This is a genomic window from Curtobacterium sp. MCPF17_003 (assembly GCF_003224385.1).
GTDB lineage: Bacteria > Actinomycetota > Actinomycetes > Actinomycetales > Microbacteriaceae > Curtobacterium > Curtobacterium flaccumfaciens.
This window is the reverse complement of record NZ_QKLC01000008.1, coordinates 111,395-161,387: the sequence shown is the minus strand read 5'-3', so window position 1 is coordinate 161,387 and position 49,993 is coordinate 111,395. Positions and strand designations below refer to the sequence as shown.

51 protein-coding genes and 1 pseudogene are annotated in these 49,993 nt (G+C 69.3%); 33 read left to right on the top strand and 19 right to left on the bottom strand.

All coding sequences use genetic code 11. The features are described from left to right. Positions 1-69: 69 nt before the first annotated feature. Positions 70-1,509 carry a hypothetical protein gene (locus DEJ30_RS18180; RefSeq protein WP_181420092.1) on the bottom strand — a complete coding sequence of 480 codons (1,440 nt, stop codon included), beginning with the start codon at positions 1,507-1,509 and terminating at the stop codon, positions 70-72. Here DEJ30_RS18180 and DEJ30_RS18175 point away from each other — a divergent pair. From DEJ30_RS18175 to DEJ30_RS10320, 10 genes are all read left to right on the top strand, one after another. Next, positions 1,459-2,298 carry a hypothetical protein gene (locus DEJ30_RS18175; protein WP_110861097.1) on the top strand — a complete coding sequence of 280 codons (840 nt, stop codon included), beginning with the start codon at positions 1,459-1,461 and terminating at the stop codon, positions 2,296-2,298. The genes DEJ30_RS18180 and DEJ30_RS18175 overlap by 51 nt on opposite strands. Positions 2,299-2,311: 13 nt before the next feature. Next, entirely contained in the window at positions 2,312-3,301 is a 990-nt protein-coding gene (locus DEJ30_RS10355) for an HAD-IIA family hydrolase (protein WP_110861095.1), read from the top strand. Between the two features lie 10 nt (positions 3,302-3,311). Further along, entirely contained in the window at positions 3,312-3,479 is a 168-nt protein-coding gene (locus tag DEJ30_RS18170; protein ID WP_181420091.1) for a hypothetical protein, read from the top strand. Beyond that, the gene (locus DEJ30_RS10350) at positions 3,472-4,305 is read left to right on the top strand and encodes a TlyA family RNA methyltransferase (protein WP_110861093.1); all 834 of its coding nucleotides are present in this window, start codon (positions 3,472-3,474) and stop codon (positions 4,303-4,305) included. The genes DEJ30_RS18170 and DEJ30_RS10350 overlap by 8 nt, the downstream gene beginning before the upstream one ends. Next, positions 4,302-5,225, top strand: coding sequence for an NAD kinase (locus DEJ30_RS10345; RefSeq protein ID WP_071245131.1), 924 nt, complete (start codon positions 4,302-4,304; stop codon positions 5,223-5,225). Before DEJ30_RS10350 ends, DEJ30_RS10345 begins: the two co-directional genes overlap by 4 nt. 36 nt (positions 5,226-5,261) lie before the next feature. Continuing rightward, complete coding sequence (gene recN / locus DEJ30_RS10340) at positions 5,262-6,956, top strand: DNA repair protein RecN (RefSeq protein ID WP_110861090.1); 1,695 nt, start codon at positions 5,262-5,264, stop codon at positions 6,954-6,956. A 138-nt stretch (positions 6,957-7,094) separates the two neighbouring features. Then, on the top strand, positions 7,095-8,810 hold the full coding sequence (locus DEJ30_RS10335) for a CTP synthase (RefSeq protein WP_258369896.1): 1,716 nt from the start codon (positions 7,095-7,097) through the stop codon (positions 8,808-8,810). A gap of 178 nt (positions 8,811-8,988) precedes the next feature. Beyond that, complete coding sequence (locus tag DEJ30_RS10330) at positions 8,989-9,564, top strand: NUDIX hydrolase (protein WP_071245128.1); 576 nt, start codon at positions 8,989-8,991, stop codon at positions 9,562-9,564. Further along, on the top strand, positions 9,561-10,160 hold the full coding sequence (locus DEJ30_RS10325) for a DUF1349 domain-containing protein (protein WP_110861088.1): 600 nt from the start codon (positions 9,561-9,563) through the stop codon (positions 10,158-10,160). Before DEJ30_RS10330 ends, DEJ30_RS10325 begins: the two co-directional genes overlap by 4 nt. A gap of 38 nt (positions 10,161-10,198) precedes the next feature. After that, a complete protein-coding gene (locus tag DEJ30_RS10320; RefSeq protein ID WP_110861086.1) occupies positions 10,199-11,179 on the top strand; it encodes a site-specific tyrosine recombinase XerD in 981 nt (326 codons plus the stop codon). Positions 11,180-11,194: 15 nt separating this feature from the next. On the opposite strand, the gene DEJ30_RS10315 is transcribed toward DEJ30_RS10320, so the two are convergent. Beyond that, complete coding sequence (locus DEJ30_RS10315) at positions 11,195-11,641, bottom strand: DUF2510 domain-containing protein (protein ID WP_181420090.1); 447 nt, start codon at positions 11,639-11,641, stop codon at positions 11,195-11,197. 124 nt (positions 11,642-11,765) lie between these two features. On the opposite strand from DEJ30_RS10315, the gene DEJ30_RS10310 reads away from it, so the two are divergent. Then, on the top strand, positions 11,766-12,224 hold the full coding sequence (locus DEJ30_RS10310; RefSeq protein WP_220032950.1) for an ASCH domain-containing protein: 459 nt from the start codon (positions 11,766-11,768) through the stop codon (positions 12,222-12,224). A gap of 49 nt (positions 12,225-12,273) precedes the next feature. Here DEJ30_RS10310 and DEJ30_RS10305 read toward each other — a convergent pair whose 3' ends face one another. Beyond that, positions 12,274-13,311 (bottom strand): LLM class flavin-dependent oxidoreductase, encoded by a 1,038-nt coding sequence (locus DEJ30_RS10305; protein ID WP_110861080.1) that lies wholly within the window; start codon positions 13,309-13,311, stop codon positions 12,274-12,276. 50 nt (positions 13,312-13,361) lie between these two features. Between DEJ30_RS10305 and DEJ30_RS10300 the strand changes: the two genes are divergently transcribed. Together DEJ30_RS10300 and DEJ30_RS10295 are read left to right on the top strand one after the other, a co-directional pair. Beyond that, complete coding sequence (locus DEJ30_RS10300) at positions 13,362-13,694, top strand: TraR/DksA C4-type zinc finger protein (protein ID WP_110861078.1); 333 nt, start codon at positions 13,362-13,364, stop codon at positions 13,692-13,694. 130 nt (positions 13,695-13,824) lie between these two features. After that, on the top strand, positions 13,825-14,259 hold the full coding sequence (locus DEJ30_RS10295; RefSeq protein WP_110861076.1) for a TIGR02611 family protein: 435 nt from the start codon (positions 13,825-13,827) through the stop codon (positions 14,257-14,259). On the opposite strand, the gene DEJ30_RS10290 is transcribed toward DEJ30_RS10295, so the two are convergent. After that, positions 14,256-15,512 carry an MFS transporter gene (locus DEJ30_RS10290; protein WP_110861128.1) on the bottom strand — a complete coding sequence of 419 codons (1,257 nt, stop codon included), beginning with the start codon at positions 15,510-15,512 and terminating at the stop codon, positions 14,256-14,258. The two genes, DEJ30_RS10295 and DEJ30_RS10290, sit on opposite strands and share 4 nt — an antisense overlap. A gap of 103 nt (positions 15,513-15,615) precedes the next feature. Between DEJ30_RS10290 and DEJ30_RS10285 the strand changes: the two genes are divergently transcribed. Both DEJ30_RS10285 and DEJ30_RS10280 read left to right on the top strand, forming a co-directional pair. Continuing rightward, positions 15,616-15,981 carry a helix-turn-helix transcriptional regulator gene (locus DEJ30_RS10285; protein WP_110861074.1) on the top strand — a complete coding sequence of 122 codons (366 nt, stop codon included), beginning with the start codon at positions 15,616-15,618 and terminating at the stop codon, positions 15,979-15,981. Further along, positions 15,978-17,564: a methyltransferase gene (locus DEJ30_RS10280; RefSeq protein ID WP_258369895.1), complete on the top strand. Its 1,587-nt coding sequence runs from the start codon at positions 15,978-15,980 to the stop codon at positions 17,562-17,564. The genes DEJ30_RS10285 and DEJ30_RS10280 overlap by 4 nt, the downstream gene beginning before the upstream one ends. 3 nt (positions 17,565-17,567) lie before the next feature. On the opposite strand, the gene DEJ30_RS10275 is transcribed toward DEJ30_RS10280, so the two are convergent. Next, entirely contained in the window at positions 17,568-18,431 is an 864-nt protein-coding gene (locus DEJ30_RS10275) for an NAD(P)-dependent oxidoreductase (RefSeq protein ID WP_071245140.1), read from the bottom strand. Positions 18,432-18,573: 142 nt separating this feature from the next. Here DEJ30_RS10275 and DEJ30_RS17850 point away from each other — a divergent pair, with 142 nt between their 5' ends. The 3 genes from DEJ30_RS17850 to DEJ30_RS10265 are packed head-to-tail and all read left to right on the top strand — an operon-like array spanning position 18,574 to position 20,518. After that, positions 18,574-19,362: a S8 family serine peptidase gene (locus DEJ30_RS17850; protein WP_146238555.1), complete on the top strand. Its 789-nt coding sequence runs from the start codon at positions 18,574-18,576 to the stop codon at positions 19,360-19,362. Continuing rightward, positions 19,359-20,090 (top strand): SAR2788 family putative toxin, encoded by a 732-nt coding sequence (locus DEJ30_RS10270; protein WP_110861072.1) that lies wholly within the window; start codon positions 19,359-19,361, stop codon positions 20,088-20,090. Before DEJ30_RS17850 ends, DEJ30_RS10270 begins: the two co-directional genes overlap by 4 nt. After that, positions 20,087-20,518 (top strand): hypothetical protein, encoded by a 432-nt coding sequence (locus DEJ30_RS10265; RefSeq protein WP_110861070.1) that lies wholly within the window; start codon positions 20,087-20,089, stop codon positions 20,516-20,518. Before DEJ30_RS10270 ends, DEJ30_RS10265 begins: the two co-directional genes overlap by 4 nt. Before the next feature lie 48 nt (positions 20,519-20,566). Here DEJ30_RS10265 and DEJ30_RS10260 read toward each other — a convergent pair whose 3' ends face one another. Then, entirely contained in the window at positions 20,567-21,157 is a 591-nt protein-coding gene (locus DEJ30_RS10260; RefSeq protein ID WP_110861068.1) for a TetR/AcrR family transcriptional regulator, read from the bottom strand. Positions 21,158-21,380: 223 nt separating this feature from the next. Here DEJ30_RS10260 and DEJ30_RS10255 point away from each other — a divergent pair, with 223 nt between their 5' ends. Then, complete coding sequence (locus DEJ30_RS10255) at positions 21,381-23,813, top strand: glycoside hydrolase family 3 C-terminal domain-containing protein (RefSeq protein ID WP_181420093.1); 2,433 nt, start codon at positions 21,381-21,383, stop codon at positions 23,811-23,813. A 478-nt stretch (positions 23,814-24,291) separates the two neighbouring features. Here the strand turns inward: DEJ30_RS10255 and DEJ30_RS10250 are convergent, their stop codons facing one another. Continuing rightward, positions 24,292-25,305, bottom strand: a complete 1,014-nt coding sequence (locus tag DEJ30_RS10250) for an LLM class flavin-dependent oxidoreductase (RefSeq protein WP_110861064.1) — start codon at positions 25,303-25,305, stop codon at positions 24,292-24,294. A 122-nt stretch (positions 25,306-25,427) separates the two neighbouring features. Here DEJ30_RS10250 and DEJ30_RS10245 point away from each other — a divergent pair, with 122 nt between their 5' ends. Further along, positions 25,428-27,998 (top strand): RNA helicase, encoded by a 2,571-nt coding sequence (locus DEJ30_RS10245; RefSeq protein WP_110861062.1) that lies wholly within the window; start codon positions 25,428-25,430, stop codon positions 27,996-27,998. Positions 27,999-28,152: 154 nt separating this feature from the next. On the opposite strand, the gene DEJ30_RS10240 is transcribed toward DEJ30_RS10245, so the two are convergent. Continuing rightward, on the bottom strand, positions 28,153-28,674 hold the full coding sequence (locus DEJ30_RS10240; RefSeq protein ID WP_110861060.1) for a ribonuclease H: 522 nt from the start codon (positions 28,672-28,674) through the stop codon (positions 28,153-28,155). A gap of 63 nt (positions 28,675-28,737) precedes the next feature. After that, positions 28,738-29,586, bottom strand: coding sequence for a LysM peptidoglycan-binding domain-containing protein (locus tag DEJ30_RS10235; protein WP_146238554.1), 849 nt, complete (start codon positions 29,584-29,586; stop codon positions 28,738-28,740). 117 nt (positions 29,587-29,703) lie between these two features. Here DEJ30_RS10235 and DEJ30_RS10230 point away from each other — a divergent pair, with 117 nt between their 5' ends. Continuing rightward, on the top strand, positions 29,704-30,042 hold the full coding sequence (locus DEJ30_RS10230; protein WP_110861056.1) for a hypothetical protein: 339 nt from the start codon (positions 29,704-29,706) through the stop codon (positions 30,040-30,042). A gap of 5 nt (positions 30,043-30,047) precedes the next feature. Here DEJ30_RS10230 and DEJ30_RS10225 read toward each other — a convergent pair whose 3' ends face one another. Together DEJ30_RS10225 and DEJ30_RS10220 are read right to left on the bottom strand one after the other, a co-directional pair. After that, positions 30,048-30,866, bottom strand: a complete 819-nt coding sequence (locus tag DEJ30_RS10225) for an aldo/keto reductase (protein ID WP_110861054.1) — start codon at positions 30,864-30,866, stop codon at positions 30,048-30,050. A gap of 190 nt (positions 30,867-31,056) precedes the next feature. Beyond that, positions 31,057-32,262 carry an MFS transporter gene (locus tag DEJ30_RS10220; protein WP_110861052.1) on the bottom strand — a complete coding sequence of 402 codons (1,206 nt, stop codon included), beginning with the start codon at positions 32,260-32,262 and terminating at the stop codon, positions 31,057-31,059. Between the two features lie 355 nt (positions 32,263-32,617). On the opposite strand from DEJ30_RS10220, the gene nrdH reads away from it, so the two are divergent. From nrdH to nrdF, 4 genes are all read left to right on the top strand, one after another. Then, entirely contained in the window at positions 32,618-32,851 is a 234-nt protein-coding gene (gene nrdH, locus DEJ30_RS10215) for a glutaredoxin-like protein NrdH (protein WP_017886897.1), read from the top strand. Positions 32,852-32,961: 110 nt separating this feature from the next. Further along, positions 32,962-33,378 (top strand): class Ib ribonucleoside-diphosphate reductase assembly flavoprotein NrdI, encoded by a 417-nt coding sequence (gene nrdI, locus DEJ30_RS10210; protein WP_027465945.1) that lies wholly within the window; start codon positions 32,962-32,964, stop codon positions 33,376-33,378. 17 nt (positions 33,379-33,395) lie between these two features. Continuing rightward, positions 33,396-35,501, top strand: coding sequence for a class 1b ribonucleoside-diphosphate reductase subunit alpha (nrdE, locus tag DEJ30_RS10205; RefSeq protein ID WP_110861050.1), 2,106 nt, complete (start codon positions 33,396-33,398; stop codon positions 35,499-35,501). 90 nt (positions 35,502-35,591) lie between these two features. Further along, complete coding sequence (gene nrdF / locus DEJ30_RS10200) at positions 35,592-36,566, top strand: class 1b ribonucleoside-diphosphate reductase subunit beta (RefSeq protein ID WP_017886894.1); 975 nt, start codon at positions 35,592-35,594, stop codon at positions 36,564-36,566. A gap of 736 nt (positions 36,567-37,302) precedes the next feature. Here the strand turns inward: nrdF and DEJ30_RS10195 are convergent. Continuing rightward, complete coding sequence (locus tag DEJ30_RS10195; RefSeq protein ID WP_110861048.1) at positions 37,303-37,728, bottom strand: hypothetical protein; 426 nt, start codon at positions 37,726-37,728, stop codon at positions 37,303-37,305. Positions 37,729-37,736: 8 nt separating this feature from the next. Next, positions 37,737-37,946: a hypothetical protein gene (locus DEJ30_RS10190; RefSeq protein WP_146238553.1), complete on the bottom strand. Its 210-nt coding sequence runs from the start codon at positions 37,944-37,946 to the stop codon at positions 37,737-37,739. Positions 37,947-38,441: 495 nt separating this feature from the next. On the opposite strand from DEJ30_RS10190, the gene DEJ30_RS10185 reads away from it, so the two are divergent. The 4 genes from DEJ30_RS10185 to DEJ30_RS10170 all read left to right on the top strand — a co-directional run bounded on the left by DEJ30_RS10185 (position 38,442) and on the right by DEJ30_RS10170 (position 41,625). Then, positions 38,442-39,014 carry a hypothetical protein gene (locus DEJ30_RS10185; protein WP_110861044.1) on the top strand — a complete coding sequence of 191 codons (573 nt, stop codon included), beginning with the start codon at positions 38,442-38,444 and terminating at the stop codon, positions 39,012-39,014. Positions 39,015-39,147: 133 nt separating this feature from the next. After that, on the top strand, positions 39,148-40,368 hold the full coding sequence (locus DEJ30_RS10180; RefSeq protein WP_181420089.1) for an alpha/beta hydrolase: 1,221 nt from the start codon (positions 39,148-39,150) through the stop codon (positions 40,366-40,368). Between the two features lie 107 nt (positions 40,369-40,475). Further along, positions 40,476-41,072, top strand: a complete 597-nt coding sequence (locus DEJ30_RS10175; protein ID WP_146238552.1) for a hypothetical protein — start codon at positions 40,476-40,478, stop codon at positions 41,070-41,072. Positions 41,073-41,127: 55 nt separating this feature from the next. After that, entirely contained in the window at positions 41,128-41,625 is a 498-nt protein-coding gene (locus DEJ30_RS10170) for a hypothetical protein (RefSeq protein WP_110861037.1), read from the top strand. A gap of 129 nt (positions 41,626-41,754) precedes the next feature. Here DEJ30_RS10170 and DEJ30_RS10165 read toward each other — a convergent pair. Then, positions 41,755-42,329: pseudogene (locus tag DEJ30_RS10165) on the bottom strand (methionine synthase); the annotation flags it as partial. A 159-nt stretch (positions 42,330-42,488) separates the two neighbouring features. Here DEJ30_RS10165 and DEJ30_RS10160 point away from each other — a divergent pair. From DEJ30_RS10160 to DEJ30_RS10150, 3 genes are read left to right on the top strand one after another with little or no spacing between them, the layout of a single operon-like run. After that, positions 42,489-43,238 (top strand): hypothetical protein, encoded by a 750-nt coding sequence (locus DEJ30_RS10160; RefSeq protein ID WP_111090978.1) that lies wholly within the window; start codon positions 42,489-42,491, stop codon positions 43,236-43,238. A gap of 32 nt (positions 43,239-43,270) precedes the next feature. Then, positions 43,271-43,510 (top strand): PLD nuclease N-terminal domain-containing protein, encoded by a 240-nt coding sequence (locus tag DEJ30_RS10155; RefSeq protein WP_110861024.1) that lies wholly within the window; start codon positions 43,271-43,273, stop codon positions 43,508-43,510. Further along, entirely contained in the window at positions 43,510-44,370 is an 861-nt protein-coding gene (locus DEJ30_RS10150; protein ID WP_258369893.1) for a serine hydrolase, read from the top strand. Before DEJ30_RS10155 ends, DEJ30_RS10150 begins: the two co-directional genes overlap by 1 nt. A 629-nt stretch (positions 44,371-44,999) precedes the next feature. On the opposite strand, the gene DEJ30_RS10145 is transcribed toward DEJ30_RS10150, so the two are convergent. Next, positions 45,000-46,049 carry a methionine synthase gene (locus DEJ30_RS10145; RefSeq protein ID WP_110861020.1) on the bottom strand — a complete coding sequence of 350 codons (1,050 nt, stop codon included), beginning with the start codon at positions 46,047-46,049 and terminating at the stop codon, positions 45,000-45,002. A gap of 32 nt (positions 46,050-46,081) precedes the next feature. Then, positions 46,082-47,044 (bottom strand): putative oxygenase MesX, encoded by a 963-nt coding sequence (locus DEJ30_RS10140; RefSeq protein WP_110861018.1) that lies wholly within the window; start codon positions 47,042-47,044, stop codon positions 46,082-46,084. A gap of 119 nt (positions 47,045-47,163) precedes the next feature. Between DEJ30_RS10140 and DEJ30_RS10135 the strand changes: the two genes are divergently transcribed. Then, the gene (locus DEJ30_RS10135; RefSeq protein ID WP_110861016.1) at positions 47,164-48,105 is read left to right on the top strand and encodes a LysR family transcriptional regulator; all 942 of its coding nucleotides are present in this window, start codon (positions 47,164-47,166) and stop codon (positions 48,103-48,105) included. A 133-nt stretch (positions 48,106-48,238) separates the two neighbouring features. On the opposite strand, the gene DEJ30_RS10130 is transcribed toward DEJ30_RS10135, so the two are convergent. The 3 genes from DEJ30_RS10130 to DEJ30_RS17845 all read right to left on the bottom strand — a co-directional run bounded on the left by DEJ30_RS10130 (position 48,239) and on the right by DEJ30_RS17845 (position 49,833). After that, entirely contained in the window at positions 48,239-48,715 is a 477-nt protein-coding gene (locus DEJ30_RS10130; protein ID WP_110861014.1) for a hypothetical protein, read from the bottom strand. 18 nt (positions 48,716-48,733) lie between these two features. Continuing rightward, a complete protein-coding gene (locus tag DEJ30_RS10125) occupies positions 48,734-49,105 on the bottom strand; it encodes a hypothetical protein (RefSeq protein ID WP_111090976.1) in 372 nt (123 codons plus the stop codon). 131 nt (positions 49,106-49,236) lie between these two features. Further along, positions 49,237-49,833: a hypothetical protein gene (locus DEJ30_RS17845; RefSeq protein ID WP_146238551.1), complete on the bottom strand. Its 597-nt coding sequence runs from the start codon at positions 49,831-49,833 to the stop codon at positions 49,237-49,239. Positions 49,834-49,993 lie beyond the last annotated feature (160 nt).

Here is a 49,993-nt window from a genome sequence, read left to right as displayed (position 1 = left end):
GAAGCTAAGCCTCTCAGCGCCGATGGTACTGCAAGGGGGACCTTGTGGGAGAGTAGGACGCCGCCGGACTTAACGTATGAAAGATGTGGCCATCGGCCCTCCATCGAGAATTCGCAGGGGAAGCCCTCGTTCTCGGTTGGGGCCGGTGGCCATTTCTGTTTCTGCCGCCGTTCGCTCGACGCCGGCTCCGGTTCGTGATGGACTGGAAGCCGACGTCGGGCGACCGACGCGGCACCCAACACAACGACACAGCGGACGAACGCCCGAGGCACTGCACCGGGCACGCGATGAGGAGCAACGGTGGCGAACGACGACGATCAGCGGCGGAACGACGGGGACCGCGGAGATCGACCCCGACGGGACGGCGACCGGTTCCCCCGTCGCGACGGCGCTCCGCGGCGGGGCGGCCAGAGCGATGGTCGTTGGTCGTCGGGACCTCGCGAGTTCGAGCGCCGTGAAGGTGACCGTCGTGATCGTCCGCAGGGTGGAGACCGTCCGTTCCGTGACGGCACACCCCGACGGGACAGCGCGCCGCGTCGCGACGGCGATCGTCCGTTCCGATCCGGCGACCGGAACGACCGGCCGTCGTGGCAGGGCGACCGTGGTGACTCCGGTCGGCCGCCGCGCGGCGATGGTCCGCGCGGTGCCGATCGTCCGCGGCGCGATGGCGATCGTCCTCACCGTGGTGGCTCGGACCGCCCGGCTCGTGACGGTGATCGTCCGTTCCGTGGTGGTGGCTCGGACCGGCCGCGCCGTGACGGCGACCGACCGTTCCAGGGCGGATCCGACCGTCCGCGTCGTGATGGGGACCGTCCGTTCCGTGGCGGCTCCTCGGACCGTCCCGCTCGTGATGGCGACCGCCCGTACCGCGGTGGTTCGGACCGTCCCGCTCGTGATGGCGATCGTCCGTACCGTGGTGGATCGTCCGAACGTCCCGCTCGAGACGGTGATCGTCCCTACCGTGGCGGATCCTCTGACCGGCCGCGCCGTGACGGCGACCGTCCGTTCCGTGGTGGCTCGGACCGTCCGGCTCGTGACGGCGACCGCCCGTACCGCGGTGGCTCGGACCGTGCCGCTCGAGACGGCGACCGCCCGTACCGTGGTGGTTCGGACCGTCCCGCCCGAGACGGCGACCGCCCGTACCGTGGTGGCTCGGACCGTCCGGCTCGTGACGGGGACCGCTCGTACCGTGGTGGTTCCTCCGATCGTCCGGCCCGTGGTGGTTCCTCCGACCGTCCGTTCCGCGGCGGTTCGTCGGACCGCCCGGGTCGCGACGGCGGTGATGAACGTCGTCGTTTCGGGGACGGCAGCCGTCACTCCGGCGCCCGCTTCGGTGAGGCCGCGCGCGACGACTGGGAAGACCGCGACCCGTACGGCACGAAGTCGATCCGTCCGCGCCACGACGACCCGGAGATCCCCGAGGAGATCCAGGCGCGCGACCTCGACCCCGCGGCCCGGATGGAGCTGAAGACCCTCAGCAAGGACAACGCCGACTGGGTTGCGCGTCACCTCGTGGCGGCTGCGCTCTTCGTCGACGACGACCCCGAGACGGCCAACCAGCACGCCCTGAGCGCTGCTCGTCGTGCCGGTCGTGTCGGTGTCGTCCGCGAGACGGCGGCGATCACCGCGTACCGCCTCGGCGACTTCGCCACCGCGCTCCGGGAACTCCGCACCTACCGTCGGATCTCGGGTCGCAACGACCAGCTGCCGATGATGGTGGACTGCGAGCGTGGCCTGGGTCGTCCGGAGCGGGCACTCGAACTCGGTCGCTCGGTCGAGCGCTCGGCCCTCGAGACCCCGGTGCAGGTCGAGCTCGCGATCGCCATGTCCGGCGCTCGTCTCGACCTCGGGAATCCCACAGCGGCCCTCGGCGAGCTGGAGATTCCACAGCTGGACCCGTCGACCGCCTACACGTGGTCCCCGGCGCTCTACAGTGCTTACGCGGCCACGCTCGAGGAGCTCGGTCGACAGGACGAGGCCGACGAGTGGTGGGCCCGTGTGGACCGCGCGGCAGCGGCCCTCGCCGAAATCGCGGACGACAACGCTTGGGAGACAGTTGATGTGGTCGAGGAAACGCTCGAAGTCGAAGAACACGGAAACGCCGGAGACGACGACGCCGATGACCTCGGAGCCGACGACGTCGCGACCGACGAACTCGACGGCGACGACGAATCCGCCGACGACCTCGATGACGAACCCGCCCTCGACGACCTCGACGACGACACCTCCGCAGCCGACGAGCCCGGCGAGATCGACGACGACAACCCCCGCGACGTCGACGGCTCCGCAGCCGACTGAGCACTCGGCGGCCTTGACTGACGGCGTCGACGTGGTCCTCACCGACCTCGACGGCGTCGTCTACCGCGGCCGCAACGCCATCCCGCACGCGGTCGAAGCCCTGACCCGGGCATCGCTCAGGGCGCGGGTCGGCTACATCACGAACAACGCGTCGCGCCGCCCGATCGACGTTGCCGAGCACCTCGAGCGCTACGGTCTCGAGGTGTCCGAGGGTGACGTCGTCACCTCGTCGCAGGCCGGCGTCCAGCTGCTCGCGACCCTGGTGCCGGCCGGATCGACCGTCCTGGTCACCGGCGGGCTCGGCCTGTCGAGCATCGTCGAGGCAGCCGGGTTCACGGTCACCTCGAGTGCCGAGGACTCCCCGGCCGCGGTCATCCAGGGCTTCTCGCCGGACCTCGGCTGGAAGGAACTGGCCGAGGCCTCGTTCGCCCTGGCTGACCCTGACGTGCCGTGGGTGGCCACGAACATGGACTGGTCGATCCCGGTCGAGCGGGGCATCGCACCCGGCAACGGCACGCTCGTGTCCGCCGTGCACCAGGCAGTCGGCAGGATGCCCGTCGTCGCCGGCAAGCCCGAGCGGCCGATCTTCGACACGGCGGTCGAGCGCTTCGGCGGCGGTCGGACCCTGTTCATCGGGGACCGGCTGGACACCGACATCAAGGGCGCGAACGACGCCGGGATCCCGAGCGTGCTCGTGCTCACCGGCATCGACAAGGCGAAGCAGGTGCTCGCGGCCGACCAGCGCTCGCGTCCCACGTACGTGCTCGAAGACCTCCGGGGGCTGTCCCAGCCCTACCCGGAGACGGCGCGGCGCGAGGACGAGGACGGCACCCGGTACGTGACCGTCGGGACCTCGACGGTGGCGATGCGCGGGCACGTCGTCCGGGTGCTCGACGCCGGGACGGACATCGATCGGCTCCGTGCCGGCTCGACGCTCATCTGGGAGTCCGGGTTGGCCATCTACGGCCTCGACGTGGACCCGCAGCTGTACGGCGGCGAGTAGCGTGTCGGACGTGCCGAACCCCGAGCAGCCGTCCGCCGAACCCGAGCAGCAGGACGCCTTCGCCGCGCGCACAGCCGAGGCCGAGGCCCTGCCGCTCGCCGACCGTGCCGAAGCCTTCTCCGCCCTGCACGACGAGCTGCGGACGCGGCTCGAGAGCGGCGGCTCCGCGAGTGCCTGAGCCGGACGGAGCCGTGCACGACGCGTCGCCGGTCCGCCTCGACGCCCTGCTGGCCGCACGCGGGCTCGCACGGTCACGGACCGTCGCCAGCAAGCTGATCCAGGACGGCCGGGTGCTCGTGGGCGGCCGTGCCGTCCTGAAGCCGTCGACGCCGATCGCATCCGACGCGGACATCGAGGTCGACGCCGCGGACGAATGGGTCTCGCGCGCCGCCCGGAAGCTCGTCGGCGCACTCGACGCGTTCGACGTCGACCCCGCCGACCGGGTCGTGCTCGACGTGGGCGCGAGCACCGGCGGGTTCACCCAGGTGCTGCTCGCACGCGGCGCGCGCCGTGTCATCGCGCTCGACGTGGGCCACGGACAGCTGCACCCCACCATCGCGCTCGACGAACGCGTCGCCGTGGTCGAGGGGACGAACGCGCGGAACCTCACGCGCGCCGACTACCTGGCGCTCGACGGCGCCGCCGCCGAGACGAGCCTGGTGGTGGGGGACCTGTCCTTCATCTCGCTCCGACTCGTGCTGCCGGCGCTGGCCGAAGCCGTCCCCGCGGACGAGTTCGTGCTCCTGGTGAAGCCCCAGTTCGAAGTGGGCCGTGGCGGTGTGCGCGAGGGCATCGTGCACGACGCCGGGCTGCGGAACGACGCGCTCATGAACGTGCTGTGGGCGGCGTGGGACCTGGGCCTCGGCACCAGTGGGCTCGCCGCGTCCCCGATCGTCGGGACACACGGCAACCACGAGTACCTGGCCCGCTTCCAGCGCGGTGTCGGGGGCAATCCGACAGAATGGAGAGTCCGGGCGACCGAACTCACGGAAGGGTCTTCATGAGTGACGAACGGCACATCCTGCTCGTGTCCCACACGGGTCGCCGTGACTCGATCGACGCTGCGGTCGAGGTCTGTGACCTCCTGCACGCAGCCGGTCTCACGCCCGTCATGCCCTTCGACGAGTACGCCGACATCCGTCGTGCCGAAGCGTCGGTCGGCAAGGTCGACATCCTCGGCGTCGACGTCCAGCCGAACCAGCTCGAGATCGTCATCGTGCTCGGTGGCGACGGCACGATCCTCCGCGCGGCGGAACTCGTGCGGAACACCGGCGCTCCGCTGATCGGGGTGAACCTCGGGCACGTCGGGTTCCTGGCCGAGAGTGAGCGTGACGGTCTGTCCGAGACGGTCGAGCGCGCGCTGTCCGGCGAGTACAACGTCGAGGAACGCGTCACCCTGCAGGTCGACGTGGTCGTGGGCAACCAGATCGTCTACTCGAGCTGGGCGCTGAACGAAGCCACGATCGAGAAGGCCTCGCGGGAGCGGATGCTCGAGGTCGTGACCGAGGTCGACGGCCGCCCGCTGTCGTCCTTCGGCTGCGACGGCGTGGTCGTGTCGACCCCGACCGGCTCCACGGCGTACTCGTTCTCCGGCGGTGGCCCCATCGTGTGGCCGGACGTCGACGCGCTGCTCATGGTGCCGCTGAGCGCCCACGCCCTGTTCGCCCGTCCGATCGTCGTCGGGCCGGACTGCACGCTCGCGATCGAGGTCCTGCGGCGCACGAGCGGTGTCGGTGTCCTCTGGTGCGATGGCCGACGCACCCACGACCTGCCTCCGGGCGCCCGTGTCGAGGTCCGGCGTTCGCCCGATCCGGTGCGTGTCGCCCGACTCAAGGACGCTCCGTTCACCGACCGCTTGGTCGCGAAGTTCCAGCTGCCCGTCGCCGGGTGGCGCGGCCCCCAGAGCGACGAGGACGACCGTTGAGCCCGGAGGACGATCGATGAGCACGGAGGACGACCGATGATCGAGGAGATCGCGATCCGCGACCTCGGTGTCATCGGTGAGACCACGCTCGAACTCGGGCCGGGCTTCACCGTCGTCACCGGGGAGACCGGTGCGGGCAAGACCATGATCGTCACGGCGCTCGGGCTGCTGCTCGGTGCGCGGGCCGATGCCGGTTCGGTGCGCCGCGGCGCGTCGAGCGCCGTCGTCGAAGGCCGCTGGCACGTCCCCGAACAGGACGCGGTCGCCGAACGGGTCGAGGACGCCGGCGGCACCGTCGAGGACGGCGAACTCATCCTCACCCGCACGGTCTCCGCCGAGGGGCGCAGCCGTGCCACGGTGGGCGGTCGCAGTGCGCCCGTGGCGGTGCTCGGCGAGCTCGCCGACCAGCTCGTCACCGTGCACGGGCAGTCGGACCAGATCCGCCTGACCTCCGCCACTGCGCAGCGGGCCGCCCTCGACGGGTTCGGGGGAGCCTCGCTCGAGAAGGCCGTCGCCCGGTACGTCGCCGCGTACGACGCCTGGCAGCAGCACGCCGGTGAACTCGAGGTCCTGGTCCGCGACCGGGACGACCGGGTGGCCGAGGCCGAGCGGCTCCGCGCGGCCTCCGACGAGATCGAGGCCGCCGACCCGCAGCCCGGCGAGGACGTCGAGCTGGCCGAGCGCGCCGAACGGCTGGGGAACCTCGAGGAGCTCCGGTTGTCCGCGGCCCTGGCGCACGAGGCGTTGTCCAGCGAGTCCCTCGACGGCGTCTCCGACGTCGTCGGCCTGGTCGAGTCCGCACGCCGGGCCGTGGAGCGCGTCGTGTCGTCGGACAGTGCCCTGCAGCCGGTGCTCGAGCAGCTCACGGAGCTCGGGATCCAGGCGGCCGAGGCCTCGGCGAGCATCTCGAGCTACCTCGGTTCCCTGGAACCCGAGGCCGGGCACGACCTCGAGCTCATCAACGAACGCCGTGCCCTGCTGGCCGGCCTCACCCGCAAGTACGGCGAGACGGTGGACGACGTCATCGCCTACGGACAGCGCGCGAGCGACCGGCTGCTCGAGCTCGACGGCGACGACGACCGGATCGCGGCGTTGCAGCAGTCGGTCGAGCAGGACGAGCAGGCGCTCGAGACCGCCGCCGCCGCGCTCACCACGGCGCGCACCAAGGCCGCGGCCGACCTGGCGAAGCGCGTGACCGCTGAGCTGAAGACCCTCGCGATGGGTGGTGCGACCCTGGTGGTCGAGGTCACCGAGGCCGGCGAGTACCGCCGCCACGGCCGTGACCAGGTCACGATCCTGCTCCAGCCGCACTCCGGCACCGACCCCCGGCCGATCGGCAAGGGTGCGTCCGGCGGTGAGCTGTCCCGCGTGATGCTCGCGATCGAGGTCGTCATGGCCGGCAGCACCACGGTGCCGACGTTCGTCTTCGACGAGGTCGACGCCGGTGTCGGTGGGGCGGCGGCGATCGAGATCGGCCGACGGCTGGCGAAGCTCGCCGAGCGCACGCAGGTCATCGTCGTCACGCACCTGGCCCAGGTCGCGGCCTTCGCGAACAACCACCTCAACGTCGTGAAGGACGCCAGCGGGGCCGTCACGTCGTCGAGCGTGCGCCGGCTCGAGGGCGAGGACCGGTTGCAGGAGATGGCACGGCTGCTCTCCGGACTCGGCGACAGCGCCAGTGGCATCGAGCACGCACGCGAGCTGCTCAACGTGGCCGGCCAGCGGGCCTGACGACCAGGCACGCGGGTACTGTCCCCGGGACCGGACCCGGACCCGGCCACGGCCCGAGGACCCGGCCGCCCACCCGCGCAACGCCCACGGCGAACCGAGGTCGCGCCTCCCGGCAGTTCTGACGTACGATGGAATCCCGTGGCGGACACTCTCAGCGGCGGTACCAATTCTTCGATCTCGACCCCGAAGGTGACGAAGCAGATCTTCGTGACCGGCGGGGTCGTCTCGTCTCTCGGCAAGGGCCTGACGGCGGCCAGCCTCGGCAACCTGCTCACGGCTCGCGGCCTCAAGGTCGTCATGCAGAAGCTCGACCCGTACCTCAACGTGGACCCGGGCACCATGAACCCGTTCCAGCACGGCGAGGTCTTCGTGACCGACGACGGTGCGGAGACGGACCTCGACATCGGGCACTACGAGCGCTTCCTCGACATCAACCTGTCGCAGGCCGCGAACGTCACGACCGGTCAGGTGTACTCGACCGTGATCGCCAAGGAGCGTCGCGGCGAGTACCTCGGCGACACGGTGCAGGTCATCCCGCACATCACCGACGAGATCAAGCGGCGGATGCGCGAGCAGGCGCAGAACGACCCGCAGCCCGACGTCATCATCACCGAGGTCGGTGGCACCGTCGGCGACATCGAGTCGCAGCCGTTCATCGAGTCCGCCCGACAGGTGCGGCACGAGCTCGGCCGCAACAACGTGTTCTTCGTGCACGTCTCGCTGGTGCCGTTCATGAACGCCTCGGGTGAGCAGAAGACCAAGCCGACGCAGCACTCCGTCGCCGCGCTCCGCTCGATCGGCATCCAGCCCGACGCGCTCGTGCTGCGCAGCGACCGTCCGGTGTCGGAGTCGAACAAGCGCAAGATCGCGCTGATGTGCGACGTGGACGAGGACGCCGTGGTGAACGCCGTGGACGTCCCCTCGATCTACGACCTGCCGACGCTGCTGAACAACCAGGGCCTCGACCAGGTCATCGTCGACGCGCTCAAGCTCGATGCCGGTCCGGTCGACTGGACCGCGTGGACCCCGGTGCTGAAGGCCGTGCACGAGCCGAAGAAGGCCGTCACGATCGCCCTGGTCGGCAAGTACATCGACCTGCCGGACGCCTACCTGTCGGTCACCGAGGCGCTCCGTGCGGGCGGCTTCGCGCACGACGCCAAGGTGACGCTGAAGTGGGTCGTGTCCGACGACTGCACCACGCCCGAGGGCGCGGCGAAGCAGCTCGGCGACGTCGACGGCATCTGCATCCCCGGCGGGTTCGGCGTGCGCGGCATCGAGGGCAAGCTCGGCGCGCTGAAGTTCGCGCGTGAGCAGGGCATCCCGACGCTCGGCCTGTGCCTCGGCCTGCAGTGCATGGTCATCGAGTACGCCCGCCACGAGGTCGGTCTGACCGACGCGTCGAGCACCGAGTTCGACCCGGAGACCTCGACCCCGGTCATCGCGACGATGGCGGAGCAGGTGGACATCATCGCCGGCGGCGACCTGGGCGGCACGATGCGCCTGGGCCTGTACCCGGCGTCGTTCACCGAGGGCTCGCTGGCGGCGGAGCTGTACGGTGCGCCGGAGGCCTCCGAGCGGCACCGTCACCGCTACGAGGTGAACAACAAGTACCGCGAGCAGATCGCGGACGCCGGCCTCGTCTTCTCGGGCACGTCGCCCGACGGCACGCTGGTGGAGTACGTCGAGCTCCCTCGCGACGTGCACCCGTTCTACATCGCCACGCAGGCGCACCCGGAGCTCCGCTCGCGTCCGACCGATGCGCACCCGCTGTTCGCGGGGCTCGTCGCGGCCGCGATCGAGCGCCACGAGGCGTCCAGCCTGTTCGACCCGCAGACCGAGGAGCAGGTCGCGTAAGCGCCGGTCTCACGATCGGACGGGAGGCGCGGTGCCAGCTGGCACCGCGCCTCCCGTCCGTCGTGGGGTCGCGTCCACGGAACCTGGTTCCGGACGCGGAACCACGGAACGACGCGGTGCTGTGTCCGGAACCTGGTTCCGATGGGGGCGTCAGGTGCGCGCGTGCTTGGATGGAGACGTGACAGACGCACCGATCGCTGACGAGTCCGCCTCCTTCGAGGTCACCGAATCCACCGTCGTGTACGAGGGAGCCGTCTGGGACGTGCGCCGCGACACCGTCGCCTACAACGGCGACTCGATGGTCCGCGAGTACATCGACCACACGGGTGCCGTCGCCGTGTACGCCGAGGACGACGAGGGCCGCGTCCTGGTCATCCAGCAGTACCGGCACCCGGTGCGGCTGCGCGACTGGGAGCTGCCCGCGGGTCTGCTCGACATGGAGGGCGAGGACCACCTGACGGCCGCCAAGCGCGAGCTGGGCGAGGAGGCCGACCTCGAGGCCGACACGTGGGAGCCCCTGGTCCGCTACAACACGTCGTCGGGTGGCAGCGACGAGTTCATCCAGATCTACCGGGCGCGCGGTGTCCGGTCGACCGAGTCCGCGTTCGAGCGCGAGGCGGAAGAGGCCGACATCGTGACGCGCTGGGTCCCGCGGGCGGAGCTGCTCGAGGGGATCCTGGGCGGTCGGCTCAACAACTCGGCCCTCGTCGTCGCGACGCTCGCCGTCGAGGCCATCGAACAGCGCGGCAAGTGAGCGGGTCCGCGGCCGACGGTCTGCGCGACCTGGTCGCCACGGGTACGTGGACGCACGAGCCGGAGGCCGCCGAGTTCGACGGCGACGTGTTCCGCGTCACCGCGGTCGAGGGCAGTGACGCCTGGCGGACCACCTCGTACGGGTTCGTGCACGACTCCGAGCACGCGCTGCTGCAGCCGACGGACGGGCCGTTCTCGGTCGAGGCGTCGTTCGTGCTCGACTTCACCGAGCAGTTCGACCAGGCCGGGGTGTTCCTGCGCGTCGACGAACAGACCTGGATCAAGGCCGGCGTGGAGTTCTCGGACGGAGCGCCGCAGCTCGGCGCCGTGGTGACGCGCGGGTTCTCGGACTGGTCGGTGTCGCCCGTGCCGGAGTGGGCGGGCCGGGTGGTGACCGTCCGCGCGAGCCGCGATGGTGACGCCGTGACGATCCGGGCGTGGGCCGAGGGTGACGAGTCCCGCCTCGTCCGGGTCGCGTACCTCGACCCGGACGCCGACGTGTCCGCGGGGCTGCTGTGCGCCGGGCCGACGCGGGCCGGGCTGACCGTGACGTTCACCGGGTTCCGCGTGGGCGCGCCGGACGAGGCGTTGCACTGACGGGTGGGTTGCCCCGCGCCGGTTAGCCTGCTGAGGTGATGCCCCTCGACCGTGCCGTGGAGACGTACCTGCGGCACGTCGCGATCGAGCGGGGGCTCTCGCAGCACACGTTGTCCGCGTACCGGCGGGACCTCGCCGTGTTCACGTCGTGGTTGGCGGCCGCTCCGGTCGTCGAGTCCGACGGTGCGGACCGGGCCGGGGGGTCCTCGGCGCTGCGGGACGTGGCACGGTTGGCACGGGCGGACGTCTCGGGGTTCGTCGAGCACCTGGCGACTCGGCCGTCGGGCCCGCTCGCACCGCGGTCGATCGCGCGGATGCTCAGCTCGGTGCGCTCGTTCACGGCCTTCGCTGCGGGGGAGGGCTGGCTTCCGCTCGACCCCGGCACCGCCGTCCGGCCGCCGAAGGCCCCGATGCGGCTGCCGAAGGCGATCCCCGTCGAGGACATGGAACGGCTGCTCGGGGCAGTGTCCGTCGACGCCGACGACCCCGTCCAGCTGCGGGACAAGGCCCTGCTCGAGCTGCTCTACGCCACCGGCGCGCGGATCTCCGAGGCGGTGGGGCTGTCGGTCGACGACGTGACGACGCTGTCGGACGCTGACGGCGAGCTCTCCGTCGTGAAGGTCACCGGCAAGGGCAACAAGCAGCGGATCGTGCCGCTCGGCAGCTTCGCCCGGGCCGCGATCGACGCCTACCTGGTGCGCGCACGGCCGGTGTTCGCTGCGCGCGGGCCCTCCACACCGGCGCTGTTCCTCGGTGCCCGTGGAGCGCGGTTGTCACGGCAGAGCGCCTGGCTCGTGATCCAGGCCGCCGCTGCTGCCGCCGACCTGGAGGCGCACGTGTCACCGCACACGTTCCGGCACTCGTTCGCGACGCACCTGCTCGAGGGTGGTGCTGATGTGCGCGTGGTGCAGGAGTTGCTCGGGCACGCGAGTGTCGCGACGACGCAGATCTACACGATGGTCACGGCGGACATGCTGCGGGACGTGTACCAGACGGCGCACCCTCGGGCGCGGCGGTAGGCGCGCTCTGCGCGCTCAGAACAGGTGGAACTGGGCCGACGCGGCGATGACCGTCGTCGTCACCGCGACGACGAGCGCGCTCGCCGAAGCGCTCCGCGCCAGGACCGCCCAGGCGCCGACGGCCCCGGGACGGACGATGCCGATGACGCCGCACGCCACCGCGAGCAGTCCCGCCAGGCCCCAGGGGTTCGCGACGACCGAGACCACGGCGAGCAGCACCGCGAGCACCGTGAACACACCGAGCCGACGGTCGCCGGTGGTGCCCGATGCCCACGCGTCCGTCCGGATCGCCGCGGTCTGCACCGAGAACGACGGCCCCACCGGAGCGACGACGATCGGCGTGACCGGTTCCGTGGCGGCCGCAGGGACTCGCGTGGCTGCGCCCCAGGTGCGACCGTCCCACCAGCGCAGACGACGGGCGTCTTGCGGGTCCGGGAACCAGCCTGCGGCCGGCAGCGTCACGGTTGCTCCTCGAGGTGCGGGGTGGATCGACGCTCCCGAGCCTAGGAGCGCGGTCGGCCTCGCCCCAGTCCCCAGCCGGGTGTCAGCACAAGGGGGGACCGGGCCGGTGCACTACGGTCGGGGCGTGCCCTCGACGCTCGACGACTTCTGGACCGCGCGACGCCGTGAGCGTCCGAGTCTCCCGACGGCCGTGCCGGAGGCGTGGTCCTTCGGCGCGACCCCGGAGCAGGCGGACGCGCTCCTGCAGCTCGTGGTCGACGGGGTCAAGGTCGGCACGGCGTCGTCGCTCTGGGACTACGAGGCGACCGGTGACCCGCTGCCGGCAGCCGACGAGTTGGGCATCGTGACCGACGGCTCCGGTGCGCCCCGTGCCGTCATCGAGACGACGGTGGTCCGGGTGGTGCCGTTCGACCAGGTCGGCGCGGACCACGCCTGGGCCGAGGGGGAAGGGGACCGGACGCTCGAGCACTGGCGGACCGTGCATGAGGCGTTCTGGCGCGCACACTCGGAGAACCCGCGCGGGTTCGCGCCGGACATGCCGGTCGTGTGCGAGCGGTTCCGGCTGCTCTGGCCGAACGGCTGAGCCCGAGCCCGAGCCCGAGCCCGAGCCCGATCCCGATCCCGATCCGGGGTCAGGCGGGGACCGGCTCCGCGTCGACCTCGGTGAACACGTCCTTCACGGCGGCGAGCAGCCGGGCGTTGAAGTCCACGCCCAACTGGTTCGGCACGGTGACGAGCACGGTGTCGGCAGCACGGACGGCCTGGTCGGCCGCGAGTTCCGCGACGAGATGCTCGGGCTCACCGATGTAGGACCGGCCGAACCGGGCCAGCCCGCCGTCGAGGTGCCCGACCTGGTCCTGCCCCTCGACCTGCGCGCGCACGCCGAAGTAGTGGCGCGACTCGTCGTCGATGATCGGGATGATGCTGCGCGAGACCGAGACGCGCGGTTCGCGGTCCCAGCCCGACTCGGACCACACCCGGCGGAAGCGCTCGATCTGCTCGGCCTGCAGCTGGTCGAACGGCACACCGGTGTCCTCGGTCAGCAGGGTCGAGGACATCAGGTTCATGCCGTGCTCGGCGGTCCACTCCGCGGTGGCGCGGGTGCCGGCGCCCCACCAGATGCGGTCGCCGAGCGAGTCGGACAGCGGGGAGATCGGCAGGGACCCGACCGAGCCGGTCATCTGCGGATTGGCGTGGGCCATCGGCTCGCCAGCGATCGCGCGGCGGAACACGTCGGTGTGCGCACGGGCCATGTCACCGCCGTTCTCGTCATCGGCGTCGGGCACGTAGCCGAACTGCTGGTAGCCGGCGAGGGCGGTCTCGGGTGATCCCCGCGAGACACCGAGCTGCAGTCGCCCTCCGGAGATCAGGTCGGTGGCCGCGGCTTCTTCCGCCATGTAGAGCGGGTTCTCGTAGCGCATGTCGATGACGCCGGTGCCGATCTCGATCCGGCTGGTCTTCGCGGCGATGGCCGAGAGCAGCGGGAACGGTGCGGCCTGCTGCGGTGCGAAGTGGTGGACGCGGAAGTAGGCGCCGTCGACGCCGGCTTCCTCGGCTGCGACCGCGAGGTCGATCGCCTGTACCAGGGCCTCCCGCCCGCTGCGCACCTTCGACCCCGGCACGTCACGCCAGTGTCCGAACGACAGGAATCCGATCTTCGTCATGTCCATGCGAACGCATCCGGAGGCAGGGCCATTCCGCCGCGACTACCGTGGCCGGCATGGAGGACCCCCGCCCCGCGCTCGAGGCCGAACGCGTCCGCAACGCACGGCTGCTCGCTGCGGTCGAGCGGAGCATGCGCGACGTCAGCGACGCCCGGCAGGACGCGAACTCCGACGACGAGCACGACCCGGAGGGCGCGACCCTGGCCTGGGAACGCGGCTCGCTCGGTGCGGTCCGCGACGGCGCCCGGCTGCGGATCCGCCAGGTGGACGCAGCGCTCGCACGACTCGACGACGGCACCTACGGCCGCTGCGCGGTCGGCGGTGAGTCGATCCCGGAGGCCCGGCTTGCCGCCGTCCCGTGGGCGGCGACGTGCGTCGCGCACGCGTGAGGGGTACGCGATCGGTGCCGCCTGACGGCCGGGAGGCGCGGCCTGCCCCGGCCCCGTGCCTCCCGGCATGCGCACCCCGCGTCCACCGCCTGCGCCGCTGATTCCCAGCCGCGCGCCCTACGTTTTCGGCATGGACGGCGACCCGAACGACCGACCCGGCGACGCCCGGGCCGACGGCGCGCCACGCCAGCGCTTCCAGTGGTTCCACCGCCTGCGCACGTGGATCCACGCGCGGCCGCACGTGCACCTGCTCTACAAGGTGCTCGTCGGCATCGTCGGCGGGATCGTCGTCATCGTCGGGTTGATCCTGGTGCCGCTGCCGGGGCCGGGGTGGCTCGTCGTGTTCATCGGCCTCACGGTGCTGGCGAGCGAGTTCCACTTCTTCCACAGGATCATCACGTGGCTCCGGGCGCAGCTGCACCGCTTCTGGGACTGGGCCAAGCGGCACGGGCCGAAGCGCCTGCGCGATGCTGCAGACCGGGGCAAGGCCGACGTCGATGCTGCGCACACCGGTGCGGCGCGGACGGTCGGGGTGCGTGCGCGCACCAGGCGGACAGCCCGCTAGTCGGCGGAGGCGACCCGGATCGAGCCTGTTGCGGTGCGCTCGATGACCTCGGCGGCGTGCTCCTCGACCTCGGCGGCGTCCGTCGACGACATCTGCAGCACGAGGGCGACGACCGCGGCGAGCACGATGAAGCCGCCGTACCCGGCGATGACGGGGACCAGACCGACCGAGGGCTCGAGCAGGCCCCCGATGACCGAGGGCACCCCGAACGCCAGGTAGCTGACGACGTAGATCGTGGAGAGCAGTCCGGCGCGGTGGGTCGGGGCGGCGGTGGCGAGCAGCATCCGCAGCGGCGCCTGGAACCCGGCACCGAAGCCGACACCGGCGATGGCGCTCCCGACGACCATGCCCGGCAGGGAGTGCGCGAACACGAACGACACCGTGACGATCGGTCCGAGCACGAGCGCGACGAGCCCGAGCAGGACCGCGCGACGGGTGTCCATGCGCTGGATCGCCAGGCCGGTCAGGGCGCCGACGCCGGTGACCACGGCGATGAGCGCACCGGCGGCGAAGTGGTTCGTGATGCCGAACACCGTGCCGAGCGCCGAGGGGACGAGCGACAGGAACATGCCGCCGAGGGCCCAGCTGGCGACGAGCGAGCCGGCGACACCGCGGAACAGCCGGCGTGAGGACCGCGGCACGCTGATCATCGGGCGCAGGGAGCGGAGTGCGCCGGGGCGACGCTGCACCTGCTCGGGGACGACGAACAGCGCGAGCACCAGCAGCACGAGGAGCGCGCCGAACAGCAGGTAGACGAGCTGCTCCGGCGCCGGACCCCACTGCACCAGGGCACCGCTCGACATCGCGCCGGTGGCCAGGGCGATCGGCGGGATGACGCCGTTCAGCACGCCGGCCATGGTGGGGTGTCGTTCGAGGGAGTTGTCGATCAGGGCCGCACCGAGGGCGCCGATGAGCAGCCCGACCGAGACACCCTGCACGATGCGGTCGACGATGAGCGCGACGACCCCGTCCGCCATCGCGAACAGGCCGAGCGACAGCGCGACGCCCAGGCCGCCGACGACCAGCACGGGCTTGCGGCCGACGTGGTCGGACAGGCGACCCGCGACGAGCAGGCTCGCCAGCAGGCCGGCGACGTAGATGGCGAAGACCCCGGTGAGCATGAGCGGGGTGAGGTGCCACTCGGCTGCGTAGACCGGGTAGATGGGCGACGGCACGGCCGACGACGCGACCGAGACCAGGAGCATCGCCGCCAGGATCCAGAACCCGGCGACCGAACGAGCTGACTGGTGCATGCGCACCCCTTTCCATCTCCGTGCAGTACGACTGCATTCGTACCGCACTCGAACAGTACGACGCAAGTCGTACAGCAAGCCGAACGGTGGTAGCGTCCCGTCCATGCCCGCGCACGTCGATGCTCCTGAACGGCTGCCGCAGCCGTCCGTGGTCGAGATGGACCTCCCGGTCGTGATGGACGCCCTGAGTGACCCGATCCGGCTCGCGATCCTGCACCGCTACCTGGTCGACGCGGCCGGGGGTGAGCGCAGCTGCGGCTGGGTCGGCATCGACCGGCCGAAGTCCACGCTGACCCACCACTTCCGAGTCCTGCGCGAGGCCGGTCTGCTCGAGCAGCACCTGGAGGGCCTGACCCGCGTCAGCCGCGTCCGCGTCGAGGACGTGCAGCAGCGGTTCCCCGGGCTCCTCGACCTGGTGCTCGACTGGCAGGTCCCCGCGGCGCTGCTGCGCGAAGGGATCGCCTCGTGAGCGCCGGCGCGACCACCGGCGTGGACGCTGCGCACACGCTTCCGTCGATCGTCGCGGACCCTGCCGTCACTCCGGCGCTCGCCGCAGACCTGACGGCGGCCGGCTTCACCGTCGACCGGCTCGACTCGCTGTGGGGCGCCGAGGCCGCCGCATCGCTGCACCGCGGCTCGCGGGTCGCCGCCCTCCGTGCGCTCGCCGCCCGCGAGACCACGCCGCTCGGCACCCTGGCGACGCTGTTCGTGCTCGGCCTGCCGGTGGCGCGGGCCGAGGCCGCGGCGACGTTCCCGACCGCCGGGCTCGACGCCGTCATCGCCGCGGGCCTGCTGCGTAGTGAAGGCGAAGGCGCCGACACGCTCGTCCACCCCACCGTCGACCTGCGCCCCTACGCCTTCGTCGACGACCTCGGCGCCGGTAGCTGGTGGATCGTCTCCGACCTCGGCGAGCTCGCCCTCGGGCACGCCATCAGCGAGGAACACGTGCTCGGCATCGGTGGCGCCACCACCACACTGAGCGGCCTGCAGGTGCCCGTCCCGGTCGAGCGTGTGCTCGACCTCGGCACCGGGTGCGGCATCCAGGCCATGCACGCGCGGCGCTTCGCCGACCAGGTGGTCGCCACCGACATCTCGCGCCGTGCCCTCGACATCGCCCGGTTCAACGCCCGGCTCAACGGCATCGACGGCATCGACTTCCGGTTCGGCTCGCTGTTCGAACCGGTCGCGGGGGAGCGCTTCGACCGGATCGTCTCGAACCCGCCCTTCGTCATCACACCCCGTCGCGAGGGCGTCCCGTCGTACGAGTACCGCGACGGCGGCATGGTCGGCGACGCCCTGGTCGAGACGGTGCTCCGCGGCCTCGAGGCCCACCTGGAGCCCGGTGGCACCGCTCAGCTCCTCGGCAACTGGGAGTACCACTGGGGCGTCGACGGCCTGGACCGCGTGCGCACCTGGTTCGCCGACACCGACCTCGACGTGTGGGTGATCGAGCGCGAGCGGCAGGACCCGACGTCCTACGCCGAGACCTGGATCCGCGACGGCGGGACGAAGCCCGGCACGGCCGAGTTCGACACCCTGATGGGTGCCTGGCTCGACGACTTCTCGGACCGTCGCGTCACCGGCGTCGGCTTCGGCTACGTCGTGATGCGTCGCCCCCTGCCGGGAGGCCCGTCCGGCCTCCGCCGGTTCGAGCGCGTCCCCGAGACGCTCGGCTCCAACCCCGCGGGCCTCGGCGCGACGGTCGCCCGCGTCCTCGACGCGGCAGCCTGGCTCGCCGCGCACGACGACGCCGCGCTCGCCGCCGCCCACCTGTCGGTGGCCGGTGACGTCACCGAGGAGCGGTACTACTGGCCGGGCAACGACGACCCCACCGTGATGACCCTGGTGCAGGGTGGTGGACTCGGGCGCCGGGTGGACGCGGACACCGCACTCGCGGCGTTCGTGGGTGCGTGCGACGGCGACCTGTCCGTCGCCGCGATCATCGGCGCGCTCGCGCAGATCACCGGGGTGGACGAGCAGGCGCTCGCCGCCGACCTGCTGCCTGCGGCGCGCGACCTGGTGCTCGACGGGCTGCTCGTCCCCGCCGCCTGACGATCAGGCGCGGTGGTCGCGCCAGCTGTGCTCGGGCGTGTAGCCGAGGAGTTCGCGCGCCTTCTCCGACGACAGCAGCGAGCTGACGCCGTCGATGTCCGCACGGCGCTCGATGTCCGGCACGAAGCGTTCGACGAGCTCGATCGTCGGGGTGTCCATCACCGTGTCGGGGCTCGCGATGACGAACGCTTCGAACCCGGTGAGGTCGGCCTCGAGTGCCCGGCGGACGGCCTGGGCCCCGTCGCGGGAGTCGATGTACGACCACAGGTTGAACGTCTTCGCCTCGGGGGTGGCGTCCCACGGGAACGCCGGGTAGTCGGTCTCGTCCATCACGTTCGAGAAGCGCAGGCCGATCATCTTCAGTTCCGGGTCCCAGCGGGTGAAGTGGCGGGCCATCTCCTCTTCCACCGCCTTGCCGAGGGAGTACGACGACTGCGGGCGGACCGCGAACTCCTCGTCGACCGGCAGGTAGGGCGGGTGGTGCTCGCCCATCGGGATGCCGAGCAGGGTCTCGCTCGACGCCCACACGACGTTCTTGATCTTCGCGGCACGGGCGGCGTGGAAGACGTTGATCGACGAGGTCACGTTGTTCGTGATGAGGGCCACGTCGGGGACCTGCCCCGGGGCCGGCACCGCCGCGAGGTGCACGACGGCGTCGACGTGGTCGTACCGGTCGTCGATGCCGAGCAGGGCGTTCAGGACCTGGCCGTGGTCGGTCAGGTCGATCCGCACGAACGGGACACGCTCGGGCTTGTCGGGCGAGGGGACACGGTCGAGCAGGACCACGTCGTACCCGTGCGCATCGAGGTCGCGCACCACCGCTCGTCCGAGCTTGCCGCTGCCACCGGTCACCACTACACGCGTCATCGCGTCACTCCACATCGTCGTCGGAACACACCCTGGCGGGCACCGACCATCCTGCCCCGCCGCACCTGACGCGACCAGGCCCTGTCCGTACCCCGGAGCTGACACAATCTGTCATTGCAAATTTCAACGCTCATATGCCAGTGTGGGCATCGTGATTCGGCGAGGAACGATCGTTGCGGCGGTCGTGCTGTCATCGAGCCTTGCCGGCTGTTCGTCCGACCCGATGTGGGCACCGGCGGGTGAAGCCAGCGAGCGGACCATCGCGATCGTGGACGGCGGGATGACGCCATCCCTCGGGCGAACGGGTGCAGCACAAACTTGGATCGCGCCGAACCTTCCGGACGAGTCGCCTGATGGCCATGCTGACCTGCTCGCGGCGGCAGTTCTCGCCGAGTTCGGTGAGGGAACCCCATCACTTCTCGACGTACGAGTGGCGACGCCGAATCACCCCGCCACTCCGGACTCAATCGCCCAAGGCGTGGAATGGGCCGTCGGCAGTGGAGCCGACATCGTGTTGATCGCTCTGAGCAGTCGCTTCGACTCGGCCGCGCTTCGGGCTGCCTTGCGGAACGCGGATCGCAACGACGTCCTCGTGGTGAGCAGCATGCGAAACGAATTGATCGGTGCGAGGTCCTTCCCCGCTGATCACGAATCCGTGCTCTCGGTGTCCAGTGTGGATCACTCCGGGGCACGGGCGTCGACGTCGCCACGTGACGGCGACGTCAGCGCACTCGGTGTTGACGTCGACCTCGGCTCTGGCGGTGAGGTCTCCGGGACGAGCATCGCAGCCGCATCGGCCGTCGCCGCGGTGATCCGTTGTGCCGGGTGGCCTGTGTCCCGCGATGACTTGCTCCGCGACGCGCAGCGTCGTGGCGTCAAAGACGACCGCGGCGTTCCAGTGCTGCGGTGTACCGAAAGGAAGAACCAATGAAGCTCTCCAAGTGGACACCGCCCGTCGGCGTGTTGGTGACGGCAGTGATGGTGTTCAGCCTTGTCGCGCCCGCGTCTGCCGAACCCGTGGACCGTGATCCTGATGCGGCGGCCGTCGACATCTCCGTGGTGACGGAAGGGAATCCTGCTGGTGAGGCGTCCGTCTCCACCCAGATCGAGTCGGAACTCGGGATGGACGGTGAGGCTGTCGTCGCGATCGACGGCAACGTGATCGACACGGTGAGCGTTGAGACTGCCCAAGAGGGGGATGCGCTCGAGGACACGTACTCGATCAGCGACCTCACGATCGTCGACGACGAGAACTTCTCCGCGCTCCTCACCTCGGACTCGACAGGTGAGACGCACTTCATCGACACGACAGCCACCGAAGCGCAGGTTCTGCCGCTGATCCTGGTGGTGCTTGCTCGTGTGGGTATCCAGATGGCCATCCGCCAGTTCTCGAAGGCCGCGACCCAGAGCGCCGCGAAGAAGTACGCGCTGTCCCTCACAACGTCGAAGTGGACTCATATCATGGCGCGGAAGCACAACTGGCGGTACGTGGGTGGTACGACACGTGCAAAGGTCGCAGACCTCATGAGCAGGGCTGTCGCGAACGGACGTTCAGCGAAGGCGCGTGACCACATCGACTACACGTGGCGATACAGCGGGCGGACGATCACCGTTCGGACGTCGACCGGCGGTCACATCAGCAATGGATGGGTGAAATGAGCGAGATAGCGAGCCTCGTCGACGGGGGAAGGATCGGTGATGCCGTCCGAGCCGCCCGCGGGCTCACCCCTCAGCGGGTCCGTGAACTCCTCTTTGCTTCTGGTGGGTTCATGCAGGACTCTGGCCCGTACGACGAGTTCTTCCGCCGCTGGTACGCCACGCTCGAGAGCCCGTACCTGCGGGCCGAAGCAGCGGATTGGTTCTGCCAGGCGTACCTGACCGAACTGGCCGACGTTCCTGGTGCGGAGCACTACGGAGCGGCCTTGTCGACGGATTCGAAGCGAGCGGTGCGTGACCACCTCGCGCGGGAGATGCGGGGCCGGAACATCTCAGATTGGTCGATGTCTCCGGAGGAACCCCTCTCGAAGACGCAGGTCCGCGCGTGGAGCACCGCGGCGGACGAACTCGCTGCCGTGCGCTTGCCCTGACCACTTGGCCGGCGGGAGGCTCGGTGCGGACGTGCGCTGCGCCTCCCGTCAGGCGGTGGGGGTGACCTGGGCGATCGCGAGGCGGGCGACGAGTTCGACGTGCTCGGCCATGTCGCGGGTGGGGTCGAAGAGCCACTGGATCTGCATGCCGTCGGACACCGCGAGCAGGACGCTGGTGAGCTCGTCGGGGTCGATGTCGGACCGCAGCCGTCCGTCCTGCTGCATGGTGCGGAAGTCGGCGGACAGGTCGCGGCGGCTGCGTTCGTAGCGCTCGCGGAAGTACTCGTGCGCCGGGTGCTCGGCGTCGGTGGCGGCCGCGGCGGACAGGTTGACGAACATCTGCACCAGCCCCGGGACCTCGGCGTTGTGCCGCACGATCGCGGCGAGCAGGGCTGCCGGGTCCGCGGCCTGCCAGTCGTGCGCGAGGTCGAGCTCGTCACGGCGGCGGAGGATCTCGACCCAGAGCTCGTCCTTCGAGTCGAAGTAGTGCAGCAGGCCGGCCTGGGTCAGCTCGACGGCGTCGGCGATGTCCTTGATGCTCGTCCGCCGGAAGCCCTGCGACGCCACGAGGTCCAGCGCGACCGTGAGGATCTCCTCGCGCTTCGCGATGCCCTTTGCGTACGAACCCCGTCGTGCCATGGCCAGACTGTACCGCCCACAGGAGACCCAGAAAACCAAGCAACGGTTGGTTTTGGGTGGTACGGTGCAGGAGCTGCCAGCGCGGGCGGCGAACCCGGTGGATGGTGGGTGTGGGCGACGAGGCCCCGGCTGTCCAGGCGGCGCCCCGCGGCCCTGAACGAGAGGACCGACCACCGTGACCACCGTGAACGACGCGAGCACTGCCTCCAGTCCGGCGACGCCGATGACCGAGCGCATCGATGCGCTCCTCGGCCAGCTGACCACCGACGAGAAGGTGCAGCTGCTCACCGGACGTGACTTCTGGACCACCTGGCCCATCGAGAAGATCGGGCTGCGCCGCATCCTGATGTCGGACGGTCCGTCGGGTGTGCGCGGCGAGGTGTGGGACGAGCGGGACCCGTCGCTGAACCTGCCGTCGGCGACCGCGCTGAGTGCGTCGTGGGACCGTGCGATCGCGAAGCGCTACGGCGCCGCCGCCGCGGTGGAGGCCCGCCGCAAGGGCGTCGACGTCGTGCTCGGCCCGACCATCAACCTGCACCGGTCCCCGCTCGGTGGCCGGCACTTCGAGGCGTTCAGCGAGGACCCGGTGCTCACCGGCGACCTGGCCGCGTCGTACGTCGACGGCGTGCAGGAGAACGGTGTCGCCGCGACCCCGAAGCACTACATCGCGAACGACTACGAGACCGACCGCTTCACCGCGTCGACCGAGGTGTCGGACCGTGCCCTGCGCGAGCTGTACCTGCTCGCGTTCGAGAAGGCCGTGACCGAGGCGCACGCCTGGGCGATCATGTCGTCGTACAACGCGATCAACGGCGTGACGGCGTCGGAGAGCGACCTGCTCGAGACCCCGCTCAACTCGGAGTGGGGCTTCGACGGGATCGTCGTGTCCGACTGGACCGGTGTGCGTTCGGTGGACTCGGCGAAGGCGTCGCAGGACGTCGCGATGCCCGGGCCGAACCCGTGGTGGAGCGAGGGCCCGCTGCTCGCAGCCGTGCAGTCCGGCGAGGTGCCGATGGCGGCGATCGACCGCAAGGTCCGCCGGATCCTGACCCTGGCCGCCCGCGTCGGCGCGCTCGAGGGCTTCGAGCCCGTCGCCGCGTCGCCCGTACACGTCGAGGACGGCATCGCGTTCGTGCGCGAGGCCGAGGCCGAGGGCACGGTCCTGGTCCGCAACACCGGTGTCCTGCCGCTCGACGCCCCTGCCGTGTCACGCATCGCGGTGATCGGGCACAACGCCGACCAGGCCCGCACGCAGGGCGGTGGCTCGGCCACGGTCGTGCCGTCGCAGGTCGTGTCACCGCTGGACGGCATTCGTTCAGCGTTCCCCGGCGCGAGCGTGGACTACGCGATCGGCGCCGTCGTGCAGGAGGGCATCGCAGAGTTCCCGCTGTCCACCATCACGAACCCCGGCACCGGGGAGCCCGGAGCCCGGATCGCCTTCGTCAAGGACGGCGAGGAGCTGTTCGTCGAGGACCGCCGCGCGACGGCGTTGTTCTGGTTCGGCGGCGACGCCCCGACGCGCGAAGCCGACCGGCTCGACATCACCACCACCTACACGGCGGAGTCGACCGGGACCGTGCGGTTCGGCATCGGTGCGGCCGGACGGTCACGCATGTGGATCGACGGCGAGCTGCTGCTCGACGAGGACGTGCCGTTCGAGGGTGACCAGCTCGGTGCCGCGTTCCTCAACCCGCCGGCGCGGTCGGTGCCGGTCGAGGTGACGGCGGGGCAGCAGGTCGCGATCCGCATCGAGTACGACGTCGTGCAGGACGAGACGCTCGGTGGGGTGCTGGCGTACCAGTTCGGCACCGAGCCGTCGGACGACGACCCCGCCGTGCTCATCGAGGCCGCGGTGGACGCAGCCCGTGGTGCGGACGTCGCGGTCGTCGTGGTCGGCACGAACTCGAAGGTCGAGTCCGAGGGCTACGACCGGTCCTCGCTGGCACTGCCCGGCCACCAGGACGACCTGGTGTGCGCCGTCGCCGCGGCGAACCCGAACACGATCGTCGTCGTCAACGCCGGGTCACCGGTCGAGATGCCGTGGCGGAACGACGTCGCCGCGGTGCTGCTGACCTGGTTCGGCGGGCAGGAGTACGGCAACGCCCTGGCCGACGTGCTGACGGGGGCGCAGGAGCCCGGCGGTCGCCTGCCCACCACGTGGCCCGTCGCGATGGCCGACGTCCCGGTGCTCGACGTCACCCCCGTGGACGGCAAGGTCTCCTACGACGAGGGTGTCCACGTCGGCTACCGAGCCTGGCTGCGGGCCGGCACGGAGCCCGCGTACCCGTTCGGGCACGGCCTCGGCTACACCACGTGGTCGATCGAGGGCGTGTCCACGACCCCGACCGTGCGCGAGGGTGACGCCGTCATCGTCACGGCGACCGTCGCGAACACGGGAGACCGCGCCGGCAAGCACGTCGTGCAGGTCTACGCGTCCCGTGCGGAGTCGGGGGTCGACCGCCCGGTGCGCTGGCTGGTCGGGTTCGCCCCGGTCCGGCTCGCCGCGGGCGCCTCGACGGAGGTCTCGATCGAGGTCCCGGCGCGTGCCTTCGCCCACTGGGACGGCTCGTGGCAGTACGAGTCGGGGACCTTCACGCTGCACGTCGGCGCCTCGGTCGTCGACGACGCCGGAACCGCGTCCCTCGAACTGGAGTGACGAAGTCGTCCGGTTTCCGCGTAGCTCCCAACTCCATTCAGTAACATCGTTCTGCGCGAGTCGGCTGGTTACCGTCCGCGCACGCACCGACTACGGGGTCGCTGGGTGAGCGACTCGGTCTCCTGATCCGGCCGTTGTTGCCCTGGCCTCCCCGGTGCGTCCCAGAATGCGTCCCCGCGTCCGCGCGGGGACGCATTCGTCGTTCCGGCGCGGAACCGCCTCGGTGAACCGGTTGACGCACTTCGTCCCGCATCGGAAAAACGAGTGACACTTGGTCAACTTTCTACGTCCCGGGTGCGCGGATCGGTGTGACAAACCGCTCGGTAGGTGGAACGATGGGTGCACCATCTCGTACGGATCAGGGACGAGATGGTCATCCGGTCGGGCTCTGTGAGACTCACCAACTCGTCCAGAGCCCACCGGATGCCCTTGACTCTCGGTGGCAGGCTCGCAGTGATCAGGCCGGCGGTGCCGGTGCTCAGGCCCGCAGGGCGGGTGCGATCTCCTCGGCCACGATGCGCAGGATCCGCTCGTGCGCCGCACGGTCGCCGTTCGCCGGCAGGGTGATGACGAGTTCGTCGGTGGCGGTGACAGCCGGGTCGGTGAGCAGTGCGTCGACGATGGCGGCCGGCTCGCCGGACAGGACCTTGCTGAACCGGAACGGTGGCGTGCCCGAGAGCGGCCGGCCCTCGTCGTCCATGCCCGATGCGTAGCCGGTCAGGAACTCCTGGTGCACGGCGCGGTCGTGGTCGTCGAGGAGCGGCACGACGATCCGGCCCACGGCGACCTTGGACTCGCGCTGCGGGTGGAGCTCGGCGAAGCGGTCGCGGTAGGCGGCGATCTGGTCGGCCTGCGCCTGGGCGAACGGCGCACCGGTGTCCTCGGTGTTCAGGGTCGAGCAGTGCAGCAGGAGCCCCTTCTCGGCTGTGCGGACCGCCGTGCCCATGCTGCCGCCGCCCCACCACACGCGGTCGCGCAGGCCCGGACTGAGCGGCTGCAGGGTCAGGTCGGCCCCGGCGGGGATGCTCTCGTAGCCCTTGCCGGCACTGCCGAGGGGCTCACCCTGCAGGACCTCGAGCAGGCGTGCGGCGCGCGCCTCGGCCTCGTCGCGGAAGCTGCGGTCGACCGTGCCGAACACCGGGTCGAGGATCGGGCCGTACCCGGCGATGCCCGTGCTGATGCCGAGCTGCACCCGGCCGCCGCTCAGCAGGTCGACCGTGCTGGCGTCCTCGGCCAGGCGCACCGGGTCCTCGTAGCGCATGCCGAGCACGGCGGTGCCGAACGCGATGCTGCTGGTGCGCTGCGCTGCGGCCGCGAAGAAGGTCATCGGGCTCGTCAGGTACGGCTCGAAGTGCCGTCCGCGCACCCAGCCCGTCCCGTAGCCGAGCGACTCGGCGGTCTCGAACAGGCGCAGCCCGTCCTCGAGGGCGCCGGCGGCGCCCCCGGTGCCACCGTGGTTCGGGACGAAGGAGAGGAAGCCGAGTTCGCGCATGACGCGAGTCTATGCGCACGTATCGAAATGGGCCCGAGTCGGTGACCGGGCGGACGGGAGGCCCGTGGCGGCGCCGCACCGGGCCTCCCGTCCGGCACATGCGCACCTGGGAGGATGGGCACATGACCGACGTCACCACCGTGCCCCCGCTCGTCGCCGCGATCCCGGCGGCGGTGGACGGCGTCGTCGACCCCGACGAGGTCTACGAGGCCTTCGCGGACTGGGCCGCCGAGGGCGGCCGGCCGCTGTACCCGGCGCAGGACGAAGCGGTCATCGAGCTCGTCTCCGGCGCGAACGTCGTGCTGAGCACGCCGACCGGCACCGGGAAGTCGCTCGTCGCGGCCGGCGCGCACTTCGCGGCGCTCGCCGAGGGCAAGCGGAGCTACTACACGGCGCCGATCAAGGCGCTGGTGTCCGAGAAGTTCTTCCAGCTCGTCGAGCTGTTCGGTGCGCAGAACGTCGGCATGGTCACCGGTGACTCGAGCGTCAACGCCGACGCGCCGATCGTCTGCTGCACCGCCGAGATCCTGGCGAACCTGGCCCTGCGGCAGGGGCCGGACGCCGACGTGGACGTCGTCGTCATGGACGAGTTCCACTTCTACGGCGACCCCGACCGCGGCTGGGCGTGGCAGGTGCCGCTGCTCGTGCTCGAGCGTGCGCAGTTCCTGCTCATGTCGGCGACCCTCGGCGACGTCACCACGATCGCTGACGACCTGTCCCGACGCACCGGACGGCCCACCGCCCGCGTGACCGGTGTCTCCCGACCCGTGCCGCTCGAGTACCAGTACGTGATGACGCCCGTGCAGGAGACGGTGGAACGGCTGCTCGAGGAGGGCAAGGCGCCGATCTACATCGTGCACTTCGCCCAGGCCGCAGCCCTCGAACGGGCGCAGTCGCTGATGTCGGCGAAGGTCGCCACGCGCGAACGCCGTGACCAGATCGCGGACGCCATCGCCGGCTTCCGGTTCAGCGCCGGGTTCGGACAGACCCTGTCGCGCCTGATCCGGGCGGGCATCGGCGTGCACCACGCCGGCATGCTGCCGAAGTACCGACGGCTCGTCGAGCAGCTCGCCCAGCGCGGCCTGCTGCCCGTCATCTGCGGCACCGACACCCTGGGCGTCGGGATCAACGTGCCGATCCGATCCGTGCTGTTCACCGGGCTGACGAAGTTCGACGGCACGAAGATGCGCCAGCTGTCCGCGCGGGAGTTCCACCAGATCGCCGGTCGTGCCGGACGCGCCGGGTACGACACCGAGGGTGACGTCGTCGCCGAGGCACCCGAGCACGACATCGAGAACGCCCGCGCCGTCGCCAAGGCCGGCGACGACCCGAAGAAGAAGAACAAGATCAAGCGGAAGAAGGCGCCCGAGGGCTTCGTGTCCTGGGGGCAGGCGTCGTTCGAACGGCTGATCGCAGCCGAGCCCGAGCCGATGGTCTCGCGCATGCGGATCACGCACGCGATGGTGCTGTCCGTCGTCGCCCGTGGCGGGGACGCCTTCGCGGACGTCCGGTCGCTGGTCTACGACAACCACGAACCGCGCTCCCGGCAGCTCGCGATGGCCCGGCGGGCACTCGTCATCGCCCGGACCCTCATCAACGCCCGGGTGATCGAGAAGGTCGACGGTGGCTATCGTCTGACCGTCGACATCGCGCCGAACTTCGCGCTCAACCAGCCGCTGTCACCGTTCGCGCTCGCCGCGTTCGAGTTGCTCGACCCTTCTTCTCCCACCTATGCGCTGGACATGGTGTCCGTCGTGGAGGCCACACTCGACGACCCGCGAGCGATCCTGTCGCAGCAGCAGTTCAAGGAGCGCGGCGAGGCCGTCGCCCGGATGAAGCAGGAGGGGATCGAGTACGAGGAGCGGATGGAGCTGCTCGAGGAGGTCACCTGGCCTCGCCCGCTGTCCGAGCTGTTGGAGGCCGCGTACGAGGCCTACGCCGCAGAACAGCCCTGGGTGCTCGACTTCCAGCTGTCCCCGAAGGCAGTCGTCCGCGACATGTACGAACGCGCGATGACCTTCGGCGACTTCGTGCGCTTCTACCAGCTCACCCGCTCCGAGGGGCTCGTGCTCCGCTACCTGTCCGACGCGTACCGGACCATGCGGCAGACCATCGCCGAGGAACAGCGGACCCAGGAGCTCGACGACCTGATCGAGTGGCTGGGCGAGGTCGTGCGGCAGACCGACTCCTCGCTCGTCGACGAGTGGGAGGCGCTGCTCAACGGCGACGTCCTGCTGGCCTCCGAGGAGCACGAGGAGATCGCGCCGCCGCAGCCCGCACGGCTCACCGGCAACCCGCGGGCGTTTCGGGTGCTCGTGCGCAACGCCCTGTTCCAGCGGGTGCTGCTCGCCGCCGCCGACGACATCGACGGGCTCGGGGAACTCGACGCGACCGTCGGCTTCGACCGGTCGGCCTGGGACAACGTGCTCGAGGAGTACTACGAGGAACACGACACCATCGGCACCGATGCCGACGCGCGCTCGATGCAGTACCTGGTGCTGGACGAGAGTGGTGCCACGGCGTCACCCCGGGTCTGGAAGGCACGGCAGATCTTCGCCGACCCCGAGGGCGACAAGGACTTCGGGTTCTCGGCGACGATCGACCTGGACGCCTCGGACGAGGTCGGCGAGGCCGTCGTGCGGGTCACCGAGATCGGGCGGTTCGACGGGTGGGCCGAGGTCGACGTCGACTGAGCGGGGCGGGGCGTGTCGGCTCGGGGCTCGGGGCCGCTCCGGCGTGGGGGTCGCCGCACCACGACCACCACGCGCTCGGGCGTCGACCCGGCGTCTGGGGACCAGATCACGCAGCAGGAACGGCGCGACGGGACCTACTGACCGCCCGGAAGGGTCAGAAGAGGGTCGCGGGCGGGGTCGCGTCGGGCAGCGCGGACGGCTCCGCGACTTCGGCTCCCGGCCAGCCCGGACCGTGCGGCACGTCGGTGCCGTTCTGGAACGCGGTGGCAGCGCCGCGGGCACGGACGTCGGCAGCTTCGTTCATCTCGTGACCGACGTGGCCGCGGACCCACTCGAACGTGACCTTGCGGCCCTGCAGTTCGGCGTCGAGTTCCTTGATGATCTCGACGTTGAGGACCGGCTTGCCGTCGGCCTTCCGCCAGCCCTTGCGCTTCCAGCCGGCGAGCCACTCGGTGCAGGCCTTGATGGCGTACTGGCTGTCGCACAGGATGTGCAGCGGCTCACCGGTGTCCTTCGTGGCGCGGAGCAGCTGCAGGACGGCGGTGAGCTCGCCGATGTTGTTCGTCGCACGGGGCCAGCCGCCGGCCGCCCACCGGTCGTCGTCGACGTACCAGGCCCAGCCGGCGGGGCCGGGGTTGCCGAGGGCTGAGCCGTCTGCGGCGGCGACGATCGTCACGATGGGACCTCCTGGTGGTGCCGAGTGCTGGTCAACCGTAACGGACCGGCCCGGCCCCTCGGCTCAACGCCGAGCGGGGTCGATGTTGAGCGTGCTGCCCTCGAGCAGCCAGTCGTCGGCGCGTTGCTCCATGTAGGGGTTCATCCACTGCACCTGCGCCGGCGTGACGCCGAACCGCTCCGCGACCGTCGAGAGCTCGTCGCCGTGGGCGACCAGGTAGTTCGCCGGTCGGCCGTCGACGTCGGTGACGATGCCGTAGGCGCCCGGTCGGTCCTTGCCGACGGTGACCCGGAGGTCGGGGTAGGGGTTCGGGATCTTCCACGTGAGGTCAGCGGCGGCGAGCACCGATCCGGCCCACGGGCGCGCCGTCGAGTCCTCGTCGGCCACCGTCGCCGGCACGAGGACGACACTGCGCAGGTAGTCGGGCCGCGGGCCGGACTGCCCCATCGTGAACGAGGCCGGAGGAGCAACCGAGGCGTCCCACTCGACGAAGTCCCGTACCAAGCCGTCCTCGCCGTCGAGCGGCTTCGCGGGCCGGTGTCGGAACTCCAGACGCATCGGCTGTGGATTGGTCGTCCGGTAGTGGGACAGCTGCGCGTCGAAGGTTCCGTTGTCGTTCGCCACGACGCGGACGTGGATGCTCGTGTCACCGCTCGGCGAGACGACGTCGGTCTCCGCCGCCACGGTGCCGGCGGGCAGGGCCTGCTCGGGCTCGTGCTCGGGCTCGGTCTTGGTCTCGACCCGATCGGTGTCGCGCGTCGGATCCGGCGCGGGCTCCGCCGTGCGTTCGGCCGCCTGTCGCGTCGGCGTCGGGATCGCGTCGTCGCCGCCGAACGCCGTGCACCCTGTGAGCAGCAGCCCCACCAGGGCGGAGACGATCACCGCGGTCGTCGCGGTCCGTGTTCGTCCCATCGTTCCCCCTCGTCGGCAGCGTAGCGGGCGCGAGGGGCGTCATCGAGTGCGGGGAGCGGACCGAGCCGGACTCGTTACACGGGCCGAGGACTAGCGTCCGCTGCAGGAGGAAACACCATGAGCGACAGCATCCCGAACGCCCCCGGCCCCGAGCCGTCCGACGACCGAGCACGCAACGACGCGCTCCGCGACGCCGCTCACAGCGACGACGTCGACGGGGTCAGCGACCGCGAGCAGCGGGCAGCCGACACGTCGTACAGCCCGTCGAGCGAGCGTGAGATGGACGCATCCCAGACGAAGCAACGCGACGACGCCGACCTGCGTGAGGACGGCATCGACCCGTCCAGGGTCATCGCGGCCCCCGGGACCGGCGGTGCGGACGACGCCGGCGACGTGGAGCCGGAACCCGGTGACCTGCACCTGCCGTGGCAGTCCGAGGAGGACCGCCGGGGCTAGCTCGGCTACGACACCGAGTCCGGGTGGGAGCCCGTCCGCTGCCCGGACTCGAGCGTCGCGATCGCCGCGAGCTCGTCGTCGGTGAGCTCGAAGCCGTCGACGTCGAGGTTCGACCGGATCCGTGACGGCGTGACCGACTTCGGCAGCACCACGACGCCTTGCTGCACGTTCCACCGCACGAGCACCTGCGCCACGCTCACGCCGTGCGCGTCGGCGATGCCCGTCAGCACCGGCTCGTCGATCAGGCGCCCACGACCGAGCGGCGACCACGCCCCGGTGACGATGTCGTGCTGCTCGTGGAACGCGATGAGCTCGCGCTGCGGCAGCCACGGGTGGCGTTCGACCTGGTTCAGCGCCGGCACCTCGCCGGTCTCGTCGATGAGCCGCTGCAGGTGCGGCACCTGGAAGTTCGAGACACCGATGCTCCGTGCCCGCCCCGACTCACGCAGTTCCACCAGCGCACGCCAGGTCTCGACGAAGCGGTCGTTCGCGGCGGCCGGCCAGTGGATCAGGTAGAGGTCGACGGCGTCGAGCCCCAGCCGCTCGAGGCTGCCGTCGAACGCCCGCAGGGTCGTGTCGCGCCCCTGGTGGTCGTTCCACACCTTGGTCGTCACGAAGACGTCGTCACGGTCCACCCTGGAGGCGCGGATCGCGTTGCCGACGCCGGTCTCGTTGCCGTACATCTCGGCGGTGTCGACGTGCCGGTAGCCGGCGTCGAGGGCGAGACCGACCGCCGTCTCTGCTTCGGCATCGTCGACCTTGTAGACGCCGAAGCCGATCCCGGGGATCGAGCGGCCGTCGCGCAGGGGGACTGAGGTGACCATGCACCCATCCTGCCGGTGCCTGGCGGGCGCGCGCCGGGCCTCCAGGCCATCTGTGGAGAACGCGACCCGTGCGCCGGGCGCACGTTCCTTCCCATACCGACCGCGATGGCAAGTGGAAACGGGCGTACCTGGTCAGAACTTTCGACCAGGTACGCCCGTTTCGACCAGGTACGCCCGAACAGCCCGCCGCTCAGGTCGGCAGGTGCACCGGCTCGGTGTCGGGGAGCGGGCTGGCGTCACGGCCGCGCAGGTCGGGCAGCCAGCTCCGCATCGCCAGGGGGAGCAGCACGCCCAGCCCGGCCATCACTGCGCCGACGGTGAAGCCTCCGACGGGGCCGCTGCCGTCGATCAGGAACCCGGCGATCGCCGAACCGCCTGCGGCACCGATCAGTTGGCCGGTGCCCATCCAGCCGTAGGCCTCCGCCGTGTCGGAGAACTTGACGGTGGCGGAGACCGAACCGAACATCACCGCGAGGGCCGGTGCGATGCCCACACCCGCGATGACCAGGGCGAGGCAGAGCCACCAGAAGCCCGTGCCGCCGAGCGCCAGGGTGAGGCCGACGAAGACGACCGCCATGCGAGTCCACAGGGTGTTGCGCGAGATCGGGCGGTGGCCGAACGCCAGGCCGCCTGCGAGCGAACCGACCGCGAACACCGCGAGGACGATGCCGGCGTTCGGGCTGCCCTCGCCGAAGACGCTGGTGACGCTCGCCTCGACCGCGGCGCACGCCCCGATCAGCAGCAGGCCGGTCAGGGTGGCGACGACGACCGAGGGGCGCTTCAGCACGACACCGAAGGCGCGCTTCGATCGGGGGATGCGGACGCGGCCGAGCTCGGGGGAGGCGATGAACCACGCGCCGCCGACGACCAGGAACACCATCGCGACGACGATCGCCTCGACCGTGCCGACCTGGGTGGCGACGAAGGTGGTGATGACCGGGCCGGCGACCCAGATGAGCTCCTGCGCGCTGGCGTCGAGGGAGAAGAGGGGCGTGAGCTGCGCCGACGTCACCATCTTCGGGTAGATGGTGCGCACCGCGGGCTGCACGGGCGGGACCGCCAGGCCGCCGAGGAACCCGACCACCACGTACCCCCAGAGCGGCATGTACACGAACGCGATGACCACCATGCTCACGAGCGCGACGATGCTCGTCAGGATGAGGACGGGGCGCATGCCCCAGCTGCCCATCCACCGGCTGGTCAGCGGCCCGGCGATCGCCTGCCCGATGCTCGTCGTCGCGAGCACCAGCCCGGCGGCGCCGTAGGAATCGAACACGTGCTCGACGTGCAGCAGGTACGCCAGCGACAGCATGCCGAACGGGAACCGTGCGGTGAGCTGTGCGGCGATGACACGACCCACGCCAGGGGTCTTCAGGAGGGGCCCGTACGTACTCACGAGACGAGTGTACGGACCGGCCGGACGGGGCTGTCCCCCGTCCTGGGGAGGGGCGGTTCGCGACACGCCGATGCGCTGATTCCACACATGTGGATCGGGACTGTCCACCGGTGTGGGGAAGTGTCGGTGGTCGGCCGGAGACTGGCGGAAACTCGGGCCTCCCGGGAATCCACAGACTGTGGAGGACGTTGTGGAGAACTACATGGCTGTAACACTTCCTCTTGTGGTCGGTGCTGCGGCTAGCCACTAGATGTAGTGTGGAGGCATCGCAGCGGCCCCTCCCGGACACGACTGCGGACAGACATCAGCACCACCTCCACAGCACAGCAGAAACCAGTAGGAACCAGGGGAGAACATGGCCGTCACCGTCTACACCAAGCCGTCCTGCGTCCAGTGCACCGCGACGTACCGGGCCCTCGACAACAAGGGCATCGAGTACGAAGTGCACGACGTCTCCACGGACGAAGCAGCGCTCGAGCACGTCAAGAGCCTCGGCTACATGCAGGCCCCCGTCGTCGTCACGGACGACGACCACTGGTCGGGCTTCCGCCCCGACAAGATCGCGACCCTCAGCGCCGAACTGGCGTAGTCGCCTTCCGTCCTGCGGACGGTCACCCCGGTCCCGTTCAGGAGGCCCGGCGATCGCCCGCAGGACACCCCCGGTCCGCCTGTTCCGCACCTTCTCCAGAGGAGCGCACCATGAGCCGATTGGTCTACTTCTCGAGCGTGTCCGGGTACACCGCGCGCTTCGTCGAGAAGCTCGGCCGCGACGCGGACCGGATCCCGCTCTACCCGAGCGAACCGTTCCTGCACGTCGACGAGCCCTACGTCCTGGTCCTGCCCACCTACGGTGGCGGCAACGGCGAGGGTGCAGTCCCCAAGCAGGTCATCAAGTTCCTCAACGACGCCCACAACCGCTCGCTCATCCGCGGCGTGGTGGTGGGTGGCAACACGAACTTCGGCGAGGCGTACGGCCTCGCAGGGGACGTCATCGCGCAGAAGTGCAACGTCCCCCTTCTGTACAGGTTTGAACTCTTCGGGACCCCTGACGACGTGTCGGCGGTCAACTCAGGATTGGATGCATTTTGGACGCAGCAGTTGCAGACGTCGATCTGACGTCGCCGCAGACGGGGATGGACTACCACTCCCTCAACGCGATGCTCAACCTCTACGACGCGGACGGGAACATCCAGTTCGACAAGGATCGTGAGGCCGCCAAGCAGTTCTTCCTGCAGCACGTCAACCAGAACACCGTCTTCTTCCACAACCTGAAGGAGCGGCTCGACTACCTGGTCGAGAACGAGTACTACGAAAAAGCCACGATCGACATGTACTCGCTGGACTTCATCCAGCGACTCAACGACCTGGCGTACTCGAAGAAGTTCCGGTTCCAGACGTTCCTCGGCGCGTTCAAGTACTACACGAGCTACACGCTCAAGACGTTCGACGGCAAGCGGTACCTGGAGCGCTTCGAGGACCGCGTCGTCATGACCGCCCTCGGCCTGGCCCAGGGCAACGAGCAGCTCGCCATCGACCTGGTCGAAGAGATCGTCGCCGGCCGCTTCCAGCCCGCGACCCCCACGTTCCTCAACACGGCGAAGGCACAGCGCGGCGAGCTCGTCTCCTGCTTCCTGCTCCGCATCGAGGACAACATGGAGTCGATCTCGCGCGGCATCAACTCCTCGCTGCAGCTCTCGAAGCGCGGCGGCGGCGTGGCCCTGCTCCTCTCCAACATCCGCGAGGCCGGCGCCCCGATCAAGCAGATCGAGAACCAGTCCTCGGGCATCATCCCCGTGATGAAGCTGCTGGAAGACTCCTTCTCCTACGCGAACCAGCTCGGTGCGCGTCAGGGTGCCGGCGCGGTCTACCTCAGCGCCCACCACCCGGACATCATGAAGTTCCTCGACACCAAGCGCGAGAACGCCGACGAGAAGATCCGCATCAAGACGCTGTCCCTCGGCGTCGTCGTGCCTGACATCACGTTCGAGCTCGCGAAGAACAACGAGGACATGTACCTGTTCTCGCCGTACGACGTCGAGAAGGTCTACGGCGTCCCCTTCGGCGACGTCCCGATCTCCGAGAACTACCGCGCGATGGTCGACGACTCGCGCATCAAGAAGACGAAGATCAAGGCGCGTGACTTCTTCACGACCATCGCCGAGATCCAGTTCGAGTCGGGCTACCCGTACATCGTGTTCGAGGACACGGTGAACAAGGCCAACCCGATCAAGGGTCGGATCAACATGTCCAACCTGTGCTCGGAGATCCTGCAGGTCAACACCCCGACGACCTTCAACGAGGACCTGTCCTACAAGGAGATCGGCAAGGACATCTCCTGCAACCTCGGCTCGCTGAACATCGCGCTGACGATGGACTCGCCGGACTTCGGCAAGACCATCGAGACCGCCATCCGCGGGCTGACCTCGGTCTCGCAGATGTCGCACATCACCTCGGTGCGTTCCGTCGAGGACGGCAACGACAAGTCCCACGCCATCGGCCTCGGCCAGATGAACCTGCACGGCTACCTCGCTCGTGAGCGCGTCTACTACGGCTCCGAAGAGGGCATCGACTTCACGAACATCTACTTCTACACGGTGCTGTTCCACGCCCTTCGTGCGTCGAACAAGATCGCGATCGAGACGGGCGAGACCTTCGACGGCTTCCGCGACTCGAAGTACGCGTCGGGTGAGTTCTTCGACAAGTACACCGACCAGACGTGGACGCCCGCGACCGCTCGTGTTGCCTCGCTCTTCGACAACGCGAACATCACGATCCCGACGCAGGACGACTGGAAGGCGCTGAAGGCGTCCGTCCAGGAGCACGGCATCTACAACCAGAACCTGCAGGCCGTCCCGCCGACCGGTTCGATCTCGTACATCAACCACTCGACGTCGTCGATCCACCCGATCGCGTCGAAGATCGAGATCCGCAAGGAAGGCAAGCTCGGCCGCGTCTACTACCCGGCGCCGTTCATGACGAACGACAACCTGGACTACTACCAGGACGCGTACGAGATCGGCCCGGAGAAGATCATCGACACGTACGCCGCGGCGACGCAGCACGTGGACCAGGGCCTGTCCCTGACGCTGTTCTTCAAGGACACCGCCACCACGCGTGACATCAACAAGGCGCAGATCTACGCATGGCGCAAGGGCATCAAGACGATCTACTACATCCGTCTCCGCCAGCTCGCGCTGGAGGGCACGGAGGTCGAGGGCTGCGTCAGCTGCATGCTGTAGAGCTGCCACTCTGCTCCCTGGAGGCGCGGTGCCAACCCGCACCGCGCCTCCAGTCCGTCACTTAGTCACCATCTCTGTAAGGAACACACGTTGGTCGAGAAGCTGAAGCTCATTGATCGGGTCCAGGCCATCAACTGGAACCGCATCCAGGACGACAAGGACGTCGAGGTCTGGAACCGTCTCGTCAACAACTTCTGGCTGCCCGAGAAGGTGCCGCTGTCGAACGACGTGCAGTCGTGGAACACGCTGACGCCGGCCGAGCAGACCCTGACCATGCGTGTGTTCACCGGTCTCACCCTGCTCGACACCATCCAGGGCACCGTCGGCGCCGTGTCGCTCATCCCCGACGCGATCACCCCGCACGAGGAAGCCGTCTACACGAACATCGCGTTCATGGAGTCGGTGCACGCCAAGTCCTACTCGTCGATCTTCTCGACCCTCGCGTCGACCCGTGAGATCGACGAGGCCTTCCGCTGGTCCGAGGAGAACCCGAACCTGCAGAAGAAGGCGTCCATCGTGATGGACTACTACCAGGGCGACAACCCGCTGAAGCGCAAGGTCGCCTCGACGCTGCTCGAGTCGTTCCTGTTCTACTCGGGCTTCTACCTGCCGATGCACTGGTCGTCGCGCGCCAAGCTCACGAACACCGCCGACCTGATCCGCCTGATCATCCGTGACGAAGCCGTCCACGGGTACTACATCGGGTACAAGTACCAGAAGGGCCTCGAGACCCTCACGCAGGCCGAGCGCGACGAGCTCAAGGACTACACGTTCTCGCTGCTGTTCGAGATGTACGAGAACGAGGTGCAGTACACGCAGGACCTCTACGACGAGGTCGGTCTGACCGAGGACGTCAAGAAGTTCCTGCACTACAACGCCAACAAGGCGCTGATGAACCTGGGCTACGAGCCGATGTTCCCGAAGAACATCACGGACGTGAACCCGGCCATCCTCTCCGCCCTGTCGCCGAACGCGGACGAGAACCACGACTTCTTCTCGGGGTCCGGGTCGTCGTACGTCATCGGCAAGGCCGTCAACACTGAGGACGAGGACTGGGACTTCTGACCCTGGTCTGACTCGTGGGGACGCCCCGCTGGCTTCGGCCTGGCGGGGCGTTTCCGTGTGCTTCGAAGCCGAGGCCCCTGGACGACGCCTGCAACGCAACAAGAGGATGTTGCTTGGGTTGCTGATCGTGCCGGCAGCGTTTACCAAACAGCCTCAACCGAGCGGCCGGCATCGCCGAGAGCTGTGCGTCGGGCTCAGGCGGATCTGGGGGTCTCGCCAACCGAGTTTGGGATCCCTATGGGACTCCCGGACGAGTGACAGCTCGGCGGAGACCTGGCGCCGCGAAGTGGCGTATGCATACAGCGCCACCCGCCTTCCGCGCGGCGTGATAGGTCTGAAGTGGGGCCTAGTCCCTGCTTCCCTGACGTCATCCTCGGTCTTCCGGTCTTGCCACTGGTTGAACTCGGTCCGTTTGTCGAGCCGGTCAGATGCTCGGTGTCCAGGAAAGACTGCGCGAGCCAGCGAAGTCGCCGCTAGCGTTCGAGCGCACGGCGCACAACACACGACCACGCTTGGCGACCGCAGCGAAGACCGTCGTGAAGTCCGCTGACTGTTGCCGATCACTCCGCTCGGCGAAGAGCACCTCGCGACCGCGGACGGTCCCTGGAACTGAGCGTCGTCAAGCACCGGGGTGACGCCGCCGCGACGTGACCGGTGGGGCGGGCCGCGGCCGTGCCTCCAGTCCGGGTCTGGAGGCACGCCTCCAGCGGGCGCGACGGCGCGGGCCGACAACCGCTCACGCTGGCGGCGTCGTTCCCGCGCCCTCGGTGTCGTCTGCGCCCGCCGGGCCGGTGTCGGCCTGGTCGAGGTTTTCGCGCGGGTCGCCCATGTCACCGGTCGCCTTGCCCGCGGGGGACAACCCGAAGTGCTTGCGGACGGCGTTCGCCTCGGTGACGGACAAGGTGTTCCCGGCTCCGGCGGACGGCGCACCCTTGACCGCGCTCTTCGTGTACCCGACGTGCAGGTCCGTGCCGTCGAAGGTGGCGTCCTCGACCGGGACGAGCGTGGTGTGACCCCCGCGGAGTCCGGTCGTGACGCTGACGAACGCGGCGCTGCCGTGCTCGTCGGAGGGGAACACCTGCGCGACCTTGCCTACCGACGCGCCGTCGCGGTCTCGGACGGTCGCGTGCTCCACTTCGTGGATCTGGTCCTTCGTGATCATGTGTGCAGTCAACGCCCTCGGCCTGACGCCGGTGAGTCAGTCTGCGCGTCCTCGTGACCGGTCTGATCCTCGAGCGCCGCTCGGCGTACCGCGAGGTGGGCAGCAGGAACGGAGAGGGCTGCGCCGCCCACGAAGATGACCGACGCGACGATCACCGGGGCGGGGGTGCGGAGCGCGGGCACGAGGATGCACACCGCGCACCAGAGGACGGTGATCACGCCCGAGATCAGCGTCGGAGGCAGCGCCGCTCGGTGCCCGGTCCGCCAGGCGTCGTCGCTGGACATCGTGGCGCGTCCGGACGCCGGCGAGGTCGTTCCGGCCGAGCTGCCCGGTCGCAGCTCGCCACGTCAACCACATCACGAGGACCGATCCGCCGATCTCGAGGGCGAGTGCGGACACCATGGCTCCGGGCATGGTGACGACGCTAACGCCCTGGAGCATGAACGGCAACATTCCGGACGCTCGGTGGCGAGCGAGCGTCCCGACGCTGATGGCTGGGGACCGGCCGCGAGCCGACTCGACTGAACGTCGAGAGATGGCTGCCCGAGAGGGGAAGCATCACGAAGGGGCTCACCGGACGACGGCTGCGCTCTCGCTGGAACTGGATCGGCCGGTCGTACGCTCCCTCCCGGGCGGGTCCGATCCTCAGACGACCGTCGCTGAACTGGCCCATCGCACCTCCGGATTGCCGCGAGGTCCGACGAGGATCCGCGATGCCCGTCGACCGCCTGGTTGCGCAGGGTCATCGGCCGTCCAGTAGTGTCGTAGAACAGATTGCGGTCCACACGGGGGTGTGCGTGACGATTGTGTTCGATGACGGGGCAGCAGATGCCCTCATCGCTGCTGCGGAGGGGGCTTCCGGGGACCTGCGGTCGCAGGCTATGGCGGATCGGGTGCGAGTCGAGGCGGCGGTTCGGGACTTCCGCGGCAGCTACGCGACGCTCTTCACGACCGACAGCACGATCCGGTCGGAGGACACGCAGCGTCTCGCCGGTGTCTTCGCTGACCTCAAGACATCGATCGATCGGGCGAAACGCGAGGCTGAATCCGAGCGGCGCCGACTCCGGGAATCGCGCGATTGGAGTGCGCGTGAGGAGGAGCGTGAGCAGCGTCGCGCGTCCGGGGATCCGCTCGCTGTGGCGTCGGCCTACATCGACGGCGTGATCGACCGACGTCCGGATGACACGGCTGTGCACCCGACCCCCGGTCACGGCAACGTTCCTGCCGAGGGCGCGCCCGCGCACGGCTGGCGGGAGCTCGGGAAGCACGTCCTCCGCGGATCCTGATGCGCTCCTGACGTTCGTCGGGGCCAGCAGAGCGGCCGACGGCAGCGCTGGGCAGCACCTGATCCGGGTGAAGAACGCCTGGACCCGCTTCTGCTCGGCTTGCTCGTGGGTGCCGGTCCAGGGTTCGACAGTCGTGGCGGGGTTCGACCAGCTGATGGCCGAGAACGCCCTGGAGGCGAGCTGGATCGAAGGCATCGCGAACGCCTTCGACCGCGCTGGCGGCGGCGCTCTCCCGGACCTGACGCTCGACGCCGTGGCGACGGTGACCGCGTCGCCAGCGCTGTCCGAGCTGCTCCGGCCGGGTCTGACCCCTGCCGAGGTCGCCGCGGCTTGGGCGAAGGTCCCGCAGACGGACGAGTACATCGAGTCCTTGCCGTTGGCGACGCAGTACCTGCTCGCAAACCTCGACGGCATCCCTGCTGCGAAGCGCGACATCGCGTCACGAGCCGTGCTTGCAGCGGCGGTGCGGGATCCGGAGCGCGTGTACACGCTCATGGGCTTCGGCGAGAAGCGCATCGGCCGGTCGGACTTCGAGGAACAGGTCAACGCGCTGCAGGAGGCCGTCGACGCGGCCGACCTCAGCGCTGAGACACTCCCCGGCCCTGCGGCGTCCAAGACGGCGCAACTCGTTGGATTCGGGGAGCACGACGGTGCGCTGGTCGCCGCCGTGTCGCTTGGGAACCTCGACAAGGCGAAGAACGTGACGGTGAACGTGCCGGGGATGAACTCGGACGTGGCTGGCATGGGCGAGCGCGTCGTGGCCGCCGAGGGATTGTTGCGCCAGGCGCACAGCGATGACCGATCGCAGACCTACGCCGTCGTTTCCTGGGTTGGCTACCACGCGCCGAACCCGGCGGAGGTGGGCGCACCCGACCGATCGGAATCCGGCGCAGGCCAACTGGCCTCCTTCGTGGACGGTGTCTTCGACAGCAGGTCGGACGGTGGCCCCGACACCTTCACGGTTGCAGCGCACTCGTACGGCTCCACCACCGCGGTGCAGGGGCTTCAGTTGACGGAACACCAGGTCGACTCGTTCGTGTCGTACGGGTCCGTCGGCTTCCCGCGCGGGACCGAGATCGACGACGTCCACGCCGCGAACGTGTACGTGACGGCCGCGAAGGACGATCCGTTCGCGCCGGTCGGTCAATGGCTGGGCGTGGCGACCCGGGCAGATCCGCTCGGGTTCGACGGCGTGCAGGAGTTCTCCTCGGAAGCAGCCGAGGGTACGAGAGGGGTGACGGGCCACGACATGTGGCACGACTCCGATTCGGACGACGTCGGGTACCTCTCGAATGACTCGACCACGCTCCGCACGCTGGCGCAGATCGTCGCAGACGGGAAGATGGGGCCATGAGAGTCAAGATTCGTCCCCGACTGCGCGGCGCGATCGTGACCATGCTCGCGGCCGTGGTGCTCGCGACGACCGGATGCGTCTCAGGCGGCGCAAGCAGAGGAGGCGACGTGACCGGACAGGACGCGCAAGACGCAGCAGGCAAGACTCAGGCGCAGGTAGCCGATCTCTCGTTGCAGGACGAGTTCGAGCTGGCTGGCGAGCGGTACGAGCACGGGCAGGCCGTGCTCGCAGCCGCACAACGACAGATCTCGGACGGCACGTGGTACTGGAACGGCGGAGACGTCCGTCCTCTGCCCGCAGGCGACGACGCGTTCGGCAAGGCGCCGGAGGGTGCGACCGACGAGAACTCCTACGCGTTCCGAGCCGTACGGATCATCGAACCGGAGGGTGCGACCGGCGCGGTGGAGGACCTCGATCCGATGCAGCGCTACTTCGATGAAGAAGGGTGGCGCTGGAGCAGCGCGAAGGTCGGTACGGATCACGAGGTGCGGGCCGACACCAGTGACGGATGGTGGGTGACCTGGAACGTGCGGCCGAACGGGCAGTACTCGCTCGGGGTGTACAGCGAGGCGTTCTGGGCACACGATGCTCCGGAGCTCATCAAGGCGATCGCACTGCGCGACCCCGCCGACTTCCCCGATGAATCCGAGCCGGGTGTCTCGGAGCCGTTCCCGAAGTGGAGCGATCCTGTCCGGCAGCGCTGATCTCCGGACGAGGGTGCGCCTCGCAGACGCCGACCGGTCTGCGAGGAACTCCCGCGTGGCACTCACTCGGTGGAGGGCCGTCACCGGCCGCCGAGCGACCGCAGCCGCACTGCTCATGGTGGTCGTCCTCTCCGGCTGCAGCGCCGGCATCGGGAAGACTCCCGAGCAGGCGAAGGAGTCCATCGCCACGTTCGTCGAGGGCTCGACCGACGTGGTGGGGGACGGCTGGGAAGTAAGCGACGGTCCGGGGCTCGGGAAGTGCGGCCGGGGTCTGGGGCAAGGGGGCGTCCAGTACGTCTACGCCATGGTCCGCTCCGCGAGCGCTGACCCGAAGGCCGACGTCAAGGCGGTGGAACAGCACTGGAAGGAACTCGGGGTCACGACCGAGCGGTACCAGACCGGCGGCGAGGACCCGATCCTCGGCGTCCGGGGCAGGGGCGGTCCGGTGAGCTCCTCCGACTTCCGCGCGGATCCCCGCGGGTACACGATCGACGGCAGCTCGCAGTGCGTCGCGGGGGACTTCGAGAAGATGAGCCTCGACAGTCAGGAGTGACGACCGCAACCTGACCACCGGAACCGAGCCGCGCCTCCAGACCTGCCCGCGACGCGAGCCCCTGCCGGGCGCGACATGGAAGACGGCCCGCCCCGTTGCCGAGGCGAGCCGTCCGGTCGGACCGGGACGCTAGCGCGCAGCCGGCACCGCCACGCGAGCGAGCTCGGCCCGCACGATGTCCGCCCCAGCGGACAGCGCACTGAGCTTGTCCAGCGCTGCACCCCGCGCCAGGGGAGCCATCCCGCAGTTCGAACTGGGGATGAGCTTGTCGGCATCGACGTACTCGAGCGCCCGCCGCAGCGCCTCCGCGACCTCTTCCGGGGTCTCCACGGTCTCGGTCGCGACGTCGATGGCCCGAGCATGACCTTCTTCCCACGGATCAGCTCGACGAGCTCGAGCGGGACGTTTGAGTGGATGCACTCCAGCGAGACGATGTCGATGGACGACTGCTGCAGGAGCGGGAAGGACTGCTCGTACTGCCGCCACTCGGCGCCGAGCGTTTCCTTCCACTTGTTGTTCGCCTCGATGCCGTAGCCGTAACAGATGTGCACGGCGGTCTCAGCGTGGAGTCCTTCGGTGGCGCGCTCGAGCGCGGCCACGCCCCAGTCCTGCACCTCGTCGTGGAAGACGGTGAAGGCGGGCTCGTCGAACTGGATGATGTCGACGCCCGCGTCCTGGAGCTCGCGCGCTTCGTGGTTGCAGATCGTCCACCTCCGCAGGCCCTCTCGCTGAGTCCGGAGACGACACGCCCGGGTCACTTCTGAAGTTGAATATCTGATGTATTGGTGAGTTGACTGCTCATTGTCGGCAACGCCGCCGACGACGAGACCCGGCGTTGGGGCCGGAGAGTGAGGGGAAGTTTCATGAAGCAGTCGACCTACGGGCGGATCGTCTCGATCGGCGCAGTGTGCGCCGTCGTCGCCACCTCCATCATTGGTGCCGCGCCAGCCAACGCCGCGGCCGCACCGCCCGCCGCCGGTGACGTTGCCGCTCCGCGAACGCCGTCTGCAGTGTTGTCGGCTATCCGCGCCGACCTCGTTGCTTCCGGAGCCTCGTCTGACGTCGCGGCCTTCGACCACCTCAACGCTGAACAGCGACACGAGCTCGCCTCGTACTTCTTGGATCCGGCTGTTGCGTCTGCCGCAACTGCCGCCTCCGACGAGAGAGTGCTTGGCCCGGCGACCGTTCGCACGAGCGGGGACTTCGAGTGGGGTGAGGTGGAATCGTCGGGGGCCGAGCGAAGCGAGGATGGCGTCGGGGTGGGGACCAGGGCGGCATCGCGGTCGTCCTGGGGCACACAGTGGTTCGCCTTCGCTGGAATCAGGCTCACCGAGACGAAGGTTTCGATGTCGTACGAGTACAGCGGTACTACGGCGAGGAAGATGCTCGGATACTCGTGCACGGTCGTCAGGAACGTGCAGCCGTTCACTCAGGTGACGACCTCCAAGAGCAGCGGCTACATCAGTGGCGGACAGGCCACCGCGAAGTGCAAGGTCGTCGTGAAGCGTGGCGTGCCGACCCCATGGGGAACGATTGCGTGGAGCACGTACTCCGCGGTCCAGCGGCTCAGCGCCAAGGGCAACGGCGCGATCACCTACAACCGCTGGGAGTGAACGAATTGACGTCTTGGACGGAGGAATAGACCATGAACCCGCTCGTTCCGACAGCGCTCGACGGAGTGCTGATGACCGTGTCACTCGTCGCTCTGTTCCTCGCACTCGCAGCGTTCATCTCGCTGATGCGATCCGGGTCGACCTCCGGCCGTCGCTTGATCGCATGGACCCTCGTCGTCCTCTTCATCCCGATCATCGGGCCGGCAACGTGGTTCGTAGCACGGCGCCGCGAGCGGTCGACCGAAGTCAACGGTGATGGGTTCGGCTCGTAGTGGTCGGAGCCGTCGCGCGAGATTCACGGACGCCATCTGGACACTGGCGCGCGAGTCTTCGCGCGGCTGACGGCTGGCGAACGGTCCGTGAGTCCCGAGGGCCGTACGACACCGCCTCGATGCTCGAGTGGGGGAGCATCACGAAGGGACTCGTGGGCACGACGGCCTGGGTCACACTCGAGGTCGAGCGGCCGGTCGTGCACTACCTCCCCGGTGTGCCCGCTGCCGAGATGACCGTTGCTGACCTCGTCCACCACACCTCCGGTCTGCCCCGGCTTCCGGCCATGATGCGCGACCGCCTCTTCGGCGACCCGTACCGAGTGTCTGTCGGGGTTCCTCTGGATTTGACGGCTGCGATACCGGCCACGCCCCGAGGCCAGTTCGTGTACTCGAACCTGGGGTACGCCCTCCTCGGTGCGGTACTCGACGAGGTACACGGCGACTGGTTCGCCGCTGTACGCCAGCACGTCCTCGAGCCGGCGGGGATCAGCTCGGCGGTCCTCGTGCCAGCTCCAGCAGACCGGGTGGTGCCGAAGCTCTTCGGTCGCGCGATCAAGCCGTGGGCGCTCGGAGAATCGTCGTTCGCGGCGGCAGGCGGCGTCTGGTCGACGTTCGACGATCTCTGTCGCTACGCCGATTGGGCGCTCGAACCCGGAGCAGGGCACTCCCGCGCGGTGAGCTGGCAGCGGGAAGGAGCATCGATCTGGATCAACGGAGAAGTGCGAGCGGGAGGAGCGGTCATCGCCAACGCGGCAGGGATCACCGCGGTGGTGCACACGCTCGCGAAGGCCCCACGCGCGGCCGACGCGATCGCCACGGCGCTCATCGAGCGGGAAGCGCGGGAGACATGCAACGGCTGATGAACGAACCGATGGCCAACGCCCGCGGCCGACGCAGGCGAGCGGGGATCTTCGCTGCCGTCGTTGCCGCGTTCCCCGTCGTCGTCGAGGTTGCGCTCACCAGCGCCTGGTGGGATCGACTACCCGAACGGATCGCCACGACGTTCGGCCCCGACGGCAGCCCGAGCGGGTACGGAACACCGTTGGGAACCGCGATCCTGCTCGCGGCGATACAGGCGCTGTGCCTCGTGGCGGCGGTCGGCTCCGCTTTTGCTCGAGATCGGCGCAGAGGTCGCATCTCGTGCGCGGTCACCGCAGGGTTCGTCGCGGCTCTCGCGATGAGCTGGCTGATCATCGTGGGATTGGCGTCTTCGACGTTGAGTCCTACTGCTTGGTGGCTTCTCGCGGCGGCGCCCGCATGGGCCGTTGTTCCGTACTGGCTGCTTCCCCGACGAGGGACTGAAAGCGGATCGCTGAGGCAGTCACCGGGGTCGAGGGGCGGTAAAGGGCGAGGGCGTTACGAACGCAACCTCGCAGCCGGACGGCAGCCGTGCCTCCAGGCCGGGTCGAGAGCCGCGCACGCGGCGGACGCAACACGAACGGCGGCTCTCTTCCGATCGGAAGAGAGCCGCCGTGGTGTTTCGCGGCGATCAGCGGGCCGACGGCACCGCCACGCGAGCGAGCTCGGCCCGCACGATGTCCGCACCAGCGGACAGCGCGCCGAGCTTGTTCAGCGCCGCACCCCGCGCCAGGGGCGCCATCCCGCAGTTGGAGCTCGGGATGAGCTTGTCGGCATCGACGAACTCGAGCGCCCGACGCAGCACCTCCGCGACCTCCTCCGGCGTCTCCACGGTCTCGGTCGCGACGTCGATCGCCCCGAGCATGACCTTCTTGCCGCGGATCAGCTCGACGAGTTCGAGGGGGACGTGGGAGTGGATGCACTCGAGCGAGACGATGTCGATGGACGACTGCTGCAGGAGCGGGAAGGACTGCTCGTACTGCCGCCACTCCGCCCCGAGCGTCTCCTTCCACTTGTTGTTCGCCTCGATGCCGTAGCCGTAACAGATGTGCACGGCGGTCTCGGCGCGCAGGCCCTCGGCTGCGCGTTCGAGCGCGGCCACGCCCCAGTCCTGCACCTCGTCGTGGAAGACGGTGAAGGCGGGCTCGTCGAACTGGATGATGTCGACGCCGGCGGCTTCGAGCTCGCGAGCTTCCTGGTTGAGGATCGTGGCGAACTCCCACGCCAGCTTCTCACGGCTCTTGTAGTGCTGGTCGGAGAGCGTGTCGATCATCGTCATCGGGCCGGGGAGCGCCCACTTGATCGGCCGGTCGGTCTGTGCGCGCAGGAAGCGAGCGTCGTCCACGAACACGGGCGCCCGGCGGCTCACGGCACCGACCACGGTCGGGACGGCCGCGTCGTAGCGGTCGCGGATGCGGACGGTCTCCTTGCGCTCGAGGTCGACGCCGTCCAGGTGCTCGATGAACGTCGTGACGAAGTGCTGGCGGGTCTGCTCGCCGTCACTGACGATGTCGATGCCACGGCGCTCCTGCTCGTGGACGGCGGAGCGGAGTGCGTCCTGCTTGCCCTCGGTGAGCGCTGCCCCCTGCAGGTTCCAGGGGGACCAGAGCTGTCCGGGCTCGGCGAGCCAGGACGGTTTCGGCAGGCTGCCGACGATCGAGGTGGGGAGGAGGGACGTCATGCGGGTGCGGGTCCTGTCAGGAGGGAGCGAGGTCAGAGGGAAACGGCGGCGTCGGCAGCGAAGCGCGAGAGGAGCGCGTGGTGCGGCGTCACAAGGTGCTCCTCGGTCCACCGGCCCTGCGTGATCCCGAGGCGACTGCGCTCCTCACGGTCGTAGGTGACCGGGGTGGGCGTGAAGTCGGTGTGGTCGAGGGTGGGGCGGTAGGTGCTCCCGGCCGGGGCGTTCGCGGCGTAGATCTCCGGGCGGTAGATCTTCTGGAACGTCTCCATGGTGGCGATCGTGCCGATGAGCTGGAGGTCCGTGTAGTCGCCGGTCAGGTCGCCGCGCGTGTAGAACGCGAGCGGGGCAGCCGCTCCGGCGGGCTGGAAGTACCGGACCCGCATGCCCATCCGGCCGAAGTAGTCGTCGGTGAGCGAGGAGTGCTCGTGCTCGTACTCGGCGCCGAGCACCGGGTGGACGTACCCGTTCCGGCGGTAGGTCTGGCTCGTCGAGACGCTGATGCAGACGACTGGCTCGGCACCGAACTGCGACCCGAACACGTCTGACTCCAGGAAGCGCTGGAAGAGCGCCCCGTGCAGCTGTCCGAAGTCGGACGGGATGCCGGACGACGCCGAGGGCAGCAGGACGGAGAAGTCGTAGTCGCGCAGGTACGACGAGAAGTTGTTGCCGAGGATTCCCTGGTGGCGCTCGCCGGTGTGCTGGTCGAGGATCGTGACGTCGAGCATCTCGAGCAGCGGGAACTCCGCGTCCGACCCGCTGTCTGAGAACTCCAGCGCCACCGAGACGATGTCGAGCTGCAGACGGTAGCGGTCGTGCGCCGCGGCCAGCTCGTTCGCGCGCCCGTCGATCATCGTCAGCGCAGCACGGAGGTTCTCCTGACGGTGCTCGCCGCGTGCCAGGTTGGCGAAGTTCGTGGTCAGCCGGGAGCTGTCGGCGGGGGAGTAGTCCTCGTCGAAGCGGGTCCTGGTGATGCTGAAGGTGAGGTCGTTCGCCATGGTCGGCAATCTGTTCGTCGAGCGCCCGTGGGTGCTGGGGAAGGGGTGCCTCGATCATGGCGGGATACCCGGGCCATCAGGTAATACCGAGACGCTATGCACCGGTATAGCCTCGTCCTATGGCTCGGGTCTCGAACGACATCACCCTGCAGCAGCTCCGGTACTTCATCGAGGTGGCGACGGAGGGCTCGATCAGCGCAGCGGCCGATCTGCTCTACGTGTCGCAGCCGACGATGTCCGCGGCGATGAAGGACCTCGAGACGCGGATCGGGCGCCCGCTCTTCACCCGATCGGCCAGGGGCGTCGTGCTCACCGTCGACGGCGTCGAGTTCCTCGGGTACGCCCGGCAGGTCGTCGAGCAGGTCTCCCTGCTCGAGCAGCGGTACGTCGGCGGCCAGCGGTCGCGTCGGCTGCTCGGGGTGTCCGCCCAGCACTACTCGTTCGCGGTGGAGGCCTTCGTCCGGATGGTCGAGGCCGCGGCTGCGGACGAGTACGAGTTCTCGCTGCGCGAGACGCGCACCTGGGACATCATCGAGGACGTCCGCACCCTGCGCAGTGAGGTGGGCATCCTCTACCGCAACGACTTCAACAAGCAGGTGCTCGGCAAGTTGCTGCGCGACGCCGGCGTCGTGTTCACACCGCTGTTCGTCGCACAGCCGCACATCTTCGTGGCCAAGCGGAACCCGCTCGCGTCGCGGGAGCGTGCGACCCTCGAGGACCTCGCCGACCTGCCTCGGCTCACCTTCGACCAGGGTGCGAACAACTCCTTCTACCTGGCGGAGGAGATCCTGTCGACGATGTCGAGCAAGCGGGAGATCCGTGTCTCGGACCGGGCGACGATCTTCAACCTCATGATCGGCCTGGGTGGCTACACGATCTCGACCGGGCTCATCAGCGACGACCTCGACCCCGAGATCGTCGCCATCCCCCTCGACGTCGACGAGCGCATCGAGATCGGCTGGATCGCCCACGCCTCGGTTCCCCTCACCGTGCAGGCGCAGACGTACCTGGACGAGTTGCGTGCGGTGGTCACCAGCTATGGCGTCGAGCCGCTCGGGTAGGCAGGCGGCGGGTCCGGCGGTTCCAGCGATCGGCCTGGAGGCGCGACATGCGTCCGTCGGGAGGCTGCGGTCCCGAGCATCGCCGTCACGTGCGGCGCGCTCCACCACAGGAGCGCGTCAGCAGGTGAATCCTTCAGGTCCTCACCCCAGATCGCGACGACGGCGCCCGACATCGGAGCCGCGAGAAGCGAACCGGAGTCGCTGTCCCAAGCCCGGAGTGACCAGTTCTCGCGGAGATCGGCGACGTGTACTCGCTGTCCGCCGGGTCGAGGTCGGTCGGCACCTCGTAGAGGTAGTACGAGTCGTAGTTGAGCAGGTCGATCCCGGCCTGCTGCAGGTCGACCGCACTCGCCCGCCGCGCTCGGCGTTCGCGCCGCTCCGCTGCGTCCTCGGTGTCGCCGTCGAAGCTCCAGTACGTGACGTGGATGCGCGGATCGAGTCGCCCGACCGCAACCCGATCGATCCCGTCGTTCCAGGCCCGGACTTCGCGGTTGCCGAGCGTGACCGCCATCGCGTTCATCCAGGCGACGCGTTGGGCGGCGGTGACGTCGTCGTCCCATTCATCACCGCCGATGTGCACGGTGCGGCTGGAGGGGAAGGTCCGCTGCACCTCTGATCCCGTTCTGGGTCAGTTCTCCAACCGCAGCTTGTCCGGCATGCCGTCGGAGCACTTCGAAGTGGCAGAGATCTGATAATTGCCGGGATAGGCGTTGAAGCTCGCGGAAGTCACCGGACCGCCTCGACCACGAACTCCGGGCACCGGATCGGCGCCTCCGCTCTGGTACTCCTCGACATTGATGCCAAGGTCCTGCCAGTGCTTGCTCACCAGCTGTATGTCGCTGTCCGCATCGGCCCCCGCGGTGTCCGCGCGCTTGATGACGTACACGAAGGCCGTCCCTGTCGCGCCACCCTGCTGCTCACACTCTCGAACGCCTGGACCGCTCACGTGCTCCCAAGTCCCGCCTGCTGCCGTGGAGGAATCTTCGACGAAGTCGACCACGGATTGCTTCGCTTCTGATGGTTGCATGCCGGGTTCTCCAGGATCATTGCTGCAGCTGGACAGGAAAAGCACGGAGCACCCAAGGGTCATCGCGATAGCGATCGACCTGTTGCGCTGGGAGCGCCTCGTCGTCACGGTTGCCCCTGCATCTGCTCGAGCACGCTCTTCTCGTACCACGTCATTCCTTTGGGCTCGTGACGGGTCATTGCCTCGGGATGCCCCGTGGTGGCCTGACCAATGTTGTACAGCGATTCCGTGTCGGTATCGAGGTAGCCGCGGTGATCGTCCGTGAGGACATTGTGATCATCCACGGAGTGCTTCTTGCCATCTCCCGGAACGCCGTCGGTGCCGAACGCGGTCGCGCCGAATGCAGGAGCGTTGGGATCTTGACCGTGCGTCGGACTCAGTCTGCCGGTCTGTGCCCAGCGGTCGCCGCGGCCGGGCTCGATGGCCCAGATGTTCTGGGCTTGACCCGTGGCCCGCGAGTCGGCCTGTGCCCCGGATCTGACGGCTCGGGGCGTGCGGACGACAGTGGTGGAGTCACTTGGGTGTACGTGAAGCAGCGCGAGGGCGCGGCCGACCCGAGGGACGATCTCCGGAAAGTCGAGGCGCTGTGGAAGAGCCTCGGCATGACGACCGAGCGGTATCGGAGCGGCGGCGACGATCCTGATCTCAGGGGTCCGGGGCCGCGGTGGTCCGATCGAGACGATCGACTTCCTCGCTTCCACAGTGGGTGGCTACAGCATCGACGCTGAATCGCAATGTGCCGACGGCCATTACGGAGAGATGACCGGGAGCGGCTCGACCAGCTGATCAGGGGCTCATCAACGGACCTCCGCTCGACCACAGCTCGTGCGTAATCCTCCGGCTGCTGCATGTCCGAGATGA

Excerpts from the sequence above, each read along its gene's own strand:
- nrdH (WP_017886897.1), top strand. The coding sequence starts at position 32,618 with ATGGCCGTCACCGTCTACACCAAGCCGTCCTGCGTCCAGTGCACCGCG.
- DEJ30_RS10290 (WP_110861128.1), bottom strand. The coding sequence starts at position 15,512 with ATGCACCAGTCAGCTCGTTCGGTCGCCGGGTTCTGGATCCTGGCGGCG.
- DEJ30_RS10145 (WP_110861020.1), bottom strand. The coding sequence starts at position 46,049 with ATGACGTCCCTCCTCCCCACCTCGATCGTCGGCAGCCTGCCGAAACCG.
- DEJ30_RS10135 (WP_110861016.1), top strand. The coding sequence starts at position 47,164 with ATGGCTCGGGTCTCGAACGACATCACCCTGCAGCAGCTCCGGTACTTC.
- nrdE (WP_110861050.1), top strand. The coding sequence starts at position 33,396 with ATGGACTACCACTCCCTCAACGCGATGCTCAACCTCTACGACGCGGAC.
- DEJ30_RS10140 (WP_110861018.1), bottom strand. The coding sequence starts at position 47,044 with ATGGCGAACGACCTCACCTTCAGCATCACCAGGACCCGCTTCGACGAG.
- DEJ30_RS10305 (WP_110861080.1), bottom strand. The coding sequence starts at position 13,311 with ATGGACATGACGAAGATCGGATTCCTGTCGTTCGGACACTGGCGTGAC.
- DEJ30_RS10230 (WP_110861056.1), top strand. The coding sequence starts at position 29,704 with ATGAGCGACAGCATCCCGAACGCCCCCGGCCCCGAGCCGTCCGACGAC.
- DEJ30_RS10160 (WP_111090978.1), top strand. The coding sequence starts at position 42,489 with ATGAAGCAGTCGACCTACGGGCGGATCGTCTCGATCGGCGCAGTGTGC.
- DEJ30_RS10320 (WP_110861086.1), top strand. The coding sequence starts at position 10,199 with ATGCCCCTCGACCGTGCCGTGGAGACGTACCTGCGGCACGTCGCGATC.
- DEJ30_RS10225 (WP_110861054.1), bottom strand. The coding sequence starts at position 30,866 with ATGGTCACCTCAGTCCCCCTGCGCGACGGCCGCTCGATCCCCGGGATC.
- DEJ30_RS10235 (WP_146238554.1), bottom strand. The coding sequence starts at position 29,586 with ATGGGACGAACACGGACCGCGACGACCGCGGTGATCGTCTCCGCCCTG.
- DEJ30_RS10185 (WP_110861044.1), top strand. The coding sequence starts at position 38,442 with ATGCCCGTCGACCGCCTGGTTGCGCAGGGTCATCGGCCGTCCAGTAGT.
- DEJ30_RS10250 (WP_110861064.1), bottom strand. The coding sequence starts at position 25,305 with ATGCGCGAACTCGGCTTCCTCTCCTTCGTCCCGAACCACGGTGGCACC.
- DEJ30_RS18175 (WP_110861097.1), top strand. The coding sequence starts at position 1,459 with ATGGAGCTGAAGACCCTCAGCAAGGACAACGCCGACTGGGTTGCGCGT.
- DEJ30_RS10270 (WP_110861072.1), top strand. The coding sequence starts at position 19,359 with ATGAAGCTCTCCAAGTGGACACCGCCCGTCGGCGTGTTGGTGACGGCA.
- DEJ30_RS10265 (WP_110861070.1), top strand. The coding sequence starts at position 20,087 with ATGAGCGAGATAGCGAGCCTCGTCGACGGGGGAAGGATCGGTGATGCC.
- DEJ30_RS10295 (WP_110861076.1), top strand. The coding sequence starts at position 13,825 with ATGGACGGCGACCCGAACGACCGACCCGGCGACGCCCGGGCCGACGGC.
- DEJ30_RS10195 (WP_110861048.1), bottom strand. The coding sequence starts at position 37,728 with ATGATCACGAAGGACCAGATCCACGAAGTGGAGCACGCGACCGTCCGA.
- DEJ30_RS10155 (WP_110861024.1), top strand. The coding sequence starts at position 43,271 with ATGAACCCGCTCGTTCCGACAGCGCTCGACGGAGTGCTGATGACCGTG.
- nrdI (WP_027465945.1), top strand. The coding sequence starts at position 32,962 with ATGAGCCGATTGGTCTACTTCTCGAGCGTGTCCGGGTACACCGCGCGC.
- DEJ30_RS10260 (WP_110861068.1), bottom strand. The coding sequence starts at position 21,157 with ATGGCACGACGGGGTTCGTACGCAAAGGGCATCGCGAAGCGCGAGGAG.
- DEJ30_RS10255 (WP_181420093.1), top strand. The coding sequence starts at position 21,381 with ATGACCGAGCGCATCGATGCGCTCCTCGGCCAGCTGACCACCGACGAG.
- DEJ30_RS10285 (WP_110861074.1), top strand. The coding sequence starts at position 15,616 with ATGCCCGCGCACGTCGATGCTCCTGAACGGCTGCCGCAGCCGTCCGTG.
- DEJ30_RS10275 (WP_071245140.1), bottom strand. The coding sequence starts at position 18,431 with ATGACGCGTGTAGTGGTGACCGGTGGCAGCGGCAAGCTCGGACGAGCG.
- recN (WP_110861090.1), top strand. The coding sequence starts at position 5,262 with ATGATCGAGGAGATCGCGATCCGCGACCTCGGTGTCATCGGTGAGACC.
- DEJ30_RS10345 (WP_071245131.1), top strand. The coding sequence starts at position 4,302 with ATGAGTGACGAACGGCACATCCTGCTCGTGTCCCACACGGGTCGCCGT.
- DEJ30_RS10300 (WP_110861078.1), top strand. The coding sequence starts at position 13,362 with ATGGAGGACCCCCGCCCCGCGCTCGAGGCCGAACGCGTCCGCAACGCA.
- DEJ30_RS10245 (WP_110861062.1), top strand. The coding sequence starts at position 25,428 with ATGACCGACGTCACCACCGTGCCCCCGCTCGTCGCCGCGATCCCGGCG.